A 57,671-nucleotide genomic window follows, 5' to 3' on the forward strand; every position below is an offset into this window, starting at 1 on the left:
CGGTGACCCCCTGATTTTTGATGCGGACTTGCATCGGCTGCGGGTTTTCTTCGAAAGCCAGGGGATCGCGATGCGGTTCGGTCAGCCCGACGAGCACGACGACACGTTGCCGCACAACGATTTAAGCGGGCGGTCGCTGGCTGAGTTCGTGCACGCCGAACTCGCCGCGACGTTGCAACTGGGCGACGCGCTGTCGATCGACCCGACCGCATCGCGATCCCCTGGCTTTCGAAGAAAACCCGCAGCCGATGCAAGTCCGCATCAAAAATCAGGGGGTCACCGGCGTATCGCCCGAGGCTCGCGGCCATCGCCGGTTCGGCCCGCATCGCGACGAGGCCGGAGCGTTCGGTGCGGGCGATTTCCGCCGACGTGACAACGCCGGCGTCCTGCCACAAACCCCATCGAATGGCGGTGCAGTCCAACCCGGTGGCGCGCAGCTGAGCGGCAAGCGCGTCCAGGATCCGGTTGGAGGCCGCATAAGCGGCATGACCGTGGCCGCCCCAGACACCGAAAACCGATGAGCAGGCGAGAATTCGGCATTCCGGCTGCAGGGGCCATACGTCGGCCATCGCGGCCAGGCCGGAAACTTTCGCGGCGCATACACCTGCGACGTCCGAACCGCTCAGTTCGGCGCGCTCCGATACCGCCGCGATTCCCGCGGCATGGATCACCAACGAGGCCCCGGCCTCCGCGAATTCGGCCGCGACGGCTGCGACCGCGACGCGCTCGGTGATGTCGCAGCGCGGAGCGAGCACCTCGGCGTGATGACGTCCGATCAACGTCCGCAACGTCTCAGGCTCAACGCCATTGCGGCTCAATAGGACCACTCTGCGGGCGCCGCGCTCGATGCAGTGCCGGGCATAGCGCAGGCCGATGGCTCCGTTACCGCCGGTGACCACCACGTTGTCCAGCGTGGCCGCATCGAGCGGTCGGGTGGGTGCGGGTTGGGGGTCTTCACGCAACGTCCGGATGTAGCGGCGGGCTTCGTTGTGTTCGCCGTTGCGCAGCGCCATGGCACCGGCATCGCCGAGCAAGACGTCCAGAGCGGCGGCCGCGGTGTCGGGGTCGATGCCGCTCGCCGGAAGGTCGAGGGTGCCGAACGCCTGGTCGCCGAATTCGAAGCCGATGCTGCGGTGCATGGCGGCCAGTGCCGCCTGGGCGGGCCGCGTCGCGTCGTCCCCGATCACGCGTTCGCCGCCGGCGGTGAGCAGCCAGACGACTTGGCATCGCGGTCCGATGACCGCGTCGTAGTCGGGCAGCCCCGCGTCGGTCCTTTCGGCGATCTGCGCGACGGCGTCGGTCGCGTCGAGTTCGTAGAGCGTAGGTGCCACCACCGCAACGATTTCCGCCTCTCGCGGCGACACCACTTGATATCCGCGGTGGATTGCGGCGGCCGCGTTGAGTTGGCCGTCGCTGTCGCCGACGATCGCAATGGCAGTCTGCGTCGGCGCAGCCGGTGCCGGCATCTCCGCGGGCAGCCAGTCCTCGACTGCGACGGTCAGCGGGGACGCCGTGTCGGTGAGTGTGTCGGTGACGGGATCAGGCGCGGCCCAGAGGTGTACCGCCCGCATCGGCGCGTTCGGGAATCCGCGCAGCGGTGATGCACGCTGCGCCGGCATCGCATCGGCCCATGCATAGCCCGGATCGGCGATCGCGACCGCAGCGATATTCGCCGACAGCACGTCGGTGATCGGTCCGTCACGATGGCCCGAACCGACGATCACCGCCGACTCGTCGTCGATCAGCTCGTTGAGCGGGTAGAGCAGTGACGGATGCGCCGACATTTCGATGAACGCCTCGGCCCCGCACTTTTGCGCCGCGATCACAGCACGGTCAAATCGTACTGTGCTGCAAAGACTTTCGTACCAGTACCGCGAGAAGTTGACGTCGCTGCCGACCTCGGCCCCGATGGCCGCGCCGATGAACACTTTTCCGCCGTCGCGGAACTCCGATCGGGGCTGCAGTTTGACCAGTTCGGCCCCTAACGGGCGTAGCGCGCTGGTGTGGCCGGGGTAGTCCACGGTCAATTGTTGAGCGAACATACCGCGCGCCCGGGCCAGCTCGGTCACCGCGACCACCGCGTCGCGCTCCCCCGACACCACGGTCGCCGAAGGACCGTTGACCGCGGATACCTCCAGCCAGCCGGGTGTTTCGGCGATGATCGCCTGCGCCTCGTCGACGCCGATACCGAGCACCACCATCGCGTAGTGACCGGTCAGCCGTGCGACCACGCTGGCGCGGGCACCAACCAGAGCGGCCCCGTCGGCCAGCGAAATCTTCTCGGCCACACAGGCCGCCGCGATCTCACCGAGGCTGTGGCCGACGGTGATGGCCGGTAACACGCCCGAGAACTTCCATTGCGTCGCCAGGCTTACCGCGTGGGTGAACTGCGCGCCCTGAATCTCGACTCGCGACCAATCCCGCTCCGCGTCGCCCTGCAGGTATGGCAGCGGTGACGGGTATCCGGCCGCGACGAATGCCTCCGCGCACTGGTCGGCCTCGGCGCGATATGCGGCCAGCAGCCGGTAGGCCGCCGCTCCCATCGACTGCCACTGGTTGCCCTGCCCCGGGAAGACGAAAGCCACGCACGGCGCAACGCTTTTCGATGACCGCGCCACCAGCGGATGGTTGTCGTCGTGGGCCAACGCCGACAAGGCAGCGATCAGCTCGCCGCGATCGGCGGCCCGCACCACGGCGCGGTGGCGTCGTACGCGCCGCAACCGGAGCAAGGTGGATGCGACCTCGACGGTCGGATCGTGGTCTCCGCCAAGCCGGTCCAGGTAATCGAGGATGGCCGAAGCGTCCTGGGCGATCAACCGCTCGTCATGCGCCGAGAGCAAGATCGGGACGCGGCCGTCGGGCAGCGGTTGGGCCAGCATCAGGCAACCTCGGGAACTGAGACGATGACGTGCGCGTTGGTGCCGGCGATCCCGAACGCCGACGTGGCCGCGACCCGTTGTCCGTCGACGGCCGGCCAGGGCGTCAGTGTCGTTGCAAGACGTAGACCCTGTTTCTCCCAGTCGATTTCGGTGCTGGCTTCATCGGCGTGCAATGTCGAGGGGATGGCTTGGTGTTCTGCGGACACCAGAATCTTGGCCAGGCCCAGCGCGCCGCTGGCGGCCAGGGCGTGACCGAGATTCGACTTCACCGAGCCCAGCAGTGCTCCGGTCTCGGATTCGGTGTCGCCGTAGGTCTGTGCCAACGACTGCAGTTCGGTGCGGTCGCCCAGTCGGGTGCCGGTGCCGTGCCCTTCGACCATGCCGACGTCATCGGGGCGGATTCCCGCCTCGGCGATCGCGCGGCGGTACAAGCTGACTTGTGCCGCCGCGCTCGGGGCGCTCAGGCCCGCGCTGCGGCCGTCGTGGTTGATCGCGCTGCCGAGGATTTCAGCGAGGATCGGCCGCCCGTCGCGCAGTGCCGCGGACTTACGTTGCAGCACAAAGACTGCCGCTCCCTCCGCCCAGACGGTCCCGCTGGCCTGCGCGCTGTAGGCGCGGCAGTGCCCGTCGTCGGACAGCGCGTGTTGTTTGGAGAATTCGACGAAGAATCCCGGCGAACCCAACACGTTGACCCCTCCGGCCAGCGCCAGGGCGCAGTCGCCGTTCTGCAGCGCGCGCACCGCCGCGTGAAAAGCCACCAGCGCCGACGCACAGGACGAGTCGATCGTCACCGCCGGACCGGTCGACCCGAGCGTGTACGCGAGGCGGCCGGAGATCACGCTCAGGGCGGTACCGGCGAGCAGATGGCCGCTGTATTCGGAGAATTCGGCCATTTGCGGCCCGTAGCCGGTGGCGGACGCCCCGATATAGCAGCCCGTGTCGTGGCCGGCCAGGTCGTCGGGATTGATGCCGCTGTTCTCCAACGCCCGCCACGCCACCCGCAGCGCAATACGTTGCTGAGGGTCCATCGCGACCGCTTCCCGCGGTGAGATCCCGAAAAACTCGGGGTCGAACATCGTTGCACCGCTGAGGAATCCGCCGCGGTCGTGGATCTCCTTGAATCCGCTCCGTCTCGAGCCGGCGAACAGCTCGCGGACCGACCAGCCGCGGTCGACGGGGAACGAGGTCAGCGCTTCACGACCCTCGGACAACAAATCCCAATACGCGGCAGCGGTGTCGATGTCACCGGGCGCCTCCAGCGCCATGCCGACCACCACCACCGGATCCCGGGTAGCCGAAGACCTGTCCTCAGCCACCGGCATTCACCCGCGCAGCCACATCGTCGATGTGGTCGTCGAGGTAGAAGTGACCGCCGTCGTACCAGTCGAGGCTAAAGGACCCGGCGGTGTGGCTTTCCCAAAGTTCCAGTTCTCCCGCGTCGACCCGGGGGTCGCCGTGAGCCCCCAATCCTGAGATGTCCGCGGCAATCTGGATATCGGGGCTGCAGGCGTAGCGGTTGATCGCGGCATAATCGGCGCGCATCGCGGTCACCAGCAGCTCGGCGAATTCCGGGTCGGCCAGCAGCTCGGCGTCCGTCCCACCGAATTCCGTCATATCGACCAGCAGGTCGTCGTGACTCGTCGGCAGATCGGGCTTGGCCTCGACCGCGCAGGGCGCCGGCGCCGCCGAGGCCCACAGCCGTTCGACCGCCACGCCACGGGATTCCGCGATCCTGGCGAATTCGAAGGCGACGACAGCGCCCATGCTGTGACCGAACAACCGCAGCGGCGCCGCCTGACGCCATGGGCCTGCGACGAACAAGCTGCGGGCGAGATCCTGCACTGTCCGCGGCGCGGGCTCGTTGAGACGTTCCGCGCGTTGCGGATACTGAACGATGTAGGTGTCACCGCCGCCGGCCGCCAGCGCAGTCGCGAGCTTCCGGTAGCCGGTGGCCGCACCGCCGGCGTGCGGGAACACCACTGTGGCGCCGCGCGCCCCCACGCCCCCGCCCGGGAATCGCTTGATCCAGGACGGGAACTCCTTTTTCTGCACCGATGTCAGGTTGTCGAAAATCATGGCGCCGATTCGTTTCCAGCGATCGCCGCCACCACATGACCGGCTTCCATGCCGACGACCTCCAAGTACAGTTCGGCGACCTGCTCGAGGCGGTCCGGGTCGGTTTCGCGGCGGAGGAGCGTATCCGCCAGCGCGGAAACCGTTCGAGTGGCGAAGATGTCGGCCACGGCGATGTCGGGGGTGTCGAGCCAGGCCCGAAGCCGCGCGACGGTTTGGGTCGCCAGCACCGAGTCCCCGCCGAGGGCGAAGAAGTCGTCGTCGACACCGACGGCGTCCGCACCGAGGACGTCGCCGACGATCGCCGCGACCGCGGATTGCACCGGAGTTGTCGGGGCGCGGTGTTGGGGTGCCGACGATTCGGCCGCCGCAGCAGCCAACTGTGCGGTCACGACGCGTCGGTCGATCTTTCCGGCAAGCGTGAACGGCACGTGATCGACCAAGGAAATGTGTTGCGGAATCATGTGGGCCGGCACGAGTTCGGCCATCGCCAGCCGCACGCGATCGGCGGTGAGCCGCGGGTGGTCGGCATGAACGGCCGCGGCCAGCAGCTCGGCGCCACCGCCAGTCGTCACCACCGCGGCGACCGCGGTTGCGACGCCGGGGAGTTGACGCAGGGCAACTTCGACTTCGCCAATTTCGACTCGGTAGCCGCTGATTTTCACGCGGTGGTCGGCGCGGCCGACGAATTCCAGCACCCCGTCCGGCCAGTATCTGACCAGATCGCCGGTGCGGTACCACGTCCGGCCGTCGTACTCGACGAAACGCTCGGCGGTGAGGTCGGGTCGGCCGCGGTATCCGCGCGCGACACCGCGTCCGGATATCCACAATTCACCCGCCACCCAGTCGGGGCAGTCGTCGCCGCGGTCGTTGACCACGCGGCAGACGTTGTTGGCAAGCGGTATGCCGAACGGCAGCGCGGTCAGCTCGGGCGGGAGCTCAGCTAGCTCGCCGACCTCGAAAATGGTGTTGTGCGTGGCGGTTTCGGTGGCGCCGCCCAGCCCGGCGAACCGGAGCGCGGGTGCGTCGGCGCGTAGCCTGCGAACGACCTCGGGCCGCACCCAGTCACCACCGGTCGGCACTACCCGCACCGACGACAGCCGGCCGGCGCCCACCTCGACCAGCATCTCCAGCCAGCCGGGCATGAAGTGCAACACCGTGACGCGGTGAGTCTCGATCAACCGCGCCCAGGCGTCGGGGTCGCGACGTTGGGCCTCGTCGACCACCACGATCGACCCGCCGGTCCGCAGGGTGACGAAAACGTCCATCACCGAGATGTCGCCCTCGAGGGTGGACAGCGCCAGACAACGATCGGCAGGCCCGATGTCGAAATGTCTGCCGATGAATTCCACGGTGTTCATCGACGCGTCGTGGCTGACCTCGACACCCTTGGGCTCGCCGGTCGAGCCGGAGGTGAACAAGACGTAGGCCAGCGCAGCGGGATCGCCACCGACAGGCTCGAAATCCGCGGGATCGTCGTTCAACAGATCGGTGACCGTCAGCGCGGGCACCGGCAACGAGAATTGTTGCTCGCCACACACCAGGGCCAGCTTCACGTGGCCGGCCCGCAGGATGCGGTCGGCGCGGTCGGGGGGCTGGTCGAGGCTGATCGGCAGGTAGACCGCACCCGCCGCGAGGATCCCCAGGACTGCGGGTACCTGTTCGGCGGACTTGGGCCCCATTATCGCGACCGTGTCGCCGACGCCGATTCCGTTGTCACGCAACGCCGCACCGACAGCCAGCGCCTGCTGCCGGAGCTGGCCGTAGGTCAGGTTTCCGGAGCTGGCGAGAACGGCGGGCGCGTCAGGCTGCTGCCGCGCGCGCTGAAAGAAGCCGTCGTGCAGCAGCTCAGTACTAGGAGCGGCGCTGCGGCCGTTGAGCTTGTCGCGCACCGCGCGCTGATCGGCGGGCAGCGCCGGCGGGTCCGGTCGAGTCCACGCATCGGCGTCGGAGGCCAGTCGCTGGAGTTCGTGGATGTGGTGGGCGAACATCGCGTCGATCACGCCGGCCGGGAAGACGTCCTCGCGGACATCCCAATTCACCATGACGCCGCCGTCGAATTCGGTGACCTGAGCATCCAGCGAAACCTGCGGACCCTGCGAGATGATCCAACCGGGCGTGCCGAAGGCCTCGGTCACGTCACGGCTGAACAACTCGCCGAGCCCGAGAGCGCTGGTGAATACCACCGGGGCGAGTACCGGCGTGCCCCGGTGGCGGCCGAGGTCACGCAGTACCGACAGACCTGGGTAGGCCGCATGCGCGGCGGCGGTTCGCATGGCGTCCTGTACGGCGTGTGCTCGCGACGCCGCATCGGCCGCATCCGTCAGGTCGATGTCGAGTAGCAGCGAAGAGGTGAAGTCGCCGACCAGGCTGTCGACATCGGGATGGATGGCCTCGCGGCCGAACAGCGGGACGTTCAGCAGAAATCGCGAAGCGCTCGACCAGCATGCCAAAGTATGCGAGAACGCGGCCGCGAACATCATCGCGGGAGTGACGCCGTGTGCACGGGCGTGCGCGAACAGCGCATCGCGGGTCTGTGGGTCCAACCATTGCCAACGCCGAGTGCTGTTGCGCGACAAGCTTTTTCTATTGCCCGATGGCAGTCGTGGCGGGTCGGGAAGCTCGGGTATGCGCTGCAGCCACCAGTCCCGGTCGGCGTCGTAGGCTGGCCGCGGCCCGGCCTCCCGGCGCACGATCTCACTTCGGTACTCCGGGTAGGTGAAGCCCAAGTCGGCGAGTTGCCGCCCCCGGTACAGTGCCGCCAAGTCCGCCATCAGGGTCCGGTAGCTCATCGCGTCGGCGGCTTGCATGTCCAAATCGACGTGCAGGCGCGATGTTTCGCCGGGCAGCAGCGAGAGGGTGAGTTCGAATACCTGCCCGTCGAGCTGTTGGTGCGACTTGGTCTCGCGAAGCGCGAGCAGCCGCTGCCCGACGACATCGTCGGCGAGGTCACGGAAGTCGTGCACGGTCACCGGAAAATCGGCCAGCGCGCCGATGCGCTGATTCCCGTCGGTACCGAATTGAACCCGCAGCATCGGATGACGCGCGGCCAACGCGGTAGCGGCCTGGCGTAACCGGTCGGGATCGATTGCGCAGGAGTCGAATTCGACGTAGAGGTGCCCGGCAACTCCGCCGAGCGGCTGACTGTCGTGGCGGCCGACCCACATGGCGTGCTGCATCGGGGCGAGCGGAAATGCGTCGTCCGACGGAACGCGCGGCGTGGCCCGCGCGTCGGGCTCCGATGCGGCGGGTGCAGCCTCGACGAGCAGCGACCACGCCTCGATGGTGGGTTCGGCCACCAGCGCGGCGAAGTCGACGTCGACCCCTCGACGACGCCACTTGCCGGCCAGCGACATCATCCTGATCGAGTCGAGGCCCTGGCTGACGAGGCTGCCGGCGGGGTCGACGGAATCGACGCTCACGCCGAGCAATTCGGCGACCTCGGCCCGCACGTCGTTAGGGCTGCCAGCAATGGAAGCCCCGGCCCCGCCAGTCGTCACACCCACCCCTTTGTCAGTTAGTGGAGGCTAGCCTAAATTGCTGGCTACTTTAGTGGCTGGGTACCTGCGAACGCTACCGGCGCAAAATCCCGACCCCGCAGGCGCTGCGCGACGTGACGCCGACCACATTCTGTCCCGCGGTGCATCCGGACCGACGATTCGACCAGCGGTTATTTGCACCCCGTCAGCGGCGACAAAGGATGCCCTAATTGAGGTTAGGCAACCCTATTGTGACTCAGGTAAACCTCAGGTAGCGTCGCGTTCCGCCTGGTTATGACTCGACACCACTTATCTTCACTTAAGGAGATGCGCGTGCGTCTAGCTGTCCCCTCCAACTCGACGGCCCACATGAGCCGGCTGATGATCGCCGGCCTCGCGGTCGCAGGCGCAGGCCTGTTCGCGATCAACGCGCCGACCGCCGGAGTCCCTGTCCAGCACTACAACGTGAAGCTGGCCTCGGGCGAAGTCGACTGGACGACGTTCCTGTCCGACACCCAGGCCAACCTGGCGACCCTGCAAGCCGAAGGCACCACGGCGAGCACCGAGCTGTCGACCGCGCTCGGAAACGTCTCGGATGCCTTCAGCACCCAAATCAGCACCGCTCTGACCGGCTTCGACACCGGTGTCAACAACGCGCTGTTCGGCGGCTGGTACGGCGGCGACGACGGCTTCGTCTTCGGGATCTTCGGCGGGGAACCGGTCGTCGGGCCGAACGGCACCACCGAGACCGGCAGCCTGATCGCCACGCTTTCGAACGATTTCGCGAACATCTCGACCACCCCCAATGGCAGCGAGCAGCTCTTCAGCGACTTCAACGCGTATTCGCTCGAGCTGCTGGACCACACCCTCAAGCCGTTGCTCTCTCCCCTGCTCGACGAGACCAGCAAGGGAGTGACGACGCTGTCGATTCCCGTCGAGCTGTCGCAGATTCAGACCAACCTCCTAGAGGCGTTCGGCAACTACAACGAACTCAAGGGGCTGGCGGAGACCGTGCTGTCTCCCGAGATCAGCGGCTTCTTCGCGTTATCCACCGACCTGGACAACATCAATGCCGCGATGACGGCCGGCGACAGCACCCTGGCCATGACAGATCTGAACAACCTGGGCTCCGACGTGTTGAACGCGATCGTCAATGGTTACGACGCGGGCGTGAACCCAGTCAACGGTGTCGAGAACATCTTCCCGGGACTGATCAACGCGGGCAGCTTCCTCGACGAGCTGTACACGACGTGGACCTCGCAGTTCATCGACGCGTTCGGCTCGCTGGCGACGGAGTCGGCGACCGCGGGCGCGTCCGAGGCTGTGACGAGCGCCGTCCCCGATTTGTTCACGGGGCTGCTTAGCTTCTAGGCAAGCGGCGCGCCGGGCGGGGATGGAGGCAAGGGATGCTCGAAGGCTTTGTCCCGTTCCCGCCCGACCGTGCGGCGGCCTACCGGGCCGCCGGCTATTGGGCGGGCCGGACCGTCGACTCGCTGCTGTCCGGGGCCGCCCAGCGCTGGCCGACGAACACGGCGGTGGTCGACGCCGACGGGTCCGAACGGCTGACCTTCGGGCAACTCGACGAACGCGCCGACCGGGCCGCGGCGGGGCTGGCCGAACTCGGTATCGATGCCGGTGACCGGGTGCTGCTACAGCTGCCGAACAGCTGCCAGTTCGCGGTGGCGCTCTTCGCGCTGCTGCGCGCCGGCGCGATCCCGGTGATGTGTCTGACCGGCCACCGAGCGGCCGAGTTGGGGCACTTCGCCGCCGTCAGCGAAGCGGCCGCGTTGATAATCCCCGACACCGCAAGCGGTTTCGACTACCGCCCGATGGCTGAACAACTCGCGCGCGACCACTCCGGGCTGCGTCGCGTCGTCGTCGACGGCGAACCCGGACCATTTGTCGCCTGGTCGCAGGTAAGCGCCAGTGCAGCCCGAAAACCGGACCATCGACCAGATCCCGAATCCCCCGCGTTGCTTCTAGTCTCCGGTGGCACCACGGGCACACCGAAGCTCATCCCCCGCACCCACGACGACTACGTCTACAACGCCACCGCCAGCGCAGCGCTATGCGAGTTCAGCAGCGACGACGTCTACCTGGCCGCACTACCGGCCGCACACAATTTCCCCCTGGCCTGTCCCGGGCTGCTCGGCGCCATCTCGGTCGGCGCGGCCACGGTATTTCTCGCCAACCCGAGCCCGGAATCGGCGTTCGGCGCCATCGCACGTCACGGCGTGACCGTCACCGCATTGGTGCCGGCGCTGGCCAACCTCTGGGCCCAGGCCACCGAGTGGGAGCCGCAGGTGCCAACCTCGTTGCGGCTGTTGCAAGTTGGCGGTGCCAAGCTGGAAGCCGGTGACGCTCAACGAGTCCGAGAAACCCTGACGCCGGGCCTGCAGCAGGTGTTCGGGATGGCCGAGGGATTGCTGAACTACACCCGCCCCGGCGACCCGCCAGAGGTTGTCGACCACACGCAGGGACGTCCGCTGTGTGAGGGCGACGAACTGCGCATCGTCGACGATGCGGGCGAACCCGTCACCGCTGGTACCGAGGGCGAATTGCTGGTCCGTGGCCCATACACGTTCAACGGGTACTTCCGTGCCGACGAAGCCAACGCGACCTCCTTCGACCCGAACGGGTTCTATCGCACCGGCGACCTGGTCCGGCGGCACGCCGATGGAAACATAGAGGTCACCGGGCGGGTGAAGGACGTCATTCATCGCGGTGGCGAGACCATTCCCGCGGCCGACCTCGAAGAGCATCTGCGCACTCACCCCGCGATTTCGGCGGCGGCCGCGGTGGCGCTGCCGGATGCCTATCTCGGCGAGAAGGTCTGCGCGGCAGTCGTTTTCTCCGGAGAGCCGGTGACGCTCACGGAGCTGAACACCTATCTCGACCGGCGTGGCGTGGCCCGGCATGCGCGACCCGATGTGCTCAACGCGATGACGTCGCTGCCGACCACCCCGGTCGGCAAGGTCGACAAGAAGGCGATTGCCCGGCAATTACAGTCTTAAGATTCGTCGACGAATTCACCGAGTTCAGACAGAGATTCTTTACCTTTAGCGCCTAATCTCAACGTCATGGCAGTAAAAGTTGACAGCTCGTCCACGGCGAACAGCCGGGTGGAGGCGAAGCGGTCATTCATGTCGATCGCTTTCTCGGTGCTTGCCACTGGCGCGACGATCTTCGGCGCGGGTGCCGCAATGGCGTCACCGTCGTCCGTTGCTCCCGGAGATGCGCTTTTAGCGTTCCACGGCAAGTAATTCGGCAGTAACCTCTTACAGAGCCGCGGCCAGCCTCCACAACGCCTCGCGATCGGCCGAATCGGTCCGCTCCAGCGGACTGAGGGTTAACTCGGTGGCACCCGCATCCAGATACGAAGCCAGTTGTCGCGCAACGGCTTCCTCCGGGCCGACAGCGGCAAGTTCGGCGATATCGTCGACACCTTCTCGAGCTATCACGTTGCGATATGACGGGATTGACGCGTAGAAGCCCAGGTGCTCCGCGGCGACCGCCCGGGCGCTCTCGACCTCCGCGGACAACACGACTGGCACGGCCGTGATGACACGCGGCACCGGACGGCCCGCTTCGGCCGCGGCTTTGTTGATGGTCGGCACGATGAACTCGCCGATGGTCCGCGGGCCCGCGAGATAGGGAATGGTTCCGTCAGCAAGCTCACCGGTGACGCGCAATGCTTTGGGGCCCATCGCCGCTACGTAAATCGGGACAGGGGTGCCGCCCGCGACCTGCACCGGCCACGTCGGGCTCGCACTGATCTCGCTCCCGTGAAAGTCGACGCTTCCGGTATCGATGACCGAACGCAGGATCGTCAAGTGTTCACGCAGGCGGGTGATGACGTGTGGCCAGTCACCGCCGAACGCGGGACGTTCGACGAGGCGCGCACCCAGCCCGAGGCCCAGGCTGAAGTTGCCGTGGGTGGCCGCCTGCGCCGTCTGCGCCAACTGGGCGACGATCAGCGGATGGCGCGGGTTGATCGGGACCACCGACGTGCCGACACCGAGCCCGGGTACGGCAGTCCCGACAAGCGCTGCCAGCGAGATGGCGTCGTAGTTCATTTGTTGCGCCAGCCACACCTTCGTTACGCCGAGCTCGTGAGCTCGTCTTGCCTGGCCGATGACGTCGTCGACGAGGTTGGCTGCACCGGGACGTGGGATGAGCAGGACTCCAGCTGGCATGCGGGGCACAACGTCGTCGGGCGATCAGCCATTCCTTCGCTTGGCCTGCAACTTCTGAATCTGCCCGTAGGTGTCGATCGGGCTGTGCAACGCCAGACCACCGTCGGCCAGTACGGTTTGTCCAGTGACCCAAGTCATTTCGAGGACGGCGACGATGGCCTCGGCGACATCGTCGGCCTCCCCTACCCGGCCGAGGGCCGTCCGCCGGCTCAGGCCGTCCAGCCAACCCGGAAGTTGCTCGGCGCCGGCGAGCATGGGTGTTCGGGTGACACCCGGTCCCACCGCATTGACCCGAATCGCATGCGGGCCCCATTCGCTGGCCGCCACCCGGACAAGCATGTCGACACCGGCTTTGGATACGCAGTAGGCGCCCATGTCGCGGTCGGCGACGGTGCCGCTGATGCTCGACACCGCGACGATGGATCCGCCGCCGCCGTTGTCGATCATCGATTGCGCCACCGCCCGCATGGTCAACCACGTTCCGGTGAGGTTGACGTCGACGACGCGTTTCCAGTCGGCGGGATCCTGCGCGAGCAGCATGCCGGATGCGCCTATCGCGGCGCAGGCGACGAGACGGTCCGGCACGCCGGCCGTTGCCACCGTTTGCTCAAGCGCCGCGGCCACCGCGTCGGGATCACTGATGTCACACGCGATGTCCCCGCCGCGCAGATCCCACGTGAGGACGGTGTGTCCGGCTTGCCTCAACCGGTCGGCCGCGGCAGCGCCGATGCCGGACGCGCCACCGGTCACGATGGCGCTCACCGCGCCGGGCCGATCAGCTCCACGCGGACACCGTCCGGTGCTGTGATCACCGCCATCTGAACGTGCTTTCCCTGCGGCGCGGGGACCGCGATCTGGCGTATGCCGTCGGCGAATCCGGCATCCGCCAGCCGGCGAAGCGCCGGTTCGACGTCGCGGTTCAACGAGACCAGGAAGAAACCCGCTGCCGGACCATGCGTCGGTTCGCGTGCGGGTGCAGCGTGGTCGAACACCACGAGTTCGATGATGCCGGTGTCGGGTGCGCCGGGGTCGCCGAGAAAGACCGACCGCAGCGTGTCTGTGCTGGCATCGAAAAGGCTTGGCCAGTCGCCGGTGAAGACGTGATCGAACAGGATCGCGAGGCCCAGGCCGTCCCGCCAGAACCGCAGCGAATGCTCGACGTCGGTGGTCACGATCGCGGTGTGATGAACGCCGTTCATGCGTTACCAGCCTTCGGGTAGGTGTCGAACAGATCCAAGCCGACGGCGGCGAGACGTTGCGCGAACATCGCTCCGCTATACGGATACTGCGTCACCATCTTGCCGCTGGGATGACGAAAGTAGTTGCTGCAGTTGGCCGCCCAGACGGTGGTGTCCAGGGCCCGCTGGATCTCGGCGTTGAACTCGTCGTGCGGTCCGCGTTTGATGTCGACCGCCCCGATGGCTTCCCGGGTCATCGTGTCGAGCAGGCGACGGACAAACTCGGCCTGCGCTTCCAGGATGTAGATCATCGAGGTGATCCCGTTGGTGTTCGGTCCGTACAACGTGAACAGGTTGGGGTAGCCCGGCACCACGGTGCCCAGATACGCCTCGGCACCGTCCGACCATTCGTCGTGCAGTCGCCGGCCACCGCTGCCGTAGACATCGAGACTGCTCAAGTAGTCGGCGGCCTTGAATCCGGTCCCGAAGATCACCGTGTCCACCCGGTGTTCCACACCGTCGGCGGTGCGCAGACCGCGTTCGGTGAAGGACAGTATCGGTGAGGTCTCCAACGTGACGTTCGGCAGCGCGAAGACCGGAAACCACGTCTTGGACTGCAGCGGCCGCTTGCAGCCGACGGGGTAGTCGGGCAACAACTTTGATCGCAATTCCGGGTCCTTGACCTTTTTCATCAGGTATCCGTACGACATGTCGGTCAGCATCTTGGTCATGTCGGAGTCGACGCCGAAGTCGGCCGCCTCGTACTGCTCAAAAGCCGCGTCCCGAACCTTTAGCGCTTCGGCGGGATCACTGGCGAACAACGCCTGCTGCTCGGGCGTGAACGGATCGTCGAACCGCGGGGCCACCCAGATCGGGGTGCGCTGAAAGATGGTCAGATGCTCGGTCTGCGCGGCGATCTCGGGAACGTACTGGACCGCGCTGGCACCCGTCCCGATCGACGCAACCCGTTCGCCCGCGGTCGATTTCGAATGATCCCACTGCGACGAGTGAAATACTCTCCCGCCGAACAGCTCTCGCCCCGGGATCGCAGGGACGTTGGGAATGTCGAGCATGCCGACCGCGCTGACCAGGACGTCGAGCTCGTACCGCTCCCCCCGCTCGGTTTCGATCGTCCATCGCGCGTCGGTGTCCGACCACCGGGCCGCGCTCACCGTGGTGTTCGCGTGCAGATGTGGCCCGAGTTGGTGGTCGGCGGCGACCTTCTCCAGGTACTCGAGGATTTCGGGCTGGTTGGCGAAGGTCTTGCTCCAGTACGGGTTGAGCGCGAACGAAAACGAGTAGAAATGTGACGGCACATCGCAGGCCGCACCCGGATAGGTGTTGTTGCGCCAAGTCCCCCCGAAGCCGTCGCCGCGCTCGAAGATCGTGAAGTCGTAACCGCCATGCGTCAGCTGGATGCCCATCGCGATCCCGCCGGGACCGGCGCCGATGACGCCGACCCGCGGCTTCCTCGCCTGCACGACCATCCTGCAAATGTTACATATGACACCCCATATGTAAACAGTGGTGTCGGGCTCGGCGGTGGAGCAGAGTTGACCGCGTGGAATACCGCAGAAGCATCACGGGTCTCGTCGTGATCGATCCATACAACGACTTCATCTCCGAGGGTGGCAAGGTATGGGACCGCCTCAAAGGGGTTGCCGAAGCCAACGGGTGCGTCAGAAACATGAGCCAGGTGCTGCAGGCCGCGCGCGACGCGGGCATCCAGGTCTTCTACGCGCTACATCACCGGTATCGGCCCGGCGACTACGAAGACTGGAAGTACATCGCCCCGATCCAGAAGGCGGCGTGGTCTCGCAAAACCTTCGAATTCGGGTCCTGGGGCGCACAGCTGCGCAGCGAGTTCGAACCGCAGCCCGGAGACGTTGTCGCCCAGGAGCATTGGTGCTCAAGCGGATTCGCGAATACCGATTTGGACGTTCTGCTCAAGCGGCAGGGCGTCCATCAACTCATCATGATCGGGCTGATCGCCCACACCTGCCTCGAGGCGACCGTTCGCTTCGGAGCCGAACTGGGCTACGAGGTCACCGTGGTCAAAGATGCGACGGCCAGCTACTCCGACGTCGAGATGCACGCGGCCCTGGAAGTCAACATCCCCAACTATGCGACCGCAATCCTGTCGGCGGAAGATGTCGTCGAGGCGATCTCGACGTCCACGGACTAACCGTCAACTGCCCGCGGGCACCTCGGCGAATCCCGGCTCCCCGCCCTCGACAACGGAATTGAACCGGACGCGAGTCTCAAGACGCTCGTTGATGTCTTCGATCGCGCTTTCGGGAATCGCGGTCACGTCGAAATTCTCGCGGATGCGCGCGGGATTGACCGAACCCGTCAAGACCGCGCTGCCGCGTTGAATGCCCCACGCCAACAGCACTTGCGCGGGCGTCTTTCCCATCCGCTGGGCGATCGAGACGATCAGCGGGTCGTCGAGCAGTCGCGGCTCGAGCGCGTGGCCAAGCGACGCGAACGCCAGAAGGACGATCCCGTCCGTCTCGCGCAGCTGGTGAATTTCCCACTGTGGGTGGTATGGATGCGACTCGACCTCGACCACCGCCGGCTTGATCCTGGCGGTGTGGGCGATCCGCTTGGCGCCCTCGACGTCGATGTCCGACAGTCCGATCGCGCCGGTAAGCCCTTCGTCGACAAGACTTTCCATCGCCTCCCAGGTTTCCTCCAGCGTGACGCCGTCGTCGTAGATGACGGCACCGTGCACGTCACGCGGATCCTGGTCGTCGCCGGGTTGGAAGGCGAACGGGGTGTGCACCAGATACAGGTCGACGGTGTCGAGCCCGAGCCGGTTGAGGCTGGCCTGCAGCGCCGGCTTGACCCGTTCGGGGCGATGGTTGTTGTTCCACAACTTGGTGGTGACGAACAACTCGTCGCGGCGGACGGTTCCGTCGGCGAAGAGCTCCGCGATCGCGGCGCCCACGTCGGCCTCGTTGCGATACCGTTCGGCGGCGTCGAGGTGTCGGAAACCGACTTTGACCGCGGCCTTGACGGCGTCTCGCGTCTTCGAGCGATCGGACAACGACGTCCCGAATCCCAAAGCCGGCATCCTGCTGGTGACGTTATTCAAGTCGAACGTGACGCGACTCAGGTCGTCGATTGATGTCATGGTCTTGGCCTCTTTCTCATTTATAGATGACCAGTCGTCTAGTTAACGCTCGCTGCCGGCGCTCCATTCCCGGCCGGTGCTCAGCGCAGCAGCGCAGGGATGGTGTCGGCTTCGAACCGGTCGTAGGGACTCCGGCTGCGGATCATCTTGCCCCGAAGCGCCGCCCCTTCCCAGGCCTCGATCAATCGGGAGGCAACGTCCTCGGCATCGACACCGCGCCGGCGGCGGCCGGACCGCAAGCATTCTGCCAACGCGTTGCCCCAGCGTTCCACGATGTTGATCAGCTCGGCGCGCACGGGCTCGCTGGTGCTACTGAGTTCGAGCGACAGGTTGCCGATCAAGCAGCCGAGCAGAAAGTCGCCGGCCTCGTGGTCGTCGGCGAGCGCGTGAAAGAACGCCGTGATCCGCTGCTGCGGCGACCCGTCGCCCTCGAGGATCGGGACGAGGCGGGTCTCGATGTCGGCCCAATACGCTCTGAGAATTGCTGCGGCGAGAGCCTCTTTGCTCGGGAAGTACGCGTAGAACGAGCCCTTCGGCACGCCGGCCGCGTCGGTGATTTCCTTGACGCCGCTGGCCGCGAAGCCCTGTGCGTGGATGAGATCGAGGCCCGCGGCGAGCAGTCGCTTGCGAACCTCAGGGTTGGCTGGTCGTGGCATGGCCCTATTAACAGACGACCGGTCAGCTATATTCCAGCTCGCGTCCTTACCAATGAAACGGCCGGTCCAGCGCCAGCGTCTTCTCTGCCTTCTCGTACCAGCCTTGCGGAGCGTATTGGCTGGTGTGCAGGTAGCACTGCACCCGAACCTCGTTGCTGCCGGGCTCGAACGTGAGCAGACGGCTGATCGGCAGCGTCGTGATCGGCATATGGTGGCGACTCAGCGACGCGACGTTGAGAAACCAGGTGCCCCAACGCTGTTCGATGTGCGTCTTACCACCGAAGGAGTCCTCCGGATGGGTGTGCGTGTGGCCGGCAAGCCAGAGCGCCACCCGGCCCGGGCGGGCCGCCAGGAAGGATTCGAACGCCGCCGAATCGGGTTTGCTGTCCACCCAATACAGGTATGAGGCGCCATTCGGGGTGCCCCGCTCGAACGGCCGGTGATAGTGCTCCAACAGTTCGCCCGTGGCCGAACGGCGGATGCCTTCCCACTCGCCGGACGCCACGGTGGTGTCCTTCAGCACGTAATGGTGTACCGACACGATGACCGCATCCGGATTGTCGTCGACCATCGACCTCCACCAGTTGAATGTCTCACCGCTGACCACGCCGCCCGGGTTTCCGCCGAGCGTTCCGCGGCCGACCTGCTGCGTGGGCTCGTTGCGGTCGCTCATCATCAGGAAGAGCAGGTTGCCGACCCGGAAGCTGTATCGCTCCCAGCTGCCCTCGACCGGGTAGGGCCGGGCGCCGGAGTCAACTCCGGAGTATCCGGTGTGCTGTCCGAGCGGATCGATCCACTTCTGCCACCACCACGCCTCGGGCTCGGCCAGTCCGCTGCGGTCGTGATTCCCACACACGCTGTAGATGTCTTCGCGCCGGTGGGTCCGCAGCGCCCCGAGCTGCTTGACGACTTCCTCACCTTCGGTGTCATCCGGCAGGCTGTGATGAGAGCCGGACATATCGCCGACGTCGATGGCGATATCCCACTCGAACGGTAGGCCGCCCTCGGTGCCACCGAATTCTGACTGCGAAATCGCTTCGGCCAGGCTGCTTCTGCCGTATGCCTTGTCGGTGCCCACGTGCGCGTCGCCGAATGCCCATAACCGCAAGGGCCGAGGCCCGGCCGTCACGTTTCGTCGGCGGCGACGAGGCCGCGACGGCGGCGAACCTCGTTGTCCAACAGAGAGAAGAGCCCGTCGATGACGATCCCGAGCGCCAGGATGACGATCATGGTCGCGATGGCGGCGGGCATGTCGGACAGGTTCTGCGCGTTTTCGAGGAGCACGCCGATGGATGCGGTGTTGGTCACGATGACGACCAACTCCCCCGACATCAGGCTGCGCCAGGCGAAGGCCCAGCCCTGTTTGAGGCCGGTCACGAAGACAGGGAGTGACGCCGGCAAGATGAGATGCCGGTAGAGGGCGAATCCCTTGAGTCCCATCATCTTCGCGGCGCGACGCAACAACGTCGGGATGTTGTCGCTGCCGGCGATGACGGCGATCGCAATCGCAGGTGCCGTGCCGATCACGATGACGAACAGAATCGCGGACGTGGTGAGGCCGAAGAAGATGATCGCGAACGGGAACCACGCGATGGCCGGCATCGTCTGCATGCCGGTGATGATCGGGCCGAAGGCGGCGCGCACGATCCGGTTTCTGGAGATCACGATGCCGACCGCGAGGCCGATCACGACCGCCAGCGCAAACCCGTAAACGGCTCGGCCCATTGTGGTTTCGATGGCCTGCCACAGCAGCGGCTGGCGCGCTTGAGTCCAAAGGTTGGTGAGGGTGGTGGCCGGGCTGGGCAGCACAAACGACGGCTTCCAGCCGCTGAGGTACACCGCCTGCCAGAACGCGAGTACGACCAGCAGTCCTATCCCGGGTGCCCACAGCGATCGGACCCGCTGCCGGGCAGCGGATTTCACCGAACCGGGCGCCTCGCCTTCTTGGTCGGTGTGCACCTGGCTAGCCACCATCGCGCGCCTCCCGCACCTCGAGGCCGGCCGTGATCGCCGCCGCCAGAGTCGACACCTGCGCGCTGTCGATACGTCGGGGACGCGGCAATTCGACGGCGTGCTCAGCGATGATTCGGCCCGGTCGATTGCTCAGCAGCACAACGCGGTCGGCCAGGCGCACGGCCTCGTCGACGTTGTGCGTGACGAACAAGACCGTCAAGCCGCTCTCGGCGACGATCCGTTCGAGCTCGACATGCAACGAGTTGCGGGTGATCGCGTCGAGCGCGCCAAACGGTTCGTCCATCAACAGGACGTCGGCGTCTTGCGCCAGCGCGCGTGCGAGCGCGACGCGTTGGCGCATGCCGCCCGACAGCTGATGCGGCCGAGCAGCGGCAAAGCTCGTCAGCCCGACGATGTCGAGCAGCTCGGCCGCCCGAATACGCCGCTGCGCCTTGGGTATCTTGCGGGCTCGCAACGCCAGCTCGATGTTTCCCGCCGCGGTCAACCACGGGAAGAGCGCCGGCTCCTGAAACATGAAGGCTACCCGTTGGTCTCCGGTGACGACCTCCCCGGAACTGGGTCGATCGAGTCCGGCGACCAGCGACAGCAGTGTGCTCTTGCCGCAGCCCGACGCGCCGACGAAGCAGACGAACTCGCCCTTGCGGACGCTGATCGACACCTCGGTCAACGCCGGAACTGCTGAGCCGCCGCGACCGTAGGTCTTCGACACCGCCGAGAGTCGAATTACGTCTTCTACGAACGGTTTCTGCGAGGTTGCGCGCTCAGATGTATTCGTGGTGCTGGTCATGTCTTCACCTGAGGCCTGCCGATGGATTTCAACACGTCGTTGAGTGGGACCGGATCGAACAGTCCGTCGAGACTCAGCGGTTTGAGCAATCCGACCGAGACCGATTTGCGGACAAGGTCGTTCAGCGATGCGATGCCGGGGTCGTTGGTGAAGGTGGTCTCTTGAAACGAGGCATCCAGCACGTCGGCGTCTAGACCCTTGCCGAGGTTCTTGGTGAGTGTGGCATTGGCGGCTTGCTTTGCCGCGGTCGGGTCGTCGTGGATGAGCTGGTCGGCTTCCACCTGTCCACGTAGCAGCCCGGAGACTGCTTCAGGGTGTGCGGCGAGGAAGTCTTGCCGCACCACCAAGACAGTGATCGTTCCGGGGGCCGGCCACAGTTTCACACCGCCCGCTTTGATCATCTGCACGTCGTACGGCGCCGACTCCACCGCACCGGCAATCTGATTGGCGTTGAACTCCTGCAGAATCGCCGACTCCGGCTTGGTGGGCTTGATGAAGACGTCGCCGCCGCCCTGTGGGTTCGTATGTAACCCATTGTCTTGCAGCCAGCTTCGCAATAGCACATCGTGATTGCCGCCTAGCGCCGGGTCGGCGACCGTCTTGCCGCGTAGGTCCTGTGCGGATCTGATCTCGGGTTTGACGACGAACGACGTTCCACCCACTGCCGATCCGGAGACGATCTTGATGGCCGTGCCGCTGGACTTCTGCCACGCGTTGAAAGCCGGGTTGGGACCGACGTAGGCGGCGTCGATCTGACCGCCCAGCAGCGCAGTGGCCTCCGCGGTGCCCTGCTCGAAGGGCTGTGCGGCAAGCGTCACCCCCGACCCGAGATTCTTGGCGAACAGGCCACGGTCAAGCCCGACCAACGCCGACGCGTGAGTGATCCGCGTCAGGTAGCCGAGACGCAGCGTGACTTTCGCGGGGGAGCCGGTGGTCGCGGCGTGCCCACATCCGCTCAGCAATGCAGCGGCCAACGCGACAACCAGTGAGAGCGTACGAGGCACCATTGTTCTCGGCATTATTCGGCCTGTGTGCGGTTGATGAACAGCGGACTGGTCCACACCTGATGCCCGTCGCATTGGCGCGCGCGCAGGTAAACGGCACTGTCAGCGGGTGGCAGGTCGATCACCAGAATTCCGTTCACGGTGATGGGAAGGGCCGCGAGTTCGGCGACGCGTTCCACTCGCAACGTCAGATTGAGCCCGCCGACGGCGATCTCGCGCCCACCGGTGGACAGCAACTCGGCTCCACTGACCGACAGGTCGGCATCGAGGCCGTCCTCGACAACGCTCGCCTTGATCCGCAAGTGGGCGTCGGCCAGGTCGCTGAGTCGGATGATGACACCGATGTCGCTGCCGAACGTCTGAGTGCGCCAGGCGACGTTGTCGCCGTCGCGCGTGAAGGCTTGCTCGGGATGTGTTGCCGCCCACGGGGTGACATCGTCGACGGTGCTGCCTGAGACCGTGAGCCGCCCGGTCCAGGTTGCCCAGCGGTAGCGGTCTTTGTGCCGCGCGCCGCCCCATCGGATGCGGACCAGGGTGTCGGACAGGCCGGTCTCGGCGTGGAAGTCACGGTGGTACAGCAACCCCGTCGCGTCCCAGACGTGGAGCTCTTCCCAGCCCGTCGTGCCATACAGCGCATAGTCGGCCGTGAGCTCGCTTGCATCACAGTTGATCTCGTCGCCCATCCAGTGGTCGCCGCTATGCAGCAATGCCACTGCCCGCGCGCCGGTCGTCGCCCAGGTCCGTCGACCCCTCAGTGACCGACCGACGCTGTCGCGGGTGAGTTGAGGCGCCAGCACCCCGGTGAGGCCGCCATGTCCGCCGAAGATGTTCGCGCCGGGGGCGCCGCCGCCGGGCCGTCCGCGGTGCTCGTCGCTTGCGGCACTGGCACCGAGTCGCAGCCCGCGGGCCATCGCATCCTCGAAGAACCACGGGCTGGATCCCCATGCGGAGTGCACCTCGATCAACCGCTCCAGTTGCGGGTGATGCCAGTCGAGAACGGCCCGCCGTCCACCGACATGCGGGATCAGCAGGTACGAATCGGGGTCCTTATCGTAGGCGGCGTACAGCTGGGTGATCGGCCAGGTCTGCGGAACGGGCGTCGAAGACGCCATGCCCGAATGCCATTCGAGCGAACGCGCGAGGGTCGTGTCCTCCCCCAGGAAAACGACGTTGTGATCGCCACCGACGCCGGCGGTTCCACACCATTCCACGCCGGGATAGCAGACCAGTCTGCCGTCTTCGTTGATGTCGCGGCAGGCCGTGACGACGTCGGCCCAGACGTCGTCGGTGATCTGGAAGTCGTTGGCTGTGTAGCCGATGACGTCCAATGCCCCGACATCTCGTCCGTAGCTCAGGTTCGACGGGGTGTCCTGGGTACCCACCGTGTCGTTGGAATGCACGTGCAGGTCAGCGAATAACGCTCGCGGAGAGGGGAAGTCGTCTATCTGATCGAGGTAGCATTTCTCGTCGCCGATCGCGTGGGACGCGGCGTGTGCGCCGACGTCGATGCAGCGATACTCGGCCGGAACCGTCATGGTGACGGCGGCCCATCCCTCGCTCGGGAAATCGACTGAAGCAACGGTGGTTTCGCCCACCCGAGCCTGTGCGGAGGCATTGACGTCGCGGCATGCGTTGCCCCACTGATCCTGCAGGTGCAGTCGGATGTCGGCGGTAGCCGAGTCAGACCGCACCAGCCGCGGACCCTGGACCGCAAGACGTTCCGGTGGACCCGGGACTATCGCCAGCCGCGACACTGCGGCGCGAGCCATCCGCGACGTCCCCAGCGGGTCGACGAACAGATGGAATTCGAACTCGTCCTCGACGAACGTCTGCACTCGAGTCCCTGGGCCGCCAAATCGGCGGTCCCCCAAACGTATTTCGACGGTGTCGCCCGGACGGAGGTACCCGTCAACGACGTGAATCAGCAGCGCCTTCTGGAACGGACGCTCACCGCCCTTGACGTCGTACCGGATCGTGAGCTGTCGCGCCGTGGCCGCTGAGCTTTCCGACGCGCCACCCACCAGGGAACGGGAGAGCAGCCGCGCCGACGCGAAGTCGCGGGCTTGGGGGTCGGTGGTCTGCAAGTCCCAGTCGGAATAGAAGCGAAAGCAGAGCTTCAGCCAACCGCTGTCGGCAATCCCGGATTGGCCGACGGTATAGGTGAAGACCAACTCTTCGGTTGCTCCCGCGACGACGGAGGAGGTCGAGCAGGTCACCTCGCCGAGGAACGGCAGGGCGGCCAACTCAGCGGTGACGGCCTCGCGGACCTCCAGGTCGGAGCAGTCGTTGGTGTCCGGCCGGCCCGACGGCCGCGCGGATACCCGAACCGGTGACAAGGGCATCCGACGATTCTGGCTCTGCCACACTTCTCAGTCCAACGCATAGATATGATGCGATTCATCATCGAAAGTGAATGACTGTGAACCTTCAGCAGCTGCGATACGCCGTCGCATTAGCCGACGCCCAGAGCTTCACCAAGGCTGCCGTCAACGAATACGTCGTGCAGTCGGCGCTGAGCCAGCAGCTCCGCAAACTCGAGGACGAGCTGGGTGTCGCGTTGTTCGAACGCACTACGCGGAAGGTTTCACCGACGCCGGCGGGCGAGGTGCTACTGCCGTTAATGCGCCAGGTGCTCGCCGGCATCGAGCGGATCAAGTTCGATGCGCAGGCGATCAGCGGCACCATCGCGGGCCGGCTCACGGTCGGGATGATGGAGGTGCCGTCGGAAAGCCTCGACGTCGCGGCGCTGATGGCCACCTTCCACACCCGATACCCCGAGGTTGCTGTCACGTTGCGTAGTGGCGGCAGCGATCTGCTGATCGACGCGGTCCGCGAGCGCAAACTCGACGTCGCGATTGTCGGTTCCAATCTGCCGTCGACGGCAGGGCGGCTGACATTCACCGAACTGTTCGTCGAATCCCTTGTCGCTGTGCTGCCTGCGGACCACCGATTGGCCACCGGAGACGCGGTGCGCCTCGAAGATCTCGCGTCGCTGCCGTTCATCGATTTCCCGCCGGGCTACGGCCTGCGCCACGAGACCGACCGCGGATTCGCCGGCGTGCCGCGGCGGGTGGCGTTCGAAGTAACCCGTGTCGACGAGGTAATTCATTTCGTCAGAAGGGATCTCGGAGTCGCTCTGCTGCCGGAGTCCGTCGCCGCGTCGCGGGTGGGCGACGACCGGACGCTGGTGCTGCGTCCGGTTGCCGAGACGCAGCTTTATCGGCAGGTCAATCTCGTCGCTCCGGCCGAGTCGCTCAGATCGGCTGCGGCACAGGCGTTCATCGCCTGCGTCGGCGACCACGTCAACCGCGGTGCAACCGGTCGGGCTGGCGGCTCGATGCGCGACACGCCTTAACGTTGCCATTGACGAATGTCACCATTCGGTGTTGACTCTCTCGCATGACGGAGTCACTGCCGACTCGCGGATCGCTGCGATCCCGTTCCGCGGCGCTGGTGAGCATGGCGACATTGCGGCAGGTCAGCGCGGTACTCCCGCCCGAGCGAGCCTGGGGCTTGTGGGCGTCACGACGGATCATCGCCGGCATCATGGATGCCTTCGGACCTTCACTGACCGGGACCCACATCGAGCACATCGACGTGCATCACGGTGGGCGTCGCCTCGTCGGTGAGTGGGTGCGCGCCCCCGGCGTCTCAACGAGCCGGGGCGCCATCTACTTCGTCCACGGCAGCGGCTTCGCCCTGTGCTCACCGCGAACGCATCGCCGCTTCACGGCATGGTTGTCGCGACTGACCGGGCTGCCGGTGTTCACCGTCGACTACCGGTTGGCGCCGCGGCACCGCTTCCCCGCCGCGGCCGACGACGTGCGGGCCGGCTGGGACTGGCTTACCTCACGGGTGCCCGCGGAAAGCGTTGTGATCGCCGGCGATTCGGCGGGTGGTCATCTCTCGGTGGACCTGCTGTTGCAACCCGACGTCGCCGCGCATGGCCCGGCCGCGGTGGTGCTGTTCTCGCCGCTGATCGACCTGACCCTCGAACTCGCCCGCGCCCGTGAGGATTTGCGCCGCGACCCGGCCATCAGGGCATCCGACGCCGCCCGCTTGGTCCGGCTCTACAGCCGCGGCGTCGATCCCGCCCATCCGCGACTGCGACTCGACGTCGCCGGTGGACCGACGTTGCCACCCACGCTCATCCAGGCCGGTGGTGCCGAATTCCTGCTCGCCGATGCGCGCCACCTCGCTGCCGATATCCGCACCGGCGGCGGCCGGTGCACGCTGCAGGTGTGGCCGGACCAGGTGCACGTCTTCCAGGCGCTACCCCGACTGTCACCGGAAGCCGCAAAGGCGATGGCGCAGGCCGCGAGCTTCATCGCTAACGCGCTGCGTGACAACAATATTGAAAGCATCACAGGAAAGGCGGGCTGACATGATCGGACCGTTCGGCAAATCACACAAGGTGAGTCGCCACGCGCGGGCGGTGGTGACTGGCGCCGGCAGCGGAATCGGCGCCGCGTTCGCGATCGAACTAGCGAAGCGTGGCAGCCGGGTCGTCTGCAGCGACATCGACGAGGTCACTGCCAAGCGAACCGTCACGGCGATCATCGAATTCGGCGGTGACGCGGTCGCAATCCCCTGCGACGTCACCCAATTCGACGACGTCCAGAATCTGGCCACCCAATCCCAGTCGTGGTTCGGCGCCCCTCCCACGCTGGTGATCAACAATGCCGGAGTCGGCTCCGGTGGAGCACCGATCGGTGAACTGCCGCTTGAGGACTGGCAGTGGGTGCTCGGCATCAACCTGTGGGGGCCGATTTACGGCTCGCATGTGTTCGCGCCCATCCTGCGGGCGGGTGAGTCCGATGTCCCGCGGGGCATCATCAACGTCGCCTCGGCCGCCGCGTTCGGCGCCGCGCCCGGCATGGGCGCCTACAACGTCAGCAAGGCCGGAGTGCTGATGTTGTCGGAGACTCTGGCAGCCGAATTGTCCGGGAGCGGAGTCAAAGTCACCGTGCTCTGCCCGACGTTCGTCAAGACCAACATCATCGAAGCCGGTCGTATCTCAGACGGCGCAACGAAACTCGCGAACCGGGTCATGGGCTTGACCGGATTCACCGCGGAAAAGGTCGCCAAGACCTGCCTGGACGCCCATGACCGCGGCGACCTGTACTGCATGCCGCAACTCGAAGCGAAGTTCGGCTGGAACATCAAGCGACTCGCACCAGGTACCTACACCCGCGCGGTCGGATTGCTGAACCGCGTCGCCCCGCTCTAGAGAGAAACACCAATCCGAAGGAGGATCGGCGATGGCTATCGATATGGAAGCGATGCTGGCCAAGATCAAAGACCGGCAGTGGGCGCTGGCCGACATCGATTGGGACGCACCGGGTGCCGAGATGATCACCGACGAACAACGGCCGCAGCTCAAGGCGTTCATGGCCGACCTGTGCTGGATCGAGAACATCGGTGCCAGGGGCTTCGCGGCGCTGGCCAAGAAGGCACCCACCCCGACCATCGGTGAGATCTACCGCTACTTCCACGCCGAGGAACAACGACACGCCAACGCCGAACTCGCGCTGATGAAGCGCTGGGGCATGCTCGAGGACGACGAGGTTCCCGAGCCCAACGTGAATATCCGGCTGGCCATCGACTGGCTGGACCGGTGGGCCGACGACATGCCCTTGTCGCTGCTCGGCACCGTCATCCCGATGCTCGAAGTCGCGCTCGACGGCGCACTGTTGAAGTTCCTCCTCGACGAGGTGCACGACCCGGTGTGTCATCAGGTGTTCGAGAAGATCAACAACGACGAATCACGGCATCTGGTGGTCGATTTCGAAGTGCTCGACCTGATCGGGCATGCGAGAATCCGGCGGCTGCTGATCGACTTCGTCGGTCACAATGCCACCCCGGGGCTGATCATCGGCGCCGTCATGGGTGCACCGTTGATCAACCGGATCCGCAACGAGATCACCGACATGGGCATGGAGCCCGAACGGCTCTACAAGGCCGTCAAGCGGTTCAAAGAGCTCGGCGACCGCGGCCAACACACCAGGCGGGTACCCACTTATCGATTCCTGCGCCGATACGCCGGGGTGGTCACCAACCCGCGCCACCCCTACCATCTGCTGGCCAACTCGATGGTGTGGCTGTCCGATCGGTATCCGCGCCCGCTGCTGCCGTCGGTGCCGACCTGGGTCCGCGAAGTCACTCACGAGCCGGCGGCGTGACCATGGCGAAGGCACACACCTACGCGACGCTCATTGTGGGAGCCGGCTTCAGCGGTCTGGGCGCGGCGATCAAGCTCGCCCAGGCCGGCGTCGACGACGTCGTCATTCTGGAGCGCAGCGACCGAGTCGGCGGAACGTGGCGCGACACCAGCTATCCCGGTGCCAGTTGCGACATTCCATCGCTGCTGTACTCGTTCTCGTTCGTCAAGAACCCGACCTGGTCACGGACCTACTCGCCCGCCGACGAGATCCGCGACCACATCGAAGAGATGGCCGATCGATTCGACATCCGTCGCCACATCCAGTTCGGGCAGGAGGTCACCGGGCTGTCTTTCGACGAGGACGCCGGGGTGTGGACGGCAACCACAGCCACCCGCAAGCGTTTTCGGGCCCGCACGGTGATTCTGGCGTCCGGCCCACTACCGGATTCCAGCTTCCCCGACATCCGCGGCATCGAGACCTACCAGGGCCACACGATTCACAGCGCCCACTGGGACTCCGATTACGACTTCGCCGGCAAGCGGGTCGGGGTCATCGGCACCGGTGCCAGTGCGATCCAGATCATCCCAGAACTGGTCAAGCAGGCCGACTTCGTCAAGGTGTTCCAGCGCACCCCGGGCTGGGTGTTGCCCCGCTTCGACTTTCCAACGCCGCCCGCCGTACAGACGGTATTCGCTAAAGCGCCTGCGGCGCAACAGCTTGCGCGCCAGGCGCTCTACTGGGGGCACGAGGCAAGCGCGACGGCATTGGTGTGGAACACACCGTTGACGTCGCTGGTCGCCCGGCTGGGCAAGATGCACCTGCGCCGGCAGGTGAAAGACCCGTGGCTGCGCCGCCAGCTGACACCGGACTTCACGCCCGGCTGCAAGCGGATGTTGGTATCCAGCGATTACTACCCCGCCCTGCAGCGCGACAACTGCAAGCTGATCGACTGGCCGATCGCGACGCTCAGCCCGGTCGGTCTGCGCACCAGCGACGGCATCGAACACCACCTGGACTGCCTGGTGTTCGCCACGGGCTACGACGTACACCTCACCGGCCCACCGTTCCCGGTCACCGGTCTGGGCGGGCGTTCGCTGAGCGCCGAATGGGCCGATGGCGCACAGGCTTACAAGAGCGCCAGCGCGCACGGTTACCCGAACTTGTTCTTCATGACCGGCCCGAACTCCGGGCCCGGCCACAACTCGCTGCTGGTCTACATCGAAGGCCAACTCGACTACGCCGTCCGTGGCATCACCACCATCCTCGACAGCGACCTGCGCTACCTCGACGTTCGCCAGGACGTGCAGCGCCGCTACAACGAACGCATTCAACGGCGACTGACCAAGACGACCTGGATGTCGGGCTGCAGCAGTTGGTATTTGACCAAGGACGGACGCAACGTCTCGATGTACCCGGGATTCGCCACCCAGTATCTTCGACAGATGCGCGACTTCCAGTACGCCGACTACGACGCTGTCGAGCACGCAGCGATGCGCGTGAGCTCATCTGCCTGACCCGATGGCGCCCGACCGACCGCCCCGCTCCGAAACCGGCACCATCGCCGGAATTTTGGCGAACCTCCGGCGCGCCCCCAAGCGCGTCCGACGCCAGTCACGGGAGGTCATCGAAAACGCCGTCTCACAGTTGTTCGACGCCGCGGTGCGCTATCCCCATGGCCTGCCGGGCTCCGGGGAATACCGCATCGAGGATTTGGCCCGACTGGCCGGCACCACCACCCGCAACATCCGGGTGTACCGCGACCGTGGGCTCTTGCCGCCGCCGATGCGGGTCGGACGCATCGCGCTGTTCAACGACACCCATCTGACCCGGCTACGACTGATCACCTCGATGCTCGACCGCGGCTACAACATCGCGCACGTCCGGGAGATGCTGAGCGCGTGGGAAGAAGGCAAGGACCTCGGCGATGTGCTCGGCCTGGAAAGCGCCATCGTGGGCACATGGACGAGTGAGAAGCCGCAGACCATGCCGCTGGCGGACGCACAGCGACTCGTCAACGACGTCAAGGCTTTTGACCGCTTGGTGCGGCTGCAGGTGATCCACGTCGACGACGAAGGACAGGCCACCATCACCCGGCCGAAGCTGATCGAGGCGTTCAACGAGATCCGCGGGTACGGCCTGCCCCTGGACAAGATGATCGACCTGCACGAGAACATCGTCCCGCTCATCGACCAGATCAGCGAGATGTTGGTGCGCACCGGCGCCGAGCACGTCCGCGATTCCATCAAACCCCGCGAGGCCCTGCCCGCCGACACCGAAATCGCCGAGCTGATCACCATGTTGGTCAGATTCCGAACTCAGGCGGTGGCCTCGGTGACGGCCACCTTGGCGTCCTCGATCGAAACCACGATCGAGTCGCTGGTCAGCCAGATCCTGGCCGAATACCTGGAGCGTTCGCCCGAGACAGGCGTCGGCTAGAGCGTCGAGTCGCGCGCAACCAGATGCGGCGCCAGCGTCGCCAGCTTCTCGCAGGTCTCCTCGAATTCCCGGTCGGGATCGGAGGCGGCGATGATGCCCGCGCCGGCGCGCAGCCAGGTCCGCCCGTCACGCTCGTACACCGTCCGCAGGGTCAGCGCCGCGTCGAGCGCCCCGTCGGCCGAAAACCGCACCACCGCACCGGAATAGAGCTCACGGGGGCTTTCGTCGAGACGCAGGATGGCGTCCACACCGGCGGCCTTGGGGATGCCCGAGGCGGTGACCGCGGGAAACAGCGTCTCGAGAGCATCCATCCGGTCTTTCGACGCGTCGAGTCGGCCGGTGACGGTCGAGCCGAGATGCTGCACACTGCCGCGTTCGCGCACGGTCATGAAATCCACCACCGCCGAGCTACCGGCCTGGGCGACTTCGTCGATCTCCTGCAGCGAGCTACGCACCGACATCGCGTGCTCCACGATTTCTTTGGTGTTGGACTCCAAGTCTTCTCGGGCCTCGCGGTCACGTTCGACGCCGCGGCCCAGTGCACGGGTACCGGCCAGCGGCTCGGTCACCACCACGCCGTCGTCGCGCACGGCGGCCACCAACTCCGGGCTGTAGCCCAGTGCGCGGAATCCACCGAGGTGCAACAGAAACGAGCGGGCCGGGGTGTTGTTCTGGCGCCCCACCCGGTATGTGGCCGGAAAGTCCAGCGCGAACGGCACATCGACGCAACGCGAAAGAATCACCTTGTGGTAGCTGCCGGCAGCGATCTCGTCGATGGCGGCGGCGACCCGGACGCGGTAGTCGGAGCTGTCGGCGGAGACGTCGACCGCCGCCGGTGTCGGCAACGGAGGCATCCCCACGCGCAGCAGTCGGCTCAGCACCTCGACGTGGCGGGCGTCGGCGTCGAACAACGCCACCGCTTCGTCGCTCACGACGATGCGGGTGCGCGGCCAGAACACCCGCGCCAACGGTGTCTGCGGTGCCAGGCGGTCCTGCAGACCGAACCGGTATGCGCCGAATTCGAACGCGATCCAGCCGAAGGCCTCGTCGGTCTCCAGCAGGAGTCGGTCGACGGCCTCGCCGAGCACCGGCCCCGGTCGGCCAGACCAGGTCTGCCGCTGGATCACGCCGTCCTGGATGATGCGCAGTTCTTCGCTGTCCAGCTCGATCATCGCCAATGCGCCGATGGCCAGGACCCATTCCCCGTCGTGCTCGTAGAGCAGATATTGCTCGTGGTCGGCCTCGGCGATGGTGGCCGCGAGCTCGGCAGCCAGGTCCGCGGGGGCGATGTCGACCGGTAACGGAAATGACGTAGACGCAGCGTCTGCCTGGCTCGTTTCGACACCGACTTGGGTCACGCTTAGTAAATTTAGCCTAACCTATGAAGCGCTGGGGAAGTCCGGTCGTTGTGACGCTGACCACCGCCGGCCGGGCGGACGCCGGCGGCACCGTCACGACAGCGTGATCGCGCGCTCCGGGCAATTTCGTTCCGCGTCGCGGCCCTCGGTCTCCAGGTCACCCGAGACTTCTTCGGCGATCACGATCGCATGCCCGACGTCGTCGGCGTCGAAGACTTTCGGCGCCAGGGCGTAACAGCGCCCATGACCGACGCAGCGATCCGCGTCCACTTCCACGCGTGTCACGGGGCGGAGACCGGGAATGTCAGTGGGAGCGACTCCACCGACCGCAAGGCTGCGGTGTAAACCAATTCGGTACCGGGCTTGATGGCGTAATCGGGTATGCGGCGGTGGAATTCGCGCAATGCCACTCGCAGCTCCATCCGTGCCAGATGGGAGCCGAGGCAGCGGTGCGGACCGCCGCCGAAAGCGCGGTGCCGGTTCGGGTTGCGACCGAAGTCGACGACGTCGGGATCGGGAAATTCGGCCGGATCGGTGTTCGCCGCGCCGAGCAACGGACTGACCCGATCCCCCTTGCTGATCGGACAGCCGCTGACCTCTACGTCTTCCGTTGCCACCCGTACGACGCCGGGAACTGGTGTCTCCCAACGCAATAACTCCTCAATGGCGCTGGGGAGAATGTCAGGCTGCTTGACGAGCTGATGGCGATGCTCGGGGTGGCGGGCCAGATAAACGAAGAAGCAATCCAGCGAGTCGGTGACCGTGTCCAGACCGGCGATCAGGAAGAGGAAACAGATGTCGAGGATTTCCTCGCGCGTCAGCGGTTCTCCCTCGATCCGTGCCGCAATGAGCGAGGACATCACGTCGTCGCGGGGGTTGGCGATGTGATCGTCGATCGCGCGCTCGAAATAGTCGTAGATCTGCTGGGCCGCGGGCGCGGTAGCGTCCCGGCGCTCGTAACCGGAGGCATTCTCCGGGCGGATCACGCCGTCCTTCCACTGCAGGAACTGGTCCAGATCCTCCAACGGCAGGCCGAGGAGTTGCAGGAACACTGTGCACGGGAGCGGCACCGCGAACTCCTCGTGGAAATCGCATTCGCCGCGGCCCGCGAAGCGGTCAATCATCTCGTTGACCAGCTCGGTGACGCGGGGTTCGCGTCGGGCCATCTCCCGGGGAGTGAACAGCGGGTCGAGGATGCGGCGGTACTTGGCGTGGTCGGGTGGGTCGATCTGCAAGGGGATCAGCGGGCGGATGTTGCCCAGATCGACGGCGTCCATGCTCGACGAGAACAACTCGGTGTGCTTGAGTGTCATCTCAATGTCGGCCAATCGGCTGAGCACCACCGCCTGCGGCGACCGGAACACCGGGTTCGACTCCCGCAAGGCCTTGTACATCGGCTGCGGCTCGGCGACGCCGGCCATCGTCTGATCGACATACGCTTCGGCTTCTGTCATCCGGTCAGCGTGACACCAAATGCGGTTCGACGGACGCGATCCGCACTATTGCTGTGCGCCAGCTCAGCACGTTGCGGACCAGGCGGAACGCCGCGCTGGCCCGACTTGTCGTAGCTCCCACGTACTATCGAATATATGTTCGATTCATGTTCATCGGCGGCGGTTGTGCCGACGTTCGTCGGTGTGGACGACGCCGGCGTGGTGGACGCCATCACCGACGCGGCTCGCCAGCAGAACGCGACATGCGGGTTGGAATTGGCGGCAGTCGGCGAGCTGTATGCACGCCGCGCACCCGAGGATGATATCGATCGTGCGAACTGGGCCATCGACGGTCATGAGAACGTCGTGGCCGAAGTAGCCGCGGCCTTGGGTATCAGCCGAGGCCGCGCACGAGGCCGGCTGCACTATGCGATCGCCTTGCGTGAGCGGCTGCCCCGTGTCGCCGAAGTTTTTGCGCGCGGGCTCATGGACTTTCGGATGATGGCCGCGGTCGTATCTCGGACCGAACTGGTTGAGGATCCGGTGTTGATCGCCAAGGTGGATGCCGCCATCGCCAGGCACGCGCCAAAGTGGATGCGGCTATCCGGGCCAAGGCTTTTCGAGCGCATCGATATGTGGATCATGCGATTCGATCCCGCCGGTAAGCGAGTACCGAAGGAACGCACTGAGAATCGCTACGTCGAAATCGCTGCCACGGATGGGGGTTTGGCCGGAGTCTGGGCGCAACTGCACGCTGCCGACGGAGTGGCTTTGGATCAGAAGCTGCACTCGATTGCCGACACGGTCTGCGCCGCAGATCCGCGAACCAAGCAGCAACGCCGCGCGGACGCCCTGGCCGCGTTGGTCGCCGGGCTGACGGAGATGCGTTGTCAATGCGGTTCGCCACGCTGCTCGGCAGCTCAACGGCGTCCCGCCACCGACGTGGTGATTCACGTCTTGGCCGAGCAAGCGACGATCGACGGTGACTCACAGTCGCCCGGATATCTGCAATCGTTCGGGCCGTTGGACTCACACACGGTGCGCAACATGGCGACAACCGCGAAGATCAAGCCGCTGGTGATGCCGTCGTCCGACCCTGAGCCACGTTATCGGCCGTCGGCGGCGTTGGCGGAGTTTGTCCGGTGCCGGGACTTGACGTGCCGCTTCCCCGGCTGCGACAAGCCGGCCGAAGTGTGCGATATCGACCACACCGTGCCATTTCCGATGGGCCCAACACATGCATCGAATCTGAAATTGCTGTGTCGTTACCACCATTTGCTGAAGACGTTCTACACGCGGTGCGGCGGCTGGGCGGATCATCAGCTACCTGATGGCACCGTTGAGTGGGCCGCCCCGACCGGACACACCTACGCGACGACCCCGGGCGGCAGCATCTTCTTTCCGCAGTTGGCTACGTCTACCGGAGCGCTAATGGTCGCTCAGCGTGATGAATCGTCCAGCAGCGCCCGGGGATTGATGATGCCGACCCGCCGCCGGACCCGCGCCGCCGAGCGCGCCGCCCGCATCACCGCCGAACGACGCATCAACGATACCAGGATCGCCGAAGAACACCGACAACGCCAAGAATGGCTCGCCGCCACCTACGAGCCACCACCGTTCTGATTGCAGGTCAACGGTTTACCGCGAACAGCCGCCATTCGCCGGGCACACCCTTGAGCTGGTGGGTGCCGCGCTCCTCGAACTCAAGCCCTGACCCGATCACCAGATCGCGCAGCGTGCTGGACACCAACACGTCATTCACCCCGGCCAGGGCGCTCACCCGCGCCCCGATATGCACGGCGATCCCACCGATGTCCTCGCCGCGCAGTTCGCACTCGCCGGTGTGCAACCCCGCGCGCACCTCGATACCGAGCGATTGCACCGCGTCGCGAATTGCCATGGCACAGCGGATCCCTCGCTGCGGTCCGTCGAACATCGCCAGGAACCCATCACCCGAGGTGTTCACTTCGCGACCGCGAAACCGCGCGAGCTGCGAGCGGACGATGGCGTCGTGTGCGTCAAGCAGCGCATGCCAGTCACGGTCGCCCATCTCCGCCGCGCGGCGCGTCGAATCCACGATGTCGGTGAACAACACCGTGGCGAGAACACGGTCATCGGCCACGTCGGCCTGGTGACCGGTGAGAAATTCGGCGATCTCCCGGAAGGACTGGCGCCAAGGTTCGACGAAGTGGAGGATGTTGCGCCCCGGAAGCTCAACGTATTTCGCGCCCGGTATGCGATCAGCGACGTCCTTGCCCCACTCGGGTGGGATCAGCGGGTCGTCGGTGTGATGGAGGACGAGTGTCGGGACGCGGACGGTGGGAAGCAACACACGCACGTCCATTTCGGCCACCAGAGGCAGCATGCGAGCAAAGGTTCCTGGACTCGCCGCCAGGCGTTCGTGTTGCGCCCAGGCTGCCCGGATCTCCTCGTTCCACGGCATGTCCGGATTCATCGCATGCTGCATTTCCCCTGTGCCCCACGCGGCGACCGTGGCAGCAGTGATCTGCTCTGGTGTGGGTCCCTCGGTGCGCTCAGCCCTCGGATCCGCGTAGCCCTCCAGCACGACCAGCCCGGCTGTGCGCGACGGATGTGTTGCCGCGAAAAGCCCCCCCGTCGCGAGCGCGCCGGTGCTTGCGAGGAGGACCGCTTCGCTACTCCCGAGATCGTTCAACACGGCGGTGATGCTGTCGGCCCATTGCTCCAAGGTTGGCAGCGCGCCCGACGTGACGGGATCGGACGCTCCGGTGCCTGGTTGGTCGAAGAAGATCAGCCGACCGAGCGATGTCATCGCCTCGACCCAGCCTCGAAGAGACGGCTGCTCAGGAAAGACCTCACAGTTGCTGAACCGCGCCGGGACGAACACGATGTCGCGCTCACCCGGAGGCGACGCCCGATAGGCGACGCGCAAGTCCCCGTTCATCGCATAGCGCGTCTCCGAGAACATTGCGGAAGTCTAGGCCGAGGGAGGATTCCGTTATCGCTTTGCCGCAACACACCGCTAACCCAGCAGGCTGCGCACCACACCGTCGGCGAGCAACCGCCCTCGATCGGTGAGCACCAGGCCATCGCCTTCGCGCACGAGTAGACCGTCCTCGATGGCCGTGTCGGCGCGTCCGCGCTCGGCCTCGTCCAGCAGTTCGACCGAAAGACCCTGGCGCAGCCGGATTCTCAGCAGCACGTCCTCGGTGTGCCGGCTGGCAGCGTCGAGCTGTTCGAAGCCGGCCACCGGCAAGGTCGCGTCGCCGAGAAGTTGTGCATAAGCATTGGGGTGCTTGACATTCCACCAGCGAGTCGTGCCGACGAAGCTGTGCGCGCCGGGGCCCGCGCCCCACCACTGGCCCCCGTTCCAATAGCCGAGATTGTGTCGGCATTCCCCACCCGCGCGACTCCAATTGGACACCTCGTACCACTCGAACCCTGCCGTCGACAACCGCTCGTCGACCAACTCATAACGATGGGCGAGCACGTCGTCGTCCGGGGCGGCCAATTCGCCGCTGCGGACTCGTCGCGCCATCGCGGTCCCCTCCTCGACGACCAGTGCGTAGGCGGAGACATGGTCGACGCCGGTATCGATCGCGGTGTCGACCGAGCGGAGCAGATCGTCGTCGGTCTCCCCCGGTGTGCCGTAGATCAGGTCGAGGCTGACGTGCTCGAATCCCTCGGCGAGCGCCTCGCGGGCCGCCGCCGCGGACCGGTTCGGCGTGTGGATCCGGTCGAGAACACCCAATACGTGCGGCGCCACCGACTGCATGCCCAACGACACCCTGGTGCAGCCGGCCGCGCGAGCGGCGGCGAAAAAGTCCGGCCACGCCGACTCGGGGTTGGCCTCGGTGGTCACCTCGGCGTCGACGGCCAACTCGAAATTGTCCCGCACCGAGTTCAGCACCTGGGTCAGGCGCTGCGGACCCAGCAGTGACGGCGTCCCGCCGCCGATGAAGACGGTCTGGGCGGTCGGTCCGCCCATCCTGGCGGCGGCCAGTTCGAGCTCTGCCGCCAGCACTTCCAACCACGCGTCCGGGTTGACGCCACCCAATTCCGCTGGCGTGTAGGTGTTGAAGTCGCAGTAACCGCAGCGGGTGAAGCAGAACGGCACGTGGATATAGAGGCCGAACGGCCCGTCGGGGCTGAACTGCAGGTCAGGAAGCCCGACTGGCGAGGTGGATGCCGTCACGTCTTCCTAATATCCCCGAGTGCGGGCGCAACCTCCACCGCTGGCCTCCCCCGCGGCCGCCGCCGGCCGTTCTGCTCACGGTGAGCGAAATTCGCACCTGGTAGCTATGGTCGGCGACTTCCGTGGCACAATGGTCGGGTGACCGTCGCCCACTACAGCCAGAACCGCATTGCGCTGGTGGCGCGCCGTCACGTCGACTTCAAGCGTGTATGCAGCTGTCGCTGTCTGGCTTGATTTCGTAGACCCGACCACCTGAGTTACAGCTGGCTCCCGGATCTGCGCCGCCGGGACCAGCCACCGGTGGTTTGCGCGGTCCACGCCGGCTACTCCACCAAAGGAGATGTGCCGCATGACGTCCCCCCGCCCGACCAAGAGCCAGGGTCAGTGGGCGCTTGGTGAGCGCGAGCCGCTCAACCCCAACGAGCAGTTCAAGAAGGACGACGACGCGCTCAACGTGCGCGATCGGATCATCAACCAGTATTCGAAGACCGGTTTCGACAGCATCGAAAAGAACGACCTGCGCGGCCGGATGCGGTGGGCGGGCCTGTACACGCAGCGTGAGCAGGGGTACGACGGCAGCTTCACCGGCGACGAGAACGCCGATCTGCTCGAGGCCAAGTACTTCATGATGCGGGTCCGTTGCGACGGCGGCGCGATCTCGACCCACGCCCTGCGCACCCTCGGCGAGATCTCGATCGAGTACGCCCGCGACACCGCGGACATCTCCGACCGGGAAAACGTGCAGTACCACTGGATCCAGATCGAGGATGTTCCGGCGATCTGGGAGCGGCTGGCCGAAGTCGGGCTGCAGACCACCGAGGCTTGCGGCGACTGCCCCCGTGTGGTGCTGGGCTCTCCGCTGGCCGGTCGGTCGCTGGACGAGGTGCTCGATCCCACGCCGGCGCTCGAGGAGATCGTGCGCCGCTACATCGGCAGCCCGGACTTCTCGAACCTGCCGCGCAAGTACAAGACCGCGATCTCGGGTCTGCAGGACGTCGCGCACGAGGTCAACGACATCTCGTTCATCGGCGTCAACCACCCCGAGCACGGCCCAGGTCTGGACCTGTGGGTCGGCGGTGGCCTGTCGACGAATCCGATGTTGGCGCAACGGGTCGGCGCGTGGGTGCCGCTGGATGAGGTCCCCGATGTCTGGGAGGCAGTTACGTCGCTGTTCCGTGACTACGGTTACCGGCGACTGCGGTCGAAGGCGCGGCTGAAGTTCCTCGTCAAGGATTGGGGCATCGAGAAGTTCCGCGAGGTGCTCGAAACCGAGTACCTCAAGCGCAAACTCATCGACGGCCCGGCACCCGAGCCGCTGACCCGACCGATCGACCACGTCGGGGTGCAGAAGACCAAGAACGGGCTCAACGCCGTCGGCGTCGCACCGATTGCGGGCCGGGTGTCCGGCACGATCCTGGCCGCGGTCGCCGACCTGGCCGAGCAGGCGGGCTCGCAGACGGTCAGCTTCACGCCGTACCAGAAGCTGATCATCCTGGACGTCGCCGACGACAAGGTCGACGCATTGGTCGCCGGCCTCGAAGCACTGGGCCTGCAATCGCGGCCGTCGCAGTGGCGTCGAAACCTGATGGCGTGCACCGGAATCGAGTACTGCAAGTTGTCGTTCGCCGAAACCCGGGTGCGTTCGCAGTCGCTGGTGCCCGAACTGGAACAGCGTCTCGAGGACCTCAACGCGCAGCTCGATGTGCCGGTCACGGTGAACCTGAACGGATGCCCCAACTCGTGCGCCCGAATCCAGGTGGCCGACATCGGGTTCAAGGGCCAGATGGTCGACGACGGGCACGGGAATTCGGTCGAGGGGTTCCAGGTTCACCTTGGAGGCAGCCTGGGACTCGACAGTGGGTTCGGGCGCAAACTACGTCAGCACAAGGTGACCAGCGACGAGCTCGGCGACTATATCGACCGCGTGGTGCGCAACTTTGTGAAGCAACGAGACGGTGACGAGCGTTTCGCGAACTGGGCGATGCGTGCCGAGGAGGCAGATCTGCGATGAGCAACCAGACGGAAGCGGAATTGCGGGAGCTGGCCGAAAAGGGCGCCGCGGAGTTGGACGGCGCCGGCGCGGACGAGCTGTTGCGCTGGACCGACGAGAACTTCGGCGGTGTCGGCGGGCCCCGGTCCACGGCGACCTGCAACTACGTGGTGGCTTCGAACATGCAGGACGCCGTGCTGGTCGATATGGCGGCCAAGGTTCGCCCGGGTGTGCCAGTCCTGTTCTTGGACACGGGATATCACTTCGTCGAGACCATCGGTACCCGTGACGCTGTCGAGGCGGTCTACGACGTCCGGGTGCTCAACGTCACGCCCGAACATAGTGTCGCCGAGCAGGACGAGTTGCTCGGTAAGGATTTGTTCGCCCGTGAGCCGGGCGAGTGCTGCCGCCTCCGCAAGGTCGCCCCGCTGTCCAAGGCGCTGCGCGGATACTCCGCATGGGTGACCGGTCTGCGACGGGTCGAGGCACCGACGCGTGCCAACGCGCCGTTGATCAGCTTCGACGAGGCGTTCGGCCTGGTGAAGATCAACCCGCTAGCCGCGTGGTCGGACGACGACATGCAGAACTACATCGACGAGAACGACGTTCTGGTCAATCCGCTTGTCTACGAAGGCTATCCGTCGATCGGTTGTGCGCCCTGCACCGCCAAGCCGGTCGAGGGCGCCGACCCGCGCAGCGGACGGTGGCAGGGTCTGTCGAAGACTGAATGCGGGCTGCACGCGTCGTGACGACACTTGTGCTGACGGCCCACGGCAGCGCAGATCCACGATCGGCCGCCAATGCGCGGGCGGTGGCCAATCAGATTCGTTTCATGCGGCCGGGCCTGCGGCTGCGTGTCGCGTTCTGCGACCTGAACACGCCGCGGCTGCCTGACGTCCTGACGCCGGACGCAGTCGTCACACCATTCCTGCTCGCCGACGCTTACCACGCTCGTATCGACATCCCGCACCAAATCGACAGCTGCGGCATGACCGTGCGGCAAGCCGAGGTGCTCGGCGAGGACGACCGGCTGGTGTGCGTCTTGCGTGAGCGGCTTGACGAACTGGGAGTCGACGCGCGTGACCCCGACTTGGGTGTCGCCGTCGTCGCGATCGGTTCGACACATGCGGCCGCGAACGCCAGGACCGCGACGGTGGCGGACAAGCTGGGCGCGGGCACCCAATGGCGCGGCACCACAACGGCATTCGCGACCGGAAATGGTCCGTCACCGGCCGAGGCCGCCGACTCGTTGCGCCGCAACGGCGCCCGCCGCGTGGTGATTGCGCCGTGGTTCCTCGCGCCCGGCAAGCTGACCGATCGCGTCGCGGCTTTCGCCGCCGCCGAAGGTCTTCCGATGGCCGCGCCACTCGGTGGCCATCGCCTGGTCGCCCAGACGGTGCTGGACCGCTTCGACGCGGCGATTGCCCTACGCGCCGCGGCCTAGCCAGAATTAGGTTGCGATTTCGTTGATGGAGTCTTAACAGCAGGCTACGGTAGCCATCACCATGACATCACCAGCAGCACCGGACGCCGATCCGACGGACACTGATCGCCCCGTCAACCGATGGGCGGTCGCGACATTTCTGCTCGGGGTGGTGAGCCTCGTCCCGTTCAGCGTGATCACCGGGATCGTCACGTTCGTCAAGACCCGGGGCACCAAGGAGGCCGGACGCGGGTTGGCGGTCGCCGGGCTGGTCATCTCCGCCCTATGGGTGGCGATCTGGGCCTACATCGAGTGGCCCAAGGACGGGCTGATCACCGGCCCGATCCAGTCCGACAGAGTCGGCACCTGTTTTCAGGAAACCATCAACTCGCCGGTCAGCTGCGACAAGCCACACTCCGACGAACTGTTCGCGATGCTGAAGCTTTCACGCTTCCCCGACAGCGACCACGAACAGCGGCAGATCGAGAATCGCTGCAAGGCAGAACTTTCCAAGTATTCGGCAACCGCAGTCCGCGACCCGGGCATCCAGGTGGACGCGTGGTCACCGGGCACCGAGTGGAAGCAACTCGACAGGCACGCCGCAGGGTGCGTTGCCCACACCGGGTCCGAGCGGGTCGGCTCGATCAAGCTCGGACCAGCCTTCAGCTGGAACTCACCCTAATCTCGTCGACGTCGACATCGTTGTGCGGCAACGCCTCTTCGGGGAGGGTTGGCACCCGGGTGGGCCGCACGTAGACGGTGTCGCCCTCCTTCAGCCCGAGCGCTTCGGCGTCACCACGGGTGATCTGAGCGGTGAACGGGCCGCCGGTGGCCGCGTTGGTCAGTTCGACCCGCACCTCGAAGCCCAGCATGACCACCCGGTCGATGGTCGCCCGGACTACGGCGGTGGATGCGGCGCCATCGTCGACGGCGAGCTTCATATCGGGACTTCGGCCGACCCTAATGTCGTGTGGGCGAACCAGAATGCCGTTCAGCGACGAGACCGCGCCCAAGAACGACATCACGAACGCGTTGGCCGGGCTGTCGTACACCGCGTTCGGCGAACCGATCTGCTCGATGCGACCGTCATTGAGCACCGCGATCCGATCGGCCACATCCAGCGCTTCGGCCTGATCGTGGGTGACGAGAACGGTCGTGACGTGCACGTCGTCGTGCAAGCGACGCAGCCACGCGCGCAGGTCGTCGCGGACCTTCGCGTCCAGCGCACCGAACGGTTCGTCGAGCAGCAGCACCTGCGGGTCGACGGCCAGCGCCCGCGCCAGCGCCATCCGCTGGCGCTGACCGCCGGACAGCTGGCTGGGATAGCGAGTCTGAAATCCGCTGAGGCCCACCACCTCGAGCAGATGGTCGACCTTCTCGGCGATCTCCGCCTTCGGTCGCTTGCGGATCTTCAACCCGAAGGCCACGTTGTCGCGAACGGTCAAGTGCTTGAACGCCGCGTAATGCTGGAACACGAAACCGATTCCACGCCGTTGCGGCGCAACGGTAGTGACGTCGCGCCCGTTGATGACAATCTGCCCGGAGTCGGGTTGATCGAGCCCGGCGATGGCCCGCAACAGTGTCGACTTGCCCGACCCGCTGGGTCCGAGCAACGCGGTCAGCGAGCCTGCCGGTACGTCGAAATCGACGTTGTCGAGCGCGACGAAGTCGCCGTAGCGTTTGTTGGCGCCGCGCACGGTGATTGCGTTGTCGGTCATCTGCGCCACTCCTCCCGTGTCATGCCTGCTTGGCCGCTCGGTTGCGGCGAGCATCGAGAATCACCTGAACGATCAGAACCAGTACCGACACCACCATCAGCAGCGTCGAAAGTGCGTACGCGCCATACTCGGCGCCGCGGTTGTAGCGATCGGAGACCAGCAACGTCAGCGTCTGCGACTGCCCCGGCAGGTTGGACGAGACCATGATGACCGCGCCGTACTCGCCGAGCGTGCGTGCAATGGTCAACACGACGCCATAGGTCAACCCCCACCGGATCGACGGCAGGGTGATCCGCCAAAACGTCTGCCACCAATTCGAACCCAGCGTTGCGGCGGCCTGCTCCTGGTCGTTGCCCAACTCGTGCAGCACCGGCTCGACCTCGCGGACCACGAAGGGCAGCGTCGCGAAGATACTGGCCAGTACGATGCCCGGCAAGCCGAAGATGATCTTGAAACCGAAGTCCTTCTCGACGAAGCCGAACAGTCCCGCCGATCCCCACAACACGATCAGCGCCACACCCACCACGACCGGTGACACCGCGAATGGCAGGTCGATGATCGCCTGCAGGATGCCCTTGCCGCGGAACCGGTTGCGCGCCAGCATCAACGCGGTCGGGATACCGAACAGCACGTTGAGCGGCACCACGATCGCCACCACCAGAACCGACAGGTTCAGCGCCGATATCGCAGCGGGTGTGCTGATCCAGTCGAAGAACTGACCGAGGCCGGGCTGGAAGGTCCGCCACAAGATCAGCCCGACCGGGACCACCAACAACACCGCCACGTAGGCCAGGGCCAGGAAGCGAAGCAGGTAGCGAACCGGCATCGAGAGGGTCACGCTGCCAGCTCCTCACGCTTGGCCGCGCGCGATCCGAGGGTCCGCAGCACGAACAGTACGACGAACGAGATCGCCAACAACACAATCGATATCGCGGCGGCGCCAGTGCGATCGTCGTTTTCGATCAGGGTGCGGATCCACTGCGAGGACACTTCGGTCTTGCCAGGCACCGCACCACCGATCAACACGACGGAGCCGAATTCGCCGATCGCCCGCGCGAACGTCAGCCCGGCGCCGGTGAGCAGAACGGGCGTCAACGATGGCAGCACGACGGTGGTGAAGATCGTCGCATTGTTGGCACCGAGCGACGCGGCGGCTTCTTCGGTTTCGTGGTCGATCTCGAGCAGCACCGGCTGCACAGCCCGCACCACGAACGGCAGCGTGACGAAAGCCAATGCGACCCCCACACCCCATCCGGTGTGCTGCAGATGCAAGCCGACCGGACTGTGATTTCCGTAGAGCGCCAACATCACCAGGCTGGCCACGATCGTCGGCAACGCGAAAGGCAAGTCGATGATCACGTCGACGAGGCGCTTGCCGGGGAAGTCATCGCGCACCAGGACCCAAGCGATCAGCAGTCCGAAGAACATGTTGAGCACCGTGACGCCGGCGGAGATGGTCAGCGTCACCCGGAAGGATTCGATGGCGGCGTTCGAGGTAACCGCCAGCCAAAACGCGTCCCAGCCGCCGCCGACCGATTGCCAGAAGATCGCAGCCAGCGGCAGCAGCACGATGACCGATAGCCACACCACCGAAACCCCGACCCGCAACGACGTTCCGTTGTTGGCAAGCTTGTTGCGGCCCAATGGTTTACCGATACGAGGGTTCCCGGTGACCTCGCTGGTGATTGCCGTCGTCATCCGGTGGCCTGCGTGTAGATCTTGGTGATGCTGCCCGACTTCTTGTCGAACAGCTGGGTGTCCACCGAGGGCCAGCCGCCGAGATCGGCGATCGTCCACAACTTTTCCGGGGCCGGGAACTGGTCGCGGACGCCGGCGGCCACGGCGGGATCCACCGGCCGGAACCCGGCTGCCGCCCAGACCTTTTGGGCATCCGCCGTGTACTGGAAGTTCTTGAATGCGACTGCGGCATTCAGGTGCGGGCTGCTGGTCACTACCGCCACCGGGTTCTCGATTTTGATCGTCTGAGGCGGGTTGACATGGGTGATCGGCTTTCCTTGCCGCTCGGTGGCGATCGCCTCGTTTTCGTAACTGATCAAGACGTCACCGCTGCCCTGGACGAACACATCGGTGGCTTCGCGTCCGGAGCCGGGGCGGAGTTTCACGTGCTCGCTGACCAATTTGTGGACGAAGTCGAGCCCGGCCTTCGGGTTGTGACCGCCACCGCTCTTGACCACATACGGCGCGAGCAGGTTCCACTTCGCCGAGCCGGAACTCAACGGGCTGGGGGTGACGACGTCGACGCCGGGCCTCAGCAAATCGTCCCAGTCCTTGATGTTCTTGGGATTACCGGGGCGCACCACCAACGTCACGACCGACCCGAACGGGATGCCCTTGGTGGCGTCCTTGTCCCAGTCCTTGGCGACCTTGCCCGCTTTGACAAGTCGGGCGATGTCGGGTTCGACGGAGAAGTTGACGATGTCGGCGGGCTTGCCGTCCACGACACCGCGCGACTGGTCCCCCGACGCCCCGTAGGAGGCGATCACCTGGATGCCTTTGCCCTCCTGCGAGGCGTTGAACGCGGGGATGATCTTGCTCCAGCCGGGCTCAGGCACCGAGTAGGCGACCAGCGTGATGCTGGTGTTCCCCGCGGCCGATCCTCCCCCGCCGACGACGTCGCTGGCGCCTCCGTGGCACGCGGCGATCATGCCGGCGGCCACGGTCAACGCAACAGCGTGCCGCCATCCGACGGGGTTCTTGGTGTCGTCGAACAATGGTCGACCTTTCGGAAGTGAGCTTGACGTCTGACAAATCCCAGTGCGAAAAAACGGCGCGCGGGCAGAAGGTCAGCGACAACAATGCACGTCAGAGACGGCGCAATCGCCCACGGCAATGAGCGCCAAGACGTGGCACTCGGTACTGCCGGACACTGCGTGCATGGGCGAAGCCTAACAGAATGCTGTGGACTCGGAGCCGAAGCCGATGCAGGTCAGCGCGTCAGCAGCCAGGCGACGATGACCAACACGACCAGCGCAACCAGTATCAAAGTGACCCGCGATCGGGGCATCCCGGCATTTCCGCTCATCTGGGTTCTTCGTCGGTGTGCCGGATGCGGTTCATCAGCCCGATGCCGCGCCCCAAGGCCGCGTCCAGTGCCGCCGCGACCACGTAGGCCAGGGCCAGCACGACCGGCATCACCACGATGGTCTGGAAGACAAACCCCAGGCCAGACAGCCATAGTTCGACGCCGTCCCACCAGTTGAGGATCGCGTTCATCGGGCTCACCCTATTCGGCGGGCTCAGTGATTCCAACCGGCTCCACTAAGCTGATGCGCGGGCCTCGGTGTCCAGCCCCGAGGAGGTAGCCCATGACCCATCGCATCGCGTTGTTGTCCACGTCCGACACCGACCTGCTGTCGGCCCGCGCGTCGCTTGCGGCCTACAACTTGGGCAACCCGGCGCGTCAGGCGATCGAGGACGTGCTCGGCGATGCCGAGGTCGTTGTGCTTCGGGTGCTGGGTTCGTCGGCGGAGGTGGCCGACGAGCTCACCGCCCTGCGGGCCACCGGCCTGCCACTGATCGTGCTCGGCGGCGAACGCGCACCGAGCGCCGAGTTGATGGAATGTTCGACGGTCCCGATCGGTCTTGCGGCGCAAGCACACTCATATCTGGCTGAAGGCGGACCGGCCAATCTCGCTCAGCTGCACGCGTTTTTGTGCGACACCGTGTTGCTCACCGGTGAGGGATTCGACGAGCCGGCGGTGATCCCGGAGTGGGGCTTCGCCGATCGGCCCGCGGTCGGCGGGTCCGTTCGGGTCGGTGTGCTGTACTACCGGGCCCACGAAGTCAGCGGCAACTCCGGTTTCGCGCACGCGCTCGCCGACGCGATCGATGCCACCGGCGACGCGGTCGGTGTGCCGATTTTCGCTTCCTCGTTGCGCAGCGCGCCCGACGAATTGTTCGCCGCGCTGGGCAGTTTGGATGCCGTCGTGGTCAGCATGCTGGCGGCCGGAGGCTCGAAGTCGGCCGCCGCCGGCGCCGGTGAAGACGACTCCTCGTGGGACATCGAACGCATCGCGGCGATGAACATCCCGGTGCTGCAGGGCCTTTGCCTGACGTCGTCGCGCGAGGAGTGGGCGTCGAACGACGACGGCGTGACCCCGCTGGACTCTGCGACACAAATCGCGATCCCCGAGTTCGACGGTCGCATCATCACCGCGCCGTACTCCTTCAAGGAGATCGACGACGACGGCCTCCCCCACTACGTCGCCGACGAGGAGCGCTGCGCGCGGGTCGCAGCGATCGCGGTGAATCACGCCAAGCTGCGCCGAATCCCCAACAAGGACAAGAAGTTAGCGCTGGTGTTGTCGGCCTATCCCACCAAGCACTCGCGGGTGGGCAACGCCGTCGGCCTCGACACCCCCGCGTCCGCAGTGCGGCTGCTGCACCGTCTTGCCCGGGACGGTTACGACGTGGGCGATGGCTTTGGTGTGCTCGGCATCGACGACGAGACCGAGGCCGGCGACCGGTTGATGCACAGGCTGATCGACGCCGGCGGCCAGGACGAACAGTGGCTGAGCACGACACAGGTGGACGGCGCGCAGGTGAAAGTGACTGCGGCGCAGTACGCCGAGTGGACCGCGAACCTACCCGCCGACTTGCGTGATGCGATGGCCGGGGCGTGGGGGGCGGCGCCGGGGCGGCTGTTCGTCAACGACGACGGCGACCTGGTGATCGCCGCGCTGCGGTCGGGCAACGTCGTGCTGATGATTCAGCCGCCGCGCGGGTTCGGCGAGAACCCTGTGGCGATCTACCACGACCCGGATCTGCCTGTCAGCCATCACTATCTGGCCGCCTACCGCTGGCTGGAGCACGGTTTCGGCGCCGACGCGGTGGTGCATCTCGGCAAACACGGATCGATGGAGTGGCTGCCGGGCAAGAACGCGGCACTGTCGGCGGCTTGTGCCACCGACGCCGTGTTGGGGAATCTGCCGCTGATCTACCCGTTCCTGGTCAACGATCCCGGTGAGGGCGCCCAGGCGAAGCGGCGCGCCCATGCAACGATCGTCGACCATCTGATCCCGCCGATGGCGCGTGCCGAAAGCTACGGCGACATCGCCCGACTCGAGCAGCTACTCGACGAGTACGGCAACATCGCGGCAATGGACCCGGCCAAGCTGCCGGCAATCCGCGGCGAAATCTGGAACCTGATGCGGGCCGCGGAGATGCATCGCGATCTCGGACTCGACGACCGCCCCGACGACGATGAGTTCGACGACTTCTTGCTCCACGTCGACGGCTGGCTGTGTGAAATCAAGGACGCCCAGATCCGCGACGGTCTGCACGTCCTGGGCGAAGTGCCGACCGGGCCGGCGCGGGTCAACCTGGTGCTGGCGATCCTGCGCGCCGCCCAGGTGTGGGGCGGTCGCGACCACGCCGTCCCCGGATTGCGCACCGCCCTTGGGTTGAAGGACGGCGCCGAAACCGCGGCGGTGGACGAGATCGAGAGTCGCGCACGCACATTGGTCGAGGCGATGGAAGCCGCCGGCTGGGACGCCTCAGCCGTCGACGCGCTGCACGACGAGCCGGACGTGCGGGCCTCGCTGCGGTTCGCCGCCACCGAGGTGGTGCCCCGGCTCTCGGGTACGGCCGGCGAGCTTGATGCCGTAATGCAGGCTCTGGCAGGAGGTTTCGTGCGGCCTGGCCCGTCCGGCTCTCCGCTGCGAGGTCTGGTCAACGTGCTGCCGACCGGCCGCAACTTCTACACCGTCGACCCGCGGGCGGTGCCGTCACGGCTGGCCTGGCAGACCGGCCAGACGATGGCGGAGTCGCTGCTGCAGCGCTACCTCGACGACACCGGCAGCTACCCCGAGTCGGTCGGGCTGTCGGTGTGGGGAACCAGTGCGATGCGCACGTCCGGCGACGACATCGCCGAAGTGCTGGCGCTGCTCGGGGTTCGGCCGGAATGGGACGAGGCGTCACGGCGGGTCAGCCGGCTGGAGGTGATCCCGCTCGAGGAACTCGGGCGGCCCCGTATCGACGTGACGATCCGGATCTCCGGTTTCTTCCGCGACGCGTTCCCGCACGTGGTGATGATGCTTGACGACGCGGTACAGATGGTGGCGCTGCTCGACGAGTCCGACGAGGAGAATTACGTTGCCGCGCACGCCCGCGCCGACCTTGCCGACCACGGCGACCAACGACGTGCCACCACAAGGGTTTTCGGATCGAAGCCGGGATCATACGGCGCGGGCATCCTGCAGGTCGTCGAGGCGGGCACTTGGCGCGACGACAAGGACCTGGCCGAGGTCTACACCGCGTGGGGCGGTTTCGCCTACGGCCGCGGACTGGACGGCGCCGCGGCAGCGGCGGACATGCGCACCAACTACGCGCGAATCAAGGTGGCGGCCAAGAATATCGACACCCGCGAACATGACATCATCGACAGCGACGATTATTTCCAGTACCACGGCGGCATGGTCGCGACGATTCGCGCGTTGACCGGGTCCGATCCGAAGGCCTATGTAGGCGACTCGACAACCCCCGACGCGGTGCGCACCCGCACGCTGTCCGAGGAGACCGCGCGGGTGTTTCGGGCCCGGGTGGTCAACCCGCGCTGGATTTCCGCGATGCGCCGGCACGGCTACAAAGGTGCGTTCGAACTCGCCGCGACCGTCGATTACCTCTTCGGCTTCGACGCGACCGCGGGCGTCGTTCACGACTGGATGTACGAAAAGCTGGCCGAGTCCTATGTTCTCGACCCCGAAACCCGTGAGTTTCTGGACAAGTCGAACCCGTGGGCGCTGCACGGGATGGTCGAGCGTCTGCAGGAGGCCGCCGACCGCGGCCTGTGGGCCGACCCGTCGCCGGAGACGATGGCCGCGCTGCGACAGGCCTACCTGGAGGTGGAAGGCGACATCGAGGACCGTGCCGGTGCCTGAGTCAGTCCGGGTTCGCGTCCTGGGGGTCGGCATGGGTCCCCAGCACGTCACCCCGGAAGTCGCCGAGGCGCTGCGGTCGGTCGATTACGTGGTGGCCGCGTTCAAAGGTCCCGGCGACGAACTGCTCGCGCTGCGTTGGGAGATCGTCGACGCCTGCACCGACGGCTCGATCGACGTTGTGGCGGTGCATGATCCGGAGCGGGACCGCTCGACCGGCCTAACCGACCAGGGGTATCAGCGCGCGGTGGCCGACTGGCACGACGCCCGCGCCGAGGCCTACGCCGATGTGCTGCGCGAGCGGCGCGGCACCGCGGCGTTCCTGGTATTCGGCGACCCATCGCTGTACGACTCCACCATCCGGGTCATCGAGAAGATCCAGACGCTTGGTGTGCCAGTCGAATTCGACGTGCTGCCGGGGATCAGCGCGCCGCAAGTGCTGGCCGCGCGGCACCGCATCGTGTTGCACGAGGTCGGCCGCCCGGTGCACATCACCACCGGTCGCCTGCTGCAGGACGCCGTCGCCGCCGGGCAGGACAACATCGTCGCGATGCTCAACCCGCCGCCGGAACGGTTTGACGTGACCGGTCTGGACGACTGGATGGTGTGGTGGGCAGCCAATCTCGGGGCGCCTAGTGAGCGTCTGATCGCGGGGCGGTTCGGCGATGTCGACCGGCAGATCGCCAAGGCCCGAGCGCACGCTCGCGCCGAGGCCGGCTTCGTGATGGACATCTATCTGTTCCGGCGACCCTGATGGCTCAGCGGGTGCTGCTGCTGGGCGGGACATCGGAGGCGCGCGCGCTGGCCGCGCGGCTGGTGGCCGACGGTGTCGACGTGACGAGTTCGCTCGCCGGCCGGGTTGCCCGCCCGAGGCTTCCCGAGGGCCGGGTGCGGATCGGCGGGTTCGGCGGCGTCGACGGGTTGCGAAAGGCATTGGCGGACTTCGACGTCGTGGTCGACGCCACCCATCCCTTCTCGGCGACGATGTCCGCCAACGCGTTACACGCGTGCGCCGCCGAGTCGGTTCCGCTGCTGCGGTTGCAACGCCCCGGCTGGGGCTCGCGCGCCGCGCGAGAGTGGCATTGGGTGAACTCGCACACGGAGGCGGCCGACGAGGCGCGGCGGCTGGGCAGTCGGCCGCTGTTGACGGTCGGCCGCCAGCAACTGGCGGCGTTTGTCGCAGCGCTCGGCGAGCTGCCCGTGCTGGCCCGGGTTGTGGACGAGCCGGACTTCGCGCTGCCCGCGCCGTGGCAGCTGGTCCACGACCGTGGGCCGTATGCCTTGGCCGGCGAGCTGGCCTTGCTTCGCGGGCATCGCGCGGATGTGTTGGTGACCAAAGACTCCGGCGGCGAGTACACCTGGCCGAAGATGCAGGCCGCCGACGAGTTGGGCATCCCGGTTGTCATCGTGAGCCGACCCGCGGTTCCCGTCGGCGTGCCGGTGGTGGCCGATGTGGACGATGCCGTCGAGTGGCTACGCGGATAAGCCGTGAACGGCCCGCGCGAAGCGTTGCGCCAGACCGGGATGGCCGGCCCAATGGGTGTGCAGGTAGGCGGCGTGCAGGGTCGGTGTGGCGAAACCCTCGGGGCCGGCAGGCAGCTGCCAGGCCGGCTGGCCCGCGACCGCAGTGGTTGTGGTGCGGTGAAACTCGTGTCCGGTGACCTGCTGGCCGGCTTCGGCGAGCACTGAGTCCGCTGGGCTGGTCGCGGTTCGGTAGCCGAGCGTGAGCCGCGGCGTCATGGCGGCGTCGACGGGCACCGCCCCCACCATCGGCGTGCCGTCGAGCGAGCGGCACAGGTAGAGCAGCCCGGCGCACTCGGCAACAGTCGGAGCGCCTCCGGCTATGGCGGAGTGCAGTTCTGCTGTCAGGCAACGGTTCCCGGCGAGCTCGGCGGCGTGCACCTCGGGGAATCCGCCACCCAGGTAGATGCCCGCGGTCCCGACCGGCAGAGTCGGGTCGGTCAGCGGGTCGAATTCGGCCACCTCGCATCCAGCGGCTCGCAAGAGTTCTTCGGTTTCGGCGTATCGGAACGTGAACGCCCGCCCGCCGGCCAGCGCGACGACGGGCCGCGTTTGCGAGGGCGGCTGGATTTCCTGCGCCGGCTCCCACGGCGTGTCGCTCAGCGGGCCCGCGCCACGAGCAAGGTCCAGGATCGCCTCGATATCGACATGTGCCGCAATCACTTCCGCCATTCGCCTGATCGTCTGCTCCGATTCGGCGCGCTCGGCGGCCGGCACCAGACCGAGGTGGCGGGACGGCGTCACGATGCCGTCGTCGCGGGGTAGGACGCCGAGCACCGGGATGCCGACGGGTTTCAGGGCGTCGCGGACCTCGTCGGCGTGGCGTGCGCTGCCCGCCTTGTTGAGGATGACGCCGGCGATGCGAACCGACGCGTCGAATGCCGCAAGTCCGGCGATCATCGCGGCATGCGTCCGCGATGCGTGCGAGATGTCGACCACAAGCAGCACGGGGGATGTCGTCAATGCGGCGACATGGGCGGTCGACGCCTCGCCGGCGGTACCCAGCCGGCCGTCGAAAAGCCCCATCACACCTTCGATGACGGCGACGTCCGCCTTTCGGGCGCCGTGCAGCAGCAGAGGCACGACGCGCTGTTCGCCGACCAGAAAAGGGTCGAGGTTGCGGCCCGGCCGACCGGTGGCCAGGGCGTGGTAGCCGGGATCGATGAAGTCGGGCCCCACCTTGTGGCCGGATACCGTCAGGCCGCGCGCGACCAGGGCGGCCATCAATCCGGTTGCGACAGTGGTCTTTCCGTGTCCGGATGCTGGCGCGGCGACGACGACCCGGGGAAGCTGCGCGGCTACCACTCGATGCCTCGCTGGCCTTTCTGACCGGCATCCATCGGGTGCTTCACGTTGGTCATCTCGGTGACCAGGTCGGCGATCTCGATCAGTCGCAGGTCGGCACTGCGGCCGGTGATCACGACGTGTTGGTGGCCCGGCCGATTCGCGAGGGTCTCGACGATGTCGTCGACGTCGACCCAGCCCCACGTCATCGGGTAGGTGAATTCGTCGAGCACGTAAAGGTCGTGGGATTCGGCGGCCAGGCGCCGCTTGATCTCCGCCCATCCCGCCGCGGCCTCCTGGGCATGGTCAACCTCGGTGCCCGCCTTGCGACTCCACGACCAACCCGAGCCCATCTTGTGCCATTCGACCGCACCACCCTCGCCGGTCTCGGTGTGCAGCGCGCCCAGCCGCTCCAGCACGGTCTGCTCACCGATCCGCCACTTGGCGGACTTGACGAACTGGAACACCCCGATCCGGAATCCCTGATTCCACCCACGCAGCGCCAACCCGAAGGCGGCGGTGGACTTTCCCTTCCCGTCGCCGGTGTGCACCATCAGCAGCGGGCGATTACGGCGCTGGCGCGTCGTGAGCTTGTCGTCGGGGACGACCGACACCTGGCCCTGCGGCATCAGGCCGCTCCGGCAGTGGTGGCGCCGCGGACGATGTCGGCCAGCGCCTGAGCGTTCACCTGTGCGAGCGGCACGTGCTCGGCGTTGAGGTGGTGAGCCAAGTTCTCGGCCAAACCCATTCGCATCCGGCCGCTTTCGCAGTCGACGACGATGCTCGAGACGCCCCGGTCGACCAGATGCGCCGCGGCCTGGTGCGCCCGTCCGACAGGATCGGATCCCGCAGTCGCGCGACCGTCGGTGACGACGACGAGCAGCGGTCGTCGACTCGGATCGCGCAGCCGCTCGCGTTGCACCACCTCGGCGGCCTTCATCAGCCCCTCGGCGAGCGGTGTCCGTCCACCGGCCGGCAGGCCGTCGAGTCGCTTTGCCGCGATCTCGATCGATCCGGTTGGTGGAAGCGCGATTTCGGCCGCTTGATCCCTGAACGTGACGACACCCACCCTGTCGCGTCGCCGGTAGGCGTCGAGCAACAGCGACAGGATGGCCGTCTTGACCTGACGCATCCGTTCCCGCGCCGCCATCGACCCCGAGGTGTCGACGACGAACACCACCAAATTGGCTTCGCGGCCCTCGCGGACTGCTCCCCGAAGGTCATTGGGCTGCAGAAGAAGCCGACCGTGGCTGCGGCCGCGCGCGACCTGATGCGGGGCCGCGGCCCGAAAGGTCTCCGCGAGGTGAATGCCCGAGTCTGACCGCGGACTGGCACCGGTGCGCCGACCGCTCGTCGTCCGCGCCCGGCTACGCCGGCCGGCATGTCCGTCCCCCACGCCTCGCACCGCGAAAAGCTTCGTCTTGTAGGGCTCGCCGGCGCCGACCGGCGGTGTGGACGCGGAATTCCGCTGGCCGCCAGAACTCTGCGGTTCGGGCGCGTCCTGCCCGCCGCCAGAGTCGTCTGGATCGGTGTCGGGGTCTGGGCCGTGGTCGGTGTCAGGCGGGAGCAACTCGTCGAGTTCGTCCTCGTCGAGGCCCGGCGCATCGAAGGGATTGCGCCGACGGCGGTGCGGGAGAGCCAATTTCGCGGCGGCACGCAGGTCGTCGATGTTCGGGGCGTCGCGGTGGTGCCACGCGGCGTGCGCCGCTGCGGCCCGCGCCATCACGATGTCGGCGCGCATGCCGTCGACGCCGGCCGCCGAGCAGACTTCGGCGATCGTGAGCAGTGCGGCATCGGTGAGCTGGATGCGGTTCAGGATCGACTGAGCGTGCTGTATCCGATTGCGCAGTCGCTCTTCGGCATTCGCGTACTGGGCGCGAAAGCCCTGCGGGTCGGCGTCGAACTGCAGGCGTCGGCGCACCACTTCGGCTCGCTGTGCCGGGTCCCGCGGCGCGGCGACCTCGACGGTGAGCCCGAAGCGGTCGAGCAACTGCGGCCGCAGTTCACCCTCTTCGGGATTCATCGTGCCGACGAGGACGAACTTCGCCGCGTGGGTCACCGATATACCGTCGCGTTCCACGGTCACGGTTCCCATCGCAGCCGCATCCAGGAGCAGATCGACCAGATGGTCGTGCAGCAGGTTGACCTCGTCGACGTAGAGGATTCCGCGGTGCGCGTTGGCCAGCAGCCCCGGTTCGAAGTGGACGGCGCCTTCACCGAGCGCTTGCTTGAGGTCGATCGATCCGGCCACCCGGTCTTCGGTGGCTCCGACGGGGAGCTCGACCAGTCGCACGGGCCGGGTATCCACGGGCGCGTCGGGACCGAATGTTCCGTCGGGTGAGGTCGGGTTCGGCTGTGCGGGGTCGGTGGAGAATCGGTCACCGGCGATGACGTCAATGGGCGGCAGGATCTGCGTGAGCGCGCGCACCATCGTCGACTTCGCGGTTCCCTTCTCGCCGCGCACCAGCACGCCGCCGATGCCGGGATCGATGACGCTGAGAACGAGCGCCAGCGCCATGTCGTCCAGCCCGCCGGGGGCATTGGGATCACCGCCGACGACGGCGGGAAACGGATACAGCTGACTTTTCATGCGGGATTTCCCCTGTTCGCGGGGTGCCTTGCGGCCATTACGCTAGCATCGCCGCCGTGCCGACCTCTGACCTGCGGGTGACCGTCGTCGGCGTCGGCGCCGACGGGTGGGACGGCCTGACGCCGGCCGCGCAGGCCGTCATCGCGTCGGCGGACGTCGTGCTGGGCGGCCCGCGTCAGCTGGGTCTGCTGCCCGTCACCGACGGGCAGGTCCACCAGGCCTGGCCGTCCCCGTTGAGCGCGGCGTTGCCCGCGCTGTTGACACAGTTCGCGGGCCGGCGGGTGGTCGCGCTGGCCTCCGGCGACCCGATGCTCAGCGGCATCGGAACCACGCTCGTCGACATCATGGGCTCCGACCGGGTGACGGTCATCCCACATCTGTCGTCGGTGACCCTCGCGCGGTCGCGGCTCGGCTGGTCCGCCGAATCCACCGCGGTGGTCAGCGTCGTCGGCCGTGACGTGCGCGCGGTGCTGCGGGAGCTCGCACCCGGACGCCGGGTGTTGGTGCTGTCGTCCGACGAGAAAACCCCTGCGGCGCTTGCCGAGTTGCTTGTCGCGCGCGGATACGAAACGAGTCGCTTTGTCGTGTTGGGCGACCTCGGCAGCGACCGCGAGACGGTGCACGACTCGACGGCCGGCGACTTCCCGGGCGATGCGCCGCGACTCAATATCGTTGCGCTGCAACTGAACGGGCCACTGCTCACGGGGTGGACGGCCGGGCTGCCCGACGACGCGTTCGAGCACGACGGCCAACTCACCAAGCGAGATCTGCGCGCCGCCGCGTTGGCTCGCCTGCTTCCCGCTCCGGGCCAGCTGTTGTGGGACGTCGGCGCCGGCGCCGGTTCGGTGGGCATCGAGTGGATGCGCGCCCACCCGACGTGCCGAGCCGTCGCGATTGAGGCCGACCCGCAGCGAACCGAACGGATCACCCGCAACGCGCGATCGCTGGGCGTACCCGCGCTGCATGTTGTCTGTGGCGAGGCTCCGGAGTCGTTGAACGACTTGGCTTCTCCCGATGCAATTTTCATCGGCGGCGGCGCGAGCCGGCCCGGACTGTTGCAGCACTGCCTCGACGCGCTGCCCGACGGCGGCCGGATCGTCGTACACGCGGTCACGGTCGAGACCGAGACCGTACTCGCTACGGCCTACGCCGAGCACGGCGGCGAGCTCGTGCGCATTCACGTCGAGCATGCCGGGCCCGTCGGGTCATTCACCGGCTGGACGCCGTCGCGCGCCGTGACGCAGTGGGCGTTCACGAAGTAGCCGTCCGGTCGCGTTGCGGGTCATATAGGTGGCTCTCCCCTGCCCGCGGATCCGCTTGGGCGGCAAGCGCATTGCCCACCATGACGACGGCGGCCTGCTTGATACCGGCCGCCTCGACCCGATCGGCGATGTCGGCGACGGTGCCGCGAAGGACGAGCTCCTCGGGTTGCGAGGCCCGGTACACCACCGCGACCGGGCAGGCCGGACCGTAGGCCGGTGCGATTTCTTCCATCAGACTGCGGATGGCGGTGATCGCCAAGTGCAGCACCAACGTTGCGCGAGTCGCGGCGAAGGCGGCCAGCGACTCGGTGCCGGGCATCGCGGTGGACCGCGCCTGCGTTCGGGTCAACACCACCGACTGCGCGACCAGCGGGACCGTGAGCTCGCGACCGACTCGCGCCGCGGCGGCGGCGTACGCGGGCACCCCCGGCGTGATCTCCCATGGCACGCCGGCACAGTCGAGTCGACGGGTTTGCTCCGATACCGCGCTGTACAGCGACGGGTCGCCCGACACCAACCGAACAACCAGTCGTCCGGCCCGGTGCGCCTCGATGATCGCCGCGACAATCTCGTCGAGGTTCAGGTTCTGCGTGTCGATCAATTCTGCTGTCGGAGAACAGCTTTCCAGCACGCCGGGATCGAGGTAGCTACCCGGGTACAGAACGGAGTCGGCCGTCGCGAGCAGCCGGGCGGCCCGGACGGTCAACAGGTCGGCGGCGCCCGGCCCGGCGCCGACGAACTGCACGGCGTTCATTGCACCCACCGGGGCGTCCAGACTCGGCCGGACGGGGTGGCCCTGGTGCTCGAGGCGCCCACCAAGACGAGGCATTTCATGTCGACGGAGTCGGCGTCGAGATCACCCAGCGTGGTCACGGTCAGCGATTCCTCGGCTCGCCCGACGTCGCGTCCGACGACGACAACGGTGTCGGCGGGCCGATGTTCGAGCAGGATCTCGCGAGCCAGCTTGATCTGGTCGGGGCGTGAGCGCGAGGCCGGGTTGTACACGGCCAGAACCAGGTCGGCGTCCGCAATCGCCCGCAACCGCTGCTCGATCACCGACCAGGGCTTGAGCCGATCCGACAGGCTCATCACCGCGAAGTCGGCGCCGAGCGGCGCCCCGGCCAACGCGGCGACGGCGTGCGCAGCAGAGACGGCGGGCAGCACCCGGATCGGAACGTCGGCGAATCGCTCGTCCTCGGCAGCCTCGAAGACCGCCGACGCCATACCGAATACCCCTGCGTCGCCGCCGGATACGACCGCGACGGACTCGCCGCGCAGCGCGAGGTCGAGCGCGAACCGGGCCCGGTCGACTTCGACGGTGTTACCTGATGCGTGGCGCTGCAGACCTTCCCGCTGCGGCACCCGCGCCACGTACGGTGCGTAACCGACCACGTGTTGCACCTCGGCCAGTGCGGACGACGCCTCCGGTGTCATCCAACCATCTGGGCCGGGCCCGAGGCCGATGACGAGCAGCTCCGCGACATCGTCGCGGGTGGAAAGCGTTGCGGGATCGGGTTCCTCGACCATGATGCGGGACCGTCGGCCGTTGATCGAGTCGCCGTTGACCACAATCAGCGACAGATACGGAACGGTCGATTCGTCGACATCGGCGACCGGCATCCAGCGCTGCTGGGGATGACTGGCCCGCTCGATGTACATCGCGTGGTCGAGCCGCCCGGCGGCGGCAAGGGCGCGACGCACGGCCGGAAAGGTGCGGCCGAGTTTCATGATGATCGCGCCGTCGGTGTCGGCCAGCCTCCGCGCGAGTTCCGCTTCGGGCAGCGTCCCGGGCAGCACAGTCAGCACGTCGGTCTGCCGGACCAGCGGTGAGGAGACGGCCGCGGTCGCGGCGGTGAATGCGGGTATCCCTGGGATGATCTCGGTGGCGAACCGGGTGCTGAGCCGGTCGTGCATATACATGAACGAGCCGTAGAACAGCGGATCCCCTTCGGCGAGAAGGGCCACGGAGCGGCCAGCGTCCAGATGCGCGGCCAGCCGGCCGGCCGATTCCTCGTAGAACTCGGCCAGCGCTCCGGCGTAGCCGCCGGGGTGATCGGTCG

General features: G+C 66.5%; 50 protein-coding genes (1 of these 50 running past the window's edge). 18 read left to right on the forward strand and 32 right to left on the reverse strand.

The genetic code is table 11. The features are described 5' to 3' along the window. From mbtD to A5658_RS00780, 4 genes are all read right to left on the reverse strand, one after another. Positions 1-2,879 (reverse strand): mycobactin polyketide synthase MbtD (gene mbtD, locus A5658_RS00765; protein WP_067329710.1); only part of this gene is annotated, 2,879 nt, incomplete at its 3' end. Further along, the gene (locus A5658_RS00770; protein ID WP_369830463.1) at positions 2,879-4,195 is read right to left on the reverse strand and encodes a polyketide synthase; all 1,317 of its coding nucleotides are present in this window, start codon (positions 4,193-4,195) and stop codon (positions 2,879-2,881) included. The genes A5658_RS00770 and mbtD, both read right to left, overlap by 1 nt. Next, a complete protein-coding gene (locus A5658_RS00775) occupies positions 4,188-4,955 on the reverse strand; it encodes a thioesterase II family protein (protein ID WP_067329716.1) in 768 nt (255 codons plus the stop codon). The genes A5658_RS00770 and A5658_RS00775 overlap by 8 nt, the downstream gene beginning before the upstream one ends. Further along, positions 4,952-8,452, reverse strand: a complete 3,501-nt coding sequence (locus A5658_RS00780; protein ID WP_304442066.1) for an amino acid adenylation domain-containing protein — start codon at positions 8,450-8,452, stop codon at positions 4,952-4,954. Before A5658_RS00780 ends, A5658_RS00775 begins: the two co-directional genes overlap by 4 nt. Before the next feature lie 312 nt (positions 8,453-8,764). On the opposite strand from A5658_RS00780, the gene A5658_RS00785 reads away from it, so the two are divergent. Next, on the forward strand, positions 8,765-9,802 hold the full coding sequence (locus tag A5658_RS00785; protein WP_156751187.1) for a hypothetical protein: 1,038 nt from the start codon (positions 8,765-8,767) through the stop codon (positions 9,800-9,802). A gap of 35 nt (positions 9,803-9,837) precedes the next feature. Next, positions 9,838-11,445, forward strand: coding sequence for a (2,3-dihydroxybenzoyl)adenylate synthase (locus A5658_RS00790; RefSeq protein WP_067329722.1), 1,608 nt, complete (start codon positions 9,838-9,840; stop codon positions 11,443-11,445). On the opposite strand, the gene A5658_RS27820 is transcribed toward A5658_RS00790, so the two are convergent. The 5 genes from A5658_RS27820 to A5658_RS00810 all read right to left on the reverse strand — a co-directional run bounded on the left by A5658_RS27820 (position 11,442) and on the right by A5658_RS00810 (position 15,292). Next, positions 11,442-11,603 carry a hypothetical protein gene (locus tag A5658_RS27820; RefSeq protein ID WP_156751188.1) on the reverse strand — a complete coding sequence of 54 codons (162 nt, stop codon included), beginning with the start codon at positions 11,601-11,603 and terminating at the stop codon, positions 11,442-11,444. The two genes, A5658_RS00790 and A5658_RS27820, sit on opposite strands and share 4 nt — an antisense overlap. Before the next feature lie 106 nt (positions 11,604-11,709). Continuing rightward, the gene (locus tag A5658_RS00795) at positions 11,710-12,627 is read right to left on the reverse strand and encodes an LLM class F420-dependent oxidoreductase (RefSeq protein WP_067329725.1); all 918 of its coding nucleotides are present in this window, start codon (positions 12,625-12,627) and stop codon (positions 11,710-11,712) included. Positions 12,628-12,651: 24 nt separating this feature from the next. After that, a complete protein-coding gene (locus tag A5658_RS00800) occupies positions 12,652-13,389 on the reverse strand; it encodes an SDR family NAD(P)-dependent oxidoreductase (protein ID WP_067329728.1) in 738 nt (245 codons plus the stop codon). Next, positions 13,386-13,826, reverse strand: a complete 441-nt coding sequence (locus tag A5658_RS00805; RefSeq protein WP_067329732.1) for a VOC family protein — start codon at positions 13,824-13,826, stop codon at positions 13,386-13,388. The genes A5658_RS00800 and A5658_RS00805 overlap by 4 nt, the downstream gene beginning before the upstream one ends. After that, the gene (locus A5658_RS00810) at positions 13,823-15,292 is read right to left on the reverse strand and encodes an NAD(P)/FAD-dependent oxidoreductase (protein WP_067329735.1); all 1,470 of its coding nucleotides are present in this window, start codon (positions 15,290-15,292) and stop codon (positions 13,823-13,825) included. The genes A5658_RS00805 and A5658_RS00810 overlap by 4 nt, the downstream gene beginning before the upstream one ends. A 74-nt stretch (positions 15,293-15,366) precedes the next feature. Here A5658_RS00810 and A5658_RS00815 point away from each other — a divergent pair, with 74 nt between their 5' ends. Continuing rightward, on the forward strand, positions 15,367-15,990 hold the full coding sequence (locus A5658_RS00815) for an isochorismatase family cysteine hydrolase (protein WP_067329738.1): 624 nt from the start codon (positions 15,367-15,369) through the stop codon (positions 15,988-15,990). Between the two features lie 3 nt (positions 15,991-15,993). Here A5658_RS00815 and A5658_RS00820 read toward each other — a convergent pair whose 3' ends face one another. From A5658_RS00820 to A5658_RS00850, 7 genes are all read right to left on the reverse strand, one after another. Further along, complete coding sequence (locus A5658_RS00820; RefSeq protein ID WP_067329741.1) at positions 15,994-16,941, reverse strand: aldo/keto reductase; 948 nt, start codon at positions 16,939-16,941, stop codon at positions 15,994-15,996. An 80-nt stretch (positions 16,942-17,021) separates the two neighbouring features. Further along, positions 17,022-17,597 (reverse strand): TetR/AcrR family transcriptional regulator, encoded by a 576-nt coding sequence (locus tag A5658_RS00825; protein WP_067329744.1) that lies wholly within the window; start codon positions 17,595-17,597, stop codon positions 17,022-17,024. A 46-nt stretch (positions 17,598-17,643) separates the two neighbouring features. Then, positions 17,644-18,675, reverse strand: a complete 1,032-nt coding sequence (locus A5658_RS00830; protein ID WP_231997159.1) for a hypothetical protein — start codon at positions 18,673-18,675, stop codon at positions 17,644-17,646. A gap of 47 nt (positions 18,676-18,722) precedes the next feature. Further along, a complete protein-coding gene (locus tag A5658_RS00835; RefSeq protein WP_082992851.1) occupies positions 18,723-19,571 on the reverse strand; it encodes an ABC transporter permease in 849 nt (282 codons plus the stop codon). Then, complete coding sequence (locus A5658_RS00840; RefSeq protein ID WP_067330002.1) at positions 19,561-20,295, reverse strand: ABC transporter ATP-binding protein; 735 nt, start codon at positions 20,293-20,295, stop codon at positions 19,561-19,563. Before A5658_RS00840 ends, A5658_RS00835 begins: the two co-directional genes overlap by 11 nt. 59 nt (positions 20,296-20,354) lie before the next feature. Continuing rightward, positions 20,355-21,365 carry an ABC transporter substrate-binding protein gene (locus A5658_RS00845; protein ID WP_231997160.1) on the reverse strand — a complete coding sequence of 337 codons (1,011 nt, stop codon included), beginning with the start codon at positions 21,363-21,365 and terminating at the stop codon, positions 20,355-20,357. Between the two features lie 11 nt (positions 21,366-21,376). Then, entirely contained in the window at positions 21,377-23,704 is a 2,328-nt protein-coding gene (locus tag A5658_RS00850; RefSeq protein WP_067329753.1) for a hypothetical protein, read from the reverse strand. A 71-nt stretch (positions 23,705-23,775) separates the two neighbouring features. Between A5658_RS00850 and A5658_RS00855 the strand changes: the two genes are divergently transcribed. From A5658_RS00855 to A5658_RS00880, 6 genes are read left to right on the forward strand one after another with little or no spacing between them, the layout of a single operon-like run. After that, positions 23,776-24,717, forward strand: a complete 942-nt coding sequence (locus A5658_RS00855) for a LysR family transcriptional regulator (protein ID WP_231997161.1) — start codon at positions 23,776-23,778, stop codon at positions 24,715-24,717. A 44-nt stretch (positions 24,718-24,761) separates the two neighbouring features. Further along, positions 24,762-25,745, forward strand: a complete 984-nt coding sequence (locus A5658_RS00860; RefSeq protein WP_067329757.1) for an alpha/beta hydrolase — start codon at positions 24,762-24,764, stop codon at positions 25,743-25,745. A gap of 1 nt (position 25,746) precedes the next feature. Further along, positions 25,747-26,592: an SDR family oxidoreductase gene (locus A5658_RS00865; protein ID WP_067329760.1), complete on the forward strand. Its 846-nt coding sequence runs from the start codon at positions 25,747-25,749 to the stop codon at positions 26,590-26,592. 31 nt (positions 26,593-26,623) lie between these two features. Beyond that, positions 26,624-27,544, forward strand: a complete 921-nt coding sequence (locus tag A5658_RS00870; RefSeq protein ID WP_067329764.1) for a reductase — start codon at positions 26,624-26,626, stop codon at positions 27,542-27,544. Then, positions 27,541-29,040, forward strand: a complete 1,500-nt coding sequence (locus tag A5658_RS00875; protein WP_067329767.1) for an NAD(P)/FAD-dependent oxidoreductase — start codon at positions 27,541-27,543, stop codon at positions 29,038-29,040. Before A5658_RS00870 ends, A5658_RS00875 begins: the two co-directional genes overlap by 4 nt. Positions 29,041-29,044: 4 nt before the next feature. After that, on the forward strand, positions 29,045-29,962 hold the full coding sequence (locus A5658_RS00880) for a MerR family transcriptional regulator (RefSeq protein ID WP_067329771.1): 918 nt from the start codon (positions 29,045-29,047) through the stop codon (positions 29,960-29,962). On the opposite strand, the gene A5658_RS00885 is transcribed toward A5658_RS00880, so the two are convergent. The 3 genes from A5658_RS00885 to A5658_RS00895 all read right to left on the reverse strand — a co-directional run bounded on the left by A5658_RS00885 (position 29,959) and on the right by A5658_RS00895 (position 32,774). Continuing rightward, positions 29,959-31,320 (reverse strand): salicylate synthase, encoded by a 1,362-nt coding sequence (locus A5658_RS00885; RefSeq protein ID WP_067329775.1) that lies wholly within the window; start codon positions 31,318-31,320, stop codon positions 29,959-29,961. The two genes, A5658_RS00880 and A5658_RS00885, sit on opposite strands and share 4 nt — an antisense overlap. 93 nt (positions 31,321-31,413) lie before the next feature. After that, positions 31,414-31,605, reverse strand: coding sequence for a ferredoxin (locus A5658_RS00890; protein WP_067329778.1), 192 nt, complete (start codon positions 31,603-31,605; stop codon positions 31,414-31,416). Further along, the gene (locus A5658_RS00895) at positions 31,602-32,774 is read right to left on the reverse strand and encodes a cytochrome P450 (protein ID WP_067329781.1); all 1,173 of its coding nucleotides are present in this window, start codon (positions 32,772-32,774) and stop codon (positions 31,602-31,604) included. Before A5658_RS00895 ends, A5658_RS00890 begins: the two co-directional genes overlap by 4 nt. A 135-nt stretch (positions 32,775-32,909) precedes the next feature. On the opposite strand from A5658_RS00895, the gene A5658_RS00900 reads away from it, so the two are divergent. Beyond that, entirely contained in the window at positions 32,910-34,376 is a 1,467-nt protein-coding gene (locus A5658_RS00900; RefSeq protein WP_067329784.1) for an HNH endonuclease signature motif containing protein, read from the forward strand. A 7-nt stretch (positions 34,377-34,383) separates the two neighbouring features. Here the strand turns inward: A5658_RS00900 and A5658_RS00905 are convergent, their stop codons facing one another. Further along, entirely contained in the window at positions 34,384-35,700 is a 1,317-nt protein-coding gene (locus A5658_RS00905) for an adenylate/guanylate cyclase domain-containing protein (protein WP_067329788.1), read from the reverse strand. A 54-nt stretch (positions 35,701-35,754) separates the two neighbouring features. Next, a complete protein-coding gene (gene hemW, locus A5658_RS00910; RefSeq protein WP_067329791.1) occupies positions 35,755-36,927 on the reverse strand; it encodes a radical SAM family heme chaperone HemW in 1,173 nt (390 codons plus the stop codon). A gap of 349 nt (positions 36,928-37,276) precedes the next feature. Between hemW and A5658_RS00915 the strand changes: the two genes are divergently transcribed. The 4 genes from A5658_RS00915 to A5658_RS00930 all read left to right on the forward strand — a co-directional run bounded on the left by A5658_RS00915 (position 37,277) and on the right by A5658_RS00930 (position 41,022). After that, the gene (locus A5658_RS00915) at positions 37,277-38,938 is read left to right on the forward strand and encodes a nitrite/sulfite reductase (protein ID WP_067329792.1); all 1,662 of its coding nucleotides are present in this window, start codon (positions 37,277-37,279) and stop codon (positions 38,936-38,938) included. Further along, positions 38,935-39,666, forward strand: a complete 732-nt coding sequence (locus tag A5658_RS00920) for a phosphoadenylyl-sulfate reductase (protein WP_067329795.1) — start codon at positions 38,935-38,937, stop codon at positions 39,664-39,666. Before A5658_RS00915 ends, A5658_RS00920 begins: the two co-directional genes overlap by 4 nt. Beyond that, positions 39,663-40,361, forward strand: coding sequence for a sirohydrochlorin chelatase (locus tag A5658_RS00925; protein ID WP_197503003.1), 699 nt, complete (start codon positions 39,663-39,665; stop codon positions 40,359-40,361). The genes A5658_RS00920 and A5658_RS00925 overlap by 4 nt, the downstream gene beginning before the upstream one ends. Positions 40,362-40,422: 61 nt before the next feature. Further along, complete coding sequence (locus A5658_RS00930) at positions 40,423-41,022, forward strand: DUF4190 domain-containing protein (RefSeq protein ID WP_067329801.1); 600 nt, start codon at positions 40,423-40,425, stop codon at positions 41,020-41,022. Here the strand turns inward: A5658_RS00930 and A5658_RS00935 are convergent. The 6 genes from A5658_RS00935 to A5658_RS00955 form a co-directional block, all read right to left on the reverse strand. Further along, positions 41,003-42,058 carry a sulfate/molybdate ABC transporter ATP-binding protein gene (locus tag A5658_RS00935; protein ID WP_067330008.1) on the reverse strand — a complete coding sequence of 352 codons (1,056 nt, stop codon included), beginning with the start codon at positions 42,056-42,058 and terminating at the stop codon, positions 41,003-41,005. The genes A5658_RS00930 and A5658_RS00935 overlap by 20 nt on opposite strands. Positions 42,059-42,077: 19 nt before the next feature. Further along, on the reverse strand, positions 42,078-42,884 hold the full coding sequence (gene cysW / locus A5658_RS00940; RefSeq protein ID WP_197503006.1) for a sulfate ABC transporter permease subunit CysW: 807 nt from the start codon (positions 42,882-42,884) through the stop codon (positions 42,078-42,080). Positions 42,885-42,892: 8 nt separating this feature from the next. After that, the gene (gene cysT, locus A5658_RS00945; protein WP_067329808.1) at positions 42,893-43,756 is read right to left on the reverse strand and encodes a sulfate ABC transporter permease subunit CysT; all 864 of its coding nucleotides are present in this window, start codon (positions 43,754-43,756) and stop codon (positions 42,893-42,895) included. Next, complete coding sequence (locus A5658_RS00950) at positions 43,753-44,724, reverse strand: sulfate ABC transporter substrate-binding protein (protein WP_067330012.1); 972 nt, start codon at positions 44,722-44,724, stop codon at positions 43,753-43,755. The genes cysT and A5658_RS00950 overlap by 4 nt, the downstream gene beginning before the upstream one ends. Before the next feature lie 138 nt (positions 44,725-44,862). After that, positions 44,863-44,955 carry an Ms4533A family Cys-rich leader peptide gene (locus tag A5658_RS29235; RefSeq protein ID WP_369830464.1) on the reverse strand — a complete coding sequence of 31 codons (93 nt, stop codon included), beginning with the start codon at positions 44,953-44,955 and terminating at the stop codon, positions 44,863-44,865. Between the two features lie 142 nt (positions 44,956-45,097). Beyond that, positions 45,098-45,301 carry a hypothetical protein gene (locus tag A5658_RS00955; protein ID WP_231997162.1) on the reverse strand — a complete coding sequence of 68 codons (204 nt, stop codon included), beginning with the start codon at positions 45,299-45,301 and terminating at the stop codon, positions 45,098-45,100. A gap of 83 nt (positions 45,302-45,384) precedes the next feature. Between A5658_RS00955 and cobN the strand changes: the two genes are divergently transcribed. Genes cobN through A5658_RS00970 form a run of 3 tightly spaced genes read left to right on the forward strand, consistent with a single transcriptional unit; the run spans position 45,385 to position 50,439 of the window. After that, positions 45,385-48,957: a cobaltochelatase subunit CobN gene (gene cobN / locus A5658_RS00960; RefSeq protein ID WP_067329816.1), complete on the forward strand. Its 3,573-nt coding sequence runs from the start codon at positions 45,385-45,387 to the stop codon at positions 48,955-48,957. Continuing rightward, positions 48,950-49,708: a precorrin-6A synthase (deacetylating) gene (gene cobF, locus A5658_RS00965; RefSeq protein WP_156751190.1), complete on the forward strand. Its 759-nt coding sequence runs from the start codon at positions 48,950-48,952 to the stop codon at positions 49,706-49,708. The genes cobN and cobF overlap by 8 nt, the downstream gene beginning before the upstream one ends. Beyond that, positions 49,708-50,439, forward strand: coding sequence for a cobalt-precorrin-6A reductase (locus A5658_RS00970; protein ID WP_067329824.1), 732 nt, complete (start codon positions 49,708-49,710; stop codon positions 50,437-50,439). Before cobF ends, A5658_RS00970 begins: the two co-directional genes overlap by 1 nt. Here A5658_RS00970 and A5658_RS00975 read toward each other — a convergent pair. The 3 genes from A5658_RS00975 to A5658_RS00985 are packed head-to-tail and all read right to left on the reverse strand — an operon-like array spanning position 50,428 to position 54,349. Continuing rightward, entirely contained in the window at positions 50,428-51,780 is a 1,353-nt protein-coding gene (locus A5658_RS00975; RefSeq protein WP_156751191.1) for a cobyrinate a,c-diamide synthase, read from the reverse strand. The genes A5658_RS00970 and A5658_RS00975 overlap by 12 nt on opposite strands. Continuing rightward, positions 51,774-52,388 carry a cob(I)yrinic acid a,c-diamide adenosyltransferase gene (cobO, locus tag A5658_RS27825; protein ID WP_067329828.1) on the reverse strand — a complete coding sequence of 205 codons (615 nt, stop codon included), beginning with the start codon at positions 52,386-52,388 and terminating at the stop codon, positions 51,774-51,776. The genes A5658_RS00975 and cobO overlap by 7 nt, the downstream gene beginning before the upstream one ends. Further along, positions 52,388-54,349, reverse strand: coding sequence for a VWA domain-containing protein (locus A5658_RS00985; protein ID WP_067329832.1), 1,962 nt, complete (start codon positions 54,347-54,349; stop codon positions 52,388-52,390). Before A5658_RS00985 ends, cobO begins: the two co-directional genes overlap by 1 nt. 56 nt (positions 54,350-54,405) lie before the next feature. Between A5658_RS00985 and A5658_RS00990 the strand changes: the two genes are divergently transcribed. Then, complete coding sequence (locus A5658_RS00990; RefSeq protein ID WP_067329834.1) at positions 54,406-55,611, forward strand: bifunctional cobalt-precorrin-7 (C(5))-methyltransferase/cobalt-precorrin-6B (C(15))-methyltransferase; 1,206 nt, start codon at positions 54,406-54,408, stop codon at positions 55,609-55,611. On the opposite strand, the gene cobM is transcribed toward A5658_RS00990, so the two are convergent. After that, positions 55,601-56,365 (reverse strand): precorrin-4 C(11)-methyltransferase, encoded by a 765-nt coding sequence (cobM, locus tag A5658_RS00995; RefSeq protein ID WP_067329837.1) that lies wholly within the window; start codon positions 56,363-56,365, stop codon positions 55,601-55,603. The two genes, A5658_RS00990 and cobM, sit on opposite strands and share 11 nt — an antisense overlap. Beyond that, positions 56,362-57,671: the 3' portion of a precorrin-3B C(17)-methyltransferase gene (cobJ, locus tag A5658_RS01000; protein WP_067329840.1), read on the reverse strand. Its footprint extends 208 nt past the window's final position; 1,310 of the gene's 1,518 nt are visible here — the last part of the coding sequence; its start codon lies beyond the right edge, outside the window; it ends in the stop codon at positions 56,362-56,364. The genes cobM and cobJ overlap by 4 nt, the downstream gene beginning before the upstream one ends.

The organism is Mycobacterium sp. 1245111.1, assembly GCF_001673405.1.
Lineage (GTDB): Bacteria > Actinomycetota > Actinomycetes > Mycobacteriales > Mycobacteriaceae > Mycobacterium.

Excerpts from the sequence above, each read along its gene's own strand:
- cysW (WP_197503006.1), bottom strand. The coding sequence starts at position 42,884 with ATGCCGGTTCGCTACCTGCTTCGCTTCCTGGCCCTGGCCTACGTGGCG.
- A5658_RS00905 (WP_067329788.1), bottom strand. The coding sequence starts at position 35,700 with ATGTTCTCGGAGACGCGCTATGCGATGAACGGGGACTTGCGCGTCGCC.
- A5658_RS00850 (WP_067329753.1), bottom strand. The coding sequence starts at position 23,704 with ATGCCCTTGTCACCGGTTCGGGTATCCGCGCGGCCGTCGGGCCGGCCG.
- A5658_RS00855 (WP_231997161.1), top strand. The coding sequence starts at position 23,776 with ATGACTGTGAACCTTCAGCAGCTGCGATACGCCGTCGCATTAGCCGAC.
- A5658_RS00935 (WP_067330008.1), bottom strand. The coding sequence starts at position 42,058 with ATGACCGACAACGCAATCACCGTGCGCGGCGCCAACAAACGCTACGGC.
- A5658_RS00775 (WP_067329716.1), bottom strand. The coding sequence starts at position 4,955 with ATGATTTTCGACAACCTGACATCGGTGCAGAAAAAGGAGTTCCCGTCC.
- A5658_RS00930 (WP_067329801.1), top strand. The coding sequence starts at position 40,423 with ATGACATCACCAGCAGCACCGGACGCCGATCCGACGGACACTGATCGC.
- A5658_RS00835 (WP_082992851.1), bottom strand. The coding sequence starts at position 19,571 with ATGGTGGCTAGCCAGGTGCACACCGACCAAGAAGGCGAGGCGCCCGGT.
- A5658_RS00880 (WP_067329771.1), top strand. The coding sequence starts at position 29,045 with ATGGCGCCCGACCGACCGCCCCGCTCCGAAACCGGCACCATCGCCGGA.
- A5658_RS00825 (WP_067329744.1), bottom strand. The coding sequence starts at position 17,597 with ATGCCACGACCAGCCAACCCTGAGGTTCGCAAGCGACTGCTCGCCGCG.
- A5658_RS00795 (WP_067329725.1), bottom strand. The coding sequence starts at position 12,627 with ATGCCAGCTGGAGTCCTGCTCATCCCACGTCCCGGTGCAGCCAACCTC.
- cobO (WP_067329828.1), bottom strand. The coding sequence starts at position 52,388 with ATGCCGCAGGGCCAGGTGTCGGTCGTCCCCGACGACAAGCTCACGACG.
- A5658_RS00870 (WP_067329764.1), top strand. The coding sequence starts at position 26,624 with ATGGCTATCGATATGGAAGCGATGCTGGCCAAGATCAAAGACCGGCAG.
- A5658_RS00810 (WP_067329735.1), bottom strand. The coding sequence starts at position 15,292 with ATGGTCGTGCAGGCGAGGAAGCCGCGGGTCGGCGTCATCGGCGCCGGT.
- cobN (WP_067329816.1), top strand. The coding sequence starts at position 45,385 with ATGACCCATCGCATCGCGTTGTTGTCCACGTCCGACACCGACCTGCTG.
- A5658_RS00920 (WP_067329795.1), top strand. The coding sequence starts at position 38,935 with ATGAGCAACCAGACGGAAGCGGAATTGCGGGAGCTGGCCGAAAAGGGC.
- cysT (WP_067329808.1), bottom strand. The coding sequence starts at position 43,756 with ATGACGACGGCAATCACCAGCGAGGTCACCGGGAACCCTCGTATCGGT.
- A5658_RS00900 (WP_067329784.1), top strand. The coding sequence starts at position 32,910 with ATGTTCGATTCATGTTCATCGGCGGCGGTTGTGCCGACGTTCGTCGGT.
- A5658_RS00895 (WP_067329781.1), bottom strand. The coding sequence starts at position 32,774 with ATGACAGAAGCCGAAGCGTATGTCGATCAGACGATGGCCGGCGTCGCC.
- A5658_RS00805 (WP_067329732.1), bottom strand. The coding sequence starts at position 13,826 with ATGAACGGCGTTCATCACACCGCGATCGTGACCACCGACGTCGAGCAT.
- A5658_RS00820 (WP_067329741.1), bottom strand. The coding sequence starts at position 16,941 with ATGACATCAATCGACGACCTGAGTCGCGTCACGTTCGACTTGAATAAC.
- A5658_RS00865 (WP_067329760.1), top strand. The coding sequence starts at position 25,747 with ATGATCGGACCGTTCGGCAAATCACACAAGGTGAGTCGCCACGCGCGG.
- A5658_RS29235 (WP_369830464.1), bottom strand. The coding sequence starts at position 44,955 with ATGCACGCAGTGTCCGGCAGTACCGAGTGCCACGTCTTGGCGCTCATT.
- A5658_RS00845 (WP_231997160.1), bottom strand. The coding sequence starts at position 21,365 with ATGGTGCCTCGTACGCTCTCACTGGTTGTCGCGTTGGCCGCTGCATTG.
- A5658_RS00950 (WP_067330012.1), bottom strand. The coding sequence starts at position 44,724 with ATGATCGCCGCGTGCCACGGAGGCGCCAGCGACGTCGTCGGCGGGGGA.
- A5658_RS00860 (WP_067329757.1), top strand. The coding sequence starts at position 24,762 with ATGACGGAGTCACTGCCGACTCGCGGATCGCTGCGATCCCGTTCCGCG.
- A5658_RS00970 (WP_067329824.1), top strand. The coding sequence starts at position 49,708 with ATGGCTCAGCGGGTGCTGCTGCTGGGCGGGACATCGGAGGCGCGCGCG.
- A5658_RS00915 (WP_067329792.1), top strand. The coding sequence starts at position 37,277 with ATGACGTCCCCCCGCCCGACCAAGAGCCAGGGTCAGTGGGCGCTTGGT.
- cobM (WP_067329837.1), bottom strand. The coding sequence starts at position 56,365 with ATGAACGCCGTGCAGTTCGTCGGCGCCGGGCCGGGCGCCGCCGACCTG.
- A5658_RS00985 (WP_067329832.1), bottom strand. The coding sequence starts at position 54,349 with ATGAAAAGTCAGCTGTATCCGTTTCCCGCCGTCGTCGGCGGTGATCCC.
- A5658_RS00790 (WP_067329722.1), top strand. The coding sequence starts at position 9,838 with ATGCTCGAAGGCTTTGTCCCGTTCCCGCCCGACCGTGCGGCGGCCTAC.